Genomic DNA, 56,443 nt, shown 5'->3' with positions numbered 1-56,443 from the left:
TCGAAGCGATCGTGCTGGCCGTGGACGTGGACCGCGAACGCATCTCGCTGGGCATCAAGCAGCTCGACGGCGACCCATTCACCACCTTCGTGACGGTGAACGACAAGGGCCAGACGGTGACCGGCAAGGTCAAGACCGTGGACGCCCGTGGCGCTGAAATCGACCTCGGCGAAGACATCATCGGCTACCTGCGCGCTTCGGAAATCTCCCGCGACCGCGTGGAAGATGCCCGCAATGTGCTCAAGGAAGGCGACGAAGTCACGGCCGTGGTGGTGAACGTGGATCGCAAGACCCGCAACATCCAGCTGTCGATCAAGCAAAAGGACATGGCCGACGAGCAAGGCGCCATGGCCAACCTGAGCCAGCAATCGAGCCGCGAAAGCGCCGGCACGACCAGCCTGGGCGCCCTGCTGCGCGCCAAGCTGGACAACTCGGACAAGTAATCCGAGAGTCAGGCAACGACCGCTTCGGCGGTTGTGAATGGCGGGCGCCTCGTGCGCCCGCTTCTTTTTGTTCTGTTTCCCAGGTTGCAAAGACTAGGATTCCATGACCCGATCAGACCTCGTTGAAGAACTGGCAGCACGGTTCAGCCAGCTCACCCAGCGCGATGCCGAATACGCCGTCAAGACCATTCTGGACGCCGTGGGCGACGCATTGGTGCGCGACCACCGCATCGAGATCCGGGGTTTTGGCAGCTTTTCGGTCAACCGCCGCCCACCCCGCATGGGCCGCAATCCCCGCAGCGGCGAAGCCGTGGCGATCCCGGAAAAGCGCGTGCCCCACTTCAAGCCCGGCAAGGCCCTGCGCGAAGCCGTAGACCAGCGCACGGTCGAAATGGGCATCGTCGATGCACCGGCGCAAAAACATCAAAATTGATAGCTGCCTGCGCTTGGCTGTCAAGCGCCAGGAGCCCGTGGCACGGGTATCGGTGCAGATGGCAGACGCGCCACGGCGTGCCCGTAGAATGCCCCCACACCACCGGGGAGACGCATGAAATACCTCCTGTGGCTGCTCAAGGCAGCCATTTTTTTTACCCTGTTCGCTTTTGCGCTGAACAACCAGCAAGACGCCACCGTGCACTTCTTTTTCGGCACGCACTGGAGCGCCCCCCTGGTGCTCGTCGTGCTGACGGCCTTCGCGGCCGGGGTCGTCGTGGGCGTGCTGGGCATGGTGCCCCGCTGGTGGAAGCACCGCAGCGCCGCCCGGCGCGCACAGGCCGCGTTGCCGGCTGAAGCCCCGGCCCCCGCACCGGTCGCGGCCCCAGCCGTGCCGGACCTGCAACAACAACCGCCCTCCATCCATGGAATTTGATTTCAGCTGGCTGCTGCTGGGCCTGCCGCTGGCGTTCGTGCTGGGGTGGTTCGCCTCCCGCTTCGACCTGCGGCAACTGCGCGAGGAGAACCGCCGCGCGCCCAAGGCCTATTTCAAGGGCCTGAACTTCCTGCTCAACGAGCAGCAGGACCAGGCGATCGATGCCTTCATCGAGGCGGTGCAGAACGATCCGGACACGTCCGAATTGCATTTCGCGCTGGGCAACCTCTTTCGCCGCCGTGGCGAGTACAACCGCGCGGTCCGCGTGCACGAGCACTTGCTGTCGCGCGGCGACCTGAGCCGCACCGACCGCGACCGGGCACAGCATGCGCTGGCCCTGGACTTCCTCAAGGCCGGCCTGCTCGACCGCGCGGAGGATGCCCTGCGGCGGCTGGAGAACACGCCGTTCGAGAGCCAGTCGCGCCTGGCCCTGCTGGCCATCTACGAACGCTCGCGCGACTGGCCGCAGGCGGCGGCCATCGCCCGCAAGAGGCACGGATCGCACCAGGGCGACTTCAGCACGCGGCAGGCCCACTACCTGTGCGAGCAGGCCATCGCGCGGGCCGCGCAAGGCGACCAGGAAGCCGCGCAGGCGCAGTTCGAAGAGGCCGTGGCCGCCGCGCCCCACGCCCCCCGCCCGCGCATCGAACTGGCCCGCCTGCACCACCGCTGCGGCCGGCCGGAACAGGCGTTTTCCACGCTGCTGGAACTGTCGCGCGAATCGCCCGGCGCCCTGCCCCTGGCCGCCCCGTTGCTGGTCGAAGTGGGCGCAGCCACCCAGCGCGCCGAGGAAACCTACCAGTTGCTGCTGGGCCACTACGAGCGGGCGCCGTCGCTGGACATGCTGGAGGCCATCGTGTCGATGGACGCCGCCTCGGGCGACGCGTCCCGGCCCGGGCCGCAGTGGTACGTGCGCCATCTGGACAAGGAGCCCTCGCTGGTGGCGGCCGCGAAGTGGCTGGCGCAGGAAACACTGGAGCACGAGCAGTTCCATCCCCAGGTGCAAAAGGCGCTGGACCAAGCGACAAAGCCGCTCACCCGCTACCGCTGTGCGGCCTGCGGCTTCGAGGCGCGGCAGCATTTTTGGCAGTGCCCCGGCTGCCAGACCTGGGACAGCTACCCCGCCCGGCGGGTGGAAGAGCTATGAGGCTGCGGGGGATCAAGGCCCTGCTGATGGCCATGGCCGCAGCCGTTCACTGCGCTGCCGCCGTGACGGCGGTGGAGGTCAACACGGCGTCCGTCGCCGACCTCGACGGGGTCAAAGGCATCGGCCCGGCACTGTCGGCCAGGATTCTCCAGGCCCGGGAGAAAGGTCCGTTCCAGAACTGGCCAGACCTCGTCGGCCGCGTCCCGGGCCTGGGCAAGGCCTCCGCCGCGCGCCTGTCCAGCGAAGGCCTCACGGTGAACGGTGCCGCGTTCGGCGGCGCGCCGGCCGCAGCCGTCCCATCGCCGCCCATGGCGGGCGCGTCGCGTTAGACACCCAACGGATTGCGAGCCAGCAGCACGCCCAATCTCCGGGCTCTGCTAGGGTATTCATAGCATGTCCGAAAGGCATGCCCGTAGAATCGTCCGGGCATGCCCCTGATCCTCCTCGTCCTCCTCCCCTTCATCGGCAGCCTGCTGGCGGCGGTGCTGCCGTCGAACGCGCGCAACACCGAATCCACACTCGCCGGTGCGATCGCGCTGTTCTGCGCGGTGCAGGCCGCGCTGTACTTTCCGGAGATCGCCGCGGGCGGGGTGCTGCGCCAGGAAATCCCCTGGCTGCCCGCGCTGGGGCTGAACCTGGTGATCCGCATGGACGGATTCGCCTGGATGTTCTGCATGCTGATCCTGGGCATCGGCTCGCTGGTGGTGCTGTATGCGCGCTACTACATGTCGCCGGCCGATCCGGTGCCGCGCTTCTTCTCGTTCTTCCTGGCGTTCATGGGGGCGATGGCCGGTGTGGTGCTGTCGGGCAACATCATCCAGCTGGCCTTCTTCTGGGAACTCACCAGCCTGTTCTCCTTCCTGCTGATCGGCTACTGGTACCACCGCCAGGACGCGCGACGGGGCGCTCGCATGGCGCTCACGGTGACAGGCACGGGCGGGCTGTGCATGCTGGCCGGCATGCTGGTGATCGGGCACATCGTGGGCAGCTACGACCTCGACCATGTGCTGGCCGCCGGCGAGCAGATCCGCAACCACCCGTGGTACCTGACGGCCCTGGTGCTGGTGCTGCTGGGCGCGTTGACCAAGAGCGCGCAGTTCCCCTTCCACTTCTGGCTCCCCAACGCCATGGCCGCGCCGACACCCGTGTCGGCCTACCTGCACTCGGCCACGATGGTGAAGGCCGGCGTCTTCCTGCTGGCGCGCATGTGGCCCGTGATGGGCGGCACCGAGCCCTGGTTCTGGCTGGTGGGCGGCGCGGGCGTGTGCACGCTGCTGGTGGGCGGCTACGCGGCCATGTTCCAGAACGACCTCAAGGGGCTGCTGGCGTATTCCACGATCTCGCACCTGGGCCTGATCACGCTGCTGCTGGGGCTGAACAGCCCGCTGGCGGCGGTGGCGGCGGTGTTCCACATCATGAACCACGCCACCTTCAAGGCCTCGCTTTTCATGGCGGCGGGCATCGTGGACCATGAAAGCGGGACGCGCGACATCCGGCGCCTGTCCGGGCTGCGCACCATGATGCCGGTGACGGCCACCCTGGCGATGGTGGCCAGCGCCTCCATGGCGGGCGTGCCGCTGCTCAACGGCTTTCTGTCCAAGGAAATGTTCTTCGCCGAGACGGTGTTCCTGGACGCCTCACCGCTGGTGGCGACCGTGCTGCCCGTCGCCGCCACGCTGGCCGGCGTGTTCAGCGTGGCCTACTCCCTGCGCTTCATCGTGGATGTGTTCTGGGGGCCACGCGCGCAAGACCTGCCGCGCCAGCCGCACGAGCCCCCGCACTGGATGCGCGTGCCGGTGGAACTGCTGGTGCTGGCCTGCCTGGTGGTCGGCATCTTTCCCGCGTGGTCGGTGGGCCAGTACCTGGACGCGGCGGCGCGGCCAGTGGTCGGCGGCCCGTTGCCCGAGTTCAGCCTGGCCATCTGGCACGGCTTCAATACCCCCTTCGTGATGAGCCTGGTCGCCCTGGGCGGCGGCACCGCGCTGTACCTTCTGCTGCGCCGCCAGCGCGCCGCCGGCAAGGTGGATGCGCCCCCGCTCATCTACCGCGTGAGCGGGCGGCGCCTGTTCGAGATCGCCCTCACCTGGCTCACGCTGTGCGGGCACAACGGCCGGCGCCTGATGGCCACGCCGCGGCTGCAGTGGCAGATGCTGTGGCTGGTGCTGGCTGCCCTGGCCGCTGCCGCCCTGCCGCTGTGGACGCAGGGCCTGCAGCTCGGCGACCGCGGCACGCTGCCCCTGTCACCGGCCTTCGTCGTGCTATGGACGCTGGGCTCGATCTGCGCGGTGGCCGCGGCATGGCAGGCCAAGTACCACCGGCTGGCGGCACTGACGCTCATGGGCGGCGCGGGCATGTGCACCTGCATCACCTTTCTGTGGTTCTCGGCGCCCGACCTGGCACTCACGCAGATCGTGGTGGAGATCGTCACCACCGTACTCGTTCTGCTGGGCCTGCGCTGGCTACCGCGGCGCGACGAGCGGTTGCGCGGCGTGGACACAACCCACCCGGGCATCGTGCGGGCACGGCGGCTGCGCGACATGGCGGTGGCGCTGGCCGCCGGCGCCGGCATGGCCTGGCTGGCCTTCACCATGATGAGCCGGCCGTTCCCTGAAAGCACGTCCACCTTCTTCCTGGAGCGCGCGCAGACCGAGGGCGGCGGCACCAACGTGGTCAACGTGATGCTGGTGGACTTCCGCGGCTTCGACACCTTCGGCGAGATCGTGGTGCTGGGCATCGTCGCCCTGACGGTGTATGCGCTGCTGCGCCGCTTCCGCCCCGCGCGCGAGACCATGGACCTGCCCGAGCAGCAGCGCAACATGCCGGCCGATCTGCAGACCGACCTGCTCAATCCGCGCAATGCGACCGACACCGCCATCGGCTACCTGATGGTGCCCGCCGTGCTGGTGCGGCTGCTGCTGCCGTTCACGGCCCTGGTGTCGTTCTACATGTTCATGCGCGGCCACAACGAGCCTGGCGGCGGCTTCGTGGCCGGGCTGGTGCTGTCGGTGGGGCTGCTGCTGCAATACATCATCTCGGGCACGCACTGGGTCGAGGCGCATCTGCCGCTGTACCCGCGCCGCTGGATCGGCATGGGGTTGCTGTTCGCCCTGGGTACCGGGCTGGGTGCCATCGCGCTGGGCTATCCGTTCCTGACCAGCCACACCGCGCACCTGCACCTGCCGGTGATCGGCGAGATCCACATCGCCAGCGCGCTGTTCTTCGACATCGGCGTGTTCACCCTGGTCGTCGGCTCGACGCTGCTGATCCTCACCGCCATCGCCCACCAATCGGTGCGCGGCCACCGCTACCACGCGCGCCTGGCCGAGGAGCGCGAGGCCGAGCTGGCGGCCAGCCCCGACACCACCGCCCCCGAAGGAGGAGTCCGCTGATGGAAATCGTTCTCGCCATTGCCATCGGCGTGCTCACCGGCTCCGGCGTGTGGCTGCTGCTGCGCCCACGGACCTTCCAGGTCATCATGGGCCTGGCCCTGCTGTCGTATGCCGTCAACCTGTTCATCTTCAGCATGGGCCGCCTGGGCTTGGCCATCAACAAGGAACCCGTGCTGGTGGAAGGTGTTCCGAAGGACCTGCTGCACTATGCCGACCCCATGCCGCAGGCGCTGGTGCTGACCGCCATCGTGATCGGCTTCGCCATGACGGCGCTGTTCCTCGTGGTGCTGCTGGCATCGCGCGGCATGTCGGGCACCGACCATGTGGACGGCACGCGCTCGCACGACGTGCAGGAGATGCCGTGACCCCGGCCCTCGCGCACGCCCTTTCCGCATGGATGCCGCACCTGATGCTGGTGCCCATCGTGCTGCCGCTGCTCACCGCCGCGCTGATGCTGCTGCTGCGCGAAGAGCGCCAGCGGCTCAAGCTGGGCCTGAACATCGCATCCACGTTCCTCGGCCTGCTGGTGGCCACGGCGCTGCTGCTGTGGACGGCCCAGGCCACCGTGCCCACCACCATGGGCGTGTACCTGCCGGGCAACTGGCCCGCGCCGTTCGGCATCGTGCTGGCGCTGGACCGGCTCTCGGCCATGATGCTGGCGCTGACCAGTGCCGTCGCGCTGTGCTCCATCGTCTTCGCGGCCGCCCGCTGGCACCGCGCCGGGGTGCACTACCACCCGCTGTTCCAGTTCCAGCTGATGGGGCTGGCGGGCGCGTTCCTCACCGCCGACCTGTTCAATCTGTTCGTGTTCTTCGAGATCATGCTGGCCGCCTCCTACGGGCTGCTGCTGCACGGCTCGGGCCGCACGCGCGTGCAGGCCGGGCTGCACTACATCGCGATCAACCTGGCGGCGTCGTCGCTGTTTCTCATCGGCGTGTCGATGCTGTACGGCATCACCGGCACGCTGAACATGGCCGATCTGGCGCAGAGCATTCCCAAGGTGGCGGCGGCGGACCGGGGCCTGCTGCACGCGGCGGCGGCCATCCTGGCCACGGCCTTCCTCATCAAGGCCGCGATGTGGCCGCTCAACTTCTGGCTGGTGCCGGCCTACAGCGCCGCCACCGCGCCGGCCGGCGCGCTGTTCGCGCTGATGACCAAGGTGGGCGTGTACACCATCCTGCGGCTGTGGACGCTCATGTTCAGCAGCGAGGCCGGCGCCTCCGCGCTGTTCGGCAGCCTGTGGCTGATCGGCGGCGGCATGATCACCATGGCCTTCGGCGGCATCGGCATGCTGGGCTCGCAGCGGCTCACGCACCTGGCGGGCTATGCGGCCATTCTTTCGTCCGGCACGCTGCTGGCGGCGGCCGGTTTCGGGCAGAACGTGCTGACCGCCGGGCTGCTGTACTACCTGCCCAGCTCCACGCTGGCGATCAGCGCGATGTTCCTGCTGGGCGACCTGATCGACCGCTGGCGCAACGACGGCGCCACGCTCGCGCCGCACGAGCGGCACGATGACGCGCCTTTCCTCACGGCCGAGCTGGTGCCCGCCGCGGGCCTGAACCTCGACGAGGACGAGACCGTGCTGATCGGCCGGGTCATTCCCGCCGCCGCCGCCTTCCTGGGCCTGGCCTACCTGCTGTGCACGCTGGTGATCGCCGGGCTGCCGCCGCTGTCGGGCTTCGTGGGCAAGTTCGCCATGCTGACGGCGCTGCTGAACCCGCTGGGCCTGGGTTCGTCATCCGGCTACCAGCCCGGCACGCCGGGGTGGGTGCTGCTGGCGCTGATGATCGTCACCGGCCTCTTCGCGCTGATCGCCCTCACCCGCACCGGCATGCGCTATTTTTGGACCACGCACGACCGCCGCCCGCCCCAGCTGCGCGTACTGGAAGGCCTGCCGATCGCGCTGCTGCTGGCCGGGTGCATCGGCCTCACGCTGTACGCCGGCGCGGTGATGCGGTTCACGCAGGCCACCGCCAACGCGCTGCACACCCCGTCCAGCTACATCCGCGCGGTGATGTCGGCGCGGCCCGTGCCCGGGCCGGTCACGCCGGCGCAGCCGCCCGCGAAGGAGACGCCATGAAGCGCCTGTTCCCGGCCCCGCTGCTGTCCGTGGCGCTGTTCGTGATGTGGCTCATGCTCAACCGCTCGGTGAGCGCCGGGCAGCTCGTGCTGGCGGCGTGCGTGGCCATCGCCATCCCTGCGCTCACGCGTGGCCTGCGGCCCCTGCCGGTGCGCATCCGCCGGCCCGGCACCGTGCTGCGGCTGGTGGCGTCCGTCATCGCCGACAGCGTGGTGTCCAACCTGCGGCTGCTGCGCTTTCTGGCAACGCCATCGGGCCACCGGCCGCACCCGCCGGGCTTCGTGCAGATTCCACTGGAGATGCGCGACCCGAACGCCCTGGCGGTGCTGGCGATGATCGTGTGCATCACCCCCGGCACGTCGTGGGCCGAACTGTCGCTGGACCGTTCGGTGCTGATGCTGCACGTGCTGGAACTGGACGACAAGCAGGCCACCATCGATCACGTCAAAACGCGCTACGAGCGCCCCCTGATGGAGATTTTCGAATCATGACCAACGGTTCCATCCTGTCCATCGCGCTGCCGGTCGCCGTCTTCCTGCTGGTGCTGGCGATGTCCTGCGCCCTGGTGCGCATGCTCAAGGGCCCGTCGGCGCAGGACCGGGTGCTGGCCCTGGACTGCATGTACCTGAACGGCATGCTGTGCATGCTGGTGCTGGGCATCTACTACGGCAGCACGAACTACTTCGAGGCGGCGATGCTGATCGCGCTGCTGGGCTTTGCCAGCTCCACGGCGATGGCCAAGTTCCTGCTGCGCGGCGAGGTGATCGAATGACCGCCACCACCCTGCCCCTGTGGGCCGAGATCGCCATCGCGGCCCTGGTGCTGGCCGGGTGCGGCATCGCCCTGCTGGGGTCGCTCGGGCTGCTGCGCCTGCCGACCTACTTCGAGCGGGTGCACGCGCCGTCCGTGATCGCCACGCTCGGGTGCTGGTGCATCGTGCTGGCCACGCTGCTGTACTTTTCGGTCCAGGGCGCCGGGCTGGCGCTGCACCCGCTGCTCATCGGCCTGTTCGTGGCGGTCACCGTGCCGGTGACCAACATCTTCCTGATGCGCGCTGCCCTGTTCCGCGCGCGCCGGGCCGGCCAGAACGTGCCGCCCAGCCTGAGCCGCCTGCACGAGAGCACCGACCGCGACTCCTGAGGCGATCGTCGGCGCATCTTCTCGGCGTGTTTCTCGGCGCCTTCTTCGATGTGCTTGCTACCAAATTTGTAGCAATATGCCCTAGAAGAATATGCCGCCACGGCCTGTTTGACCACATGCCGAACGGTCCGTACCGGACGAGCGGCATCGGTGGCTGGACACAGCCGAACGCTACTAATTCAATAGCATGATGCCCTAGTGGAATATGCGCTGGCGGCCTTTTCCGCTTAAATCAAGAACCCGCCCCGCCGAAGCCGCCGCCCCCCGGCGTGTGCACCTCGAACACATCGCCCGGCTCCATCTGCGCCTGGCCGATGTGCTCCAGCACCTCCACCCGGCCGTCCGCACGCACCACCCGGTTGATGCCCGGCTGCCCCGGCTGGCCGCCCGCCATGCCGAACGCGCCGTGGCGGCGCCCGTTCGACAGGATGCCGGCCGTCATGGGTTCGAGAAACCGCACCCGGCGCACGCCGCCGTTGCCGCCCTTCCACCGCCCTGCTCCACCCGAATCGGTGCGGATGGCATAGCTCTCCAGCCGCACCGGAAAGCGGAACTCCAGGATCTCCGGATCGGTCAGGCGCGAGTTGGTCATGTGCGTCTGCACCACGTTCGTGCCGTCGAAACCGTCCACGCAGTCCCCGTCGTCGCCGAACACCCCACCGGCGCCGCTGCCGCCCGAGATGGTCTCGTAGTACTGGTGGCGGTCGTTGCCGAAGGTGAAATTGTTCATCGTGCACTGGCTGCCCGCCGACACGCCCAACGCGCCCAGCAGCGCATTGGTGATGCAGGTGGAGGTTTCCACGTTGCCCGCCACCACGGACGCCGGCGGCAGGGGGTTGAGCATGGAGCCGGGCGGGATGATGACCTGCAGCGGCTTGAGGCAGCCGGCGTTCAGCGGAATGTCGTCGTCCACCAGCGAGCGGAACACGTACAGCACCGCGGCCATACACACCGCGGTGGGCGCGTTGAAGTTGTTCGCCTGCTGCGCCGAGGTGCCGGTGAAGTCGATCACCGCGCTGCGGGCGGCGGCGTCCACGCGCACGGCGACCTGGATCTGCGCGCCGTTGTCCAGCGGCAGCGTGAAGACGCCGTCCTGGAGCCGGGCGGCCAGGCGGGTGATGGCCCGGCGCACCGACTCCTCGGCGTTGTCCTGCACATGGCCCATGTAGGCCTGCACCACGGGCAGGCCGAACTGCTGCACCATCCGCCGCAGCTCCTGCACGCCCTTTTCGTTGGCGGCGATCTGCGCCTTCAGGTCGGCCAGGTTCTGCTGCGGGTTGCGGCTGGGGTATTCGCCGCTTTGCAGCAGGGCCACTATTTCGGCCTCGCGCAGCACGCCGCGCTCCACCAGCTTGACGTTGTCGATCTGCACACCCTCTTCCTCGATGCGCGTGGAAAACGGCGGCATCGAGCCGGGGGTGGTGCCGCCCACGTCGGCATGGTGGCCGCGGCTGCCGACGTAGAACGTGGGTTCGGCCTCTTCGGCCAGGTACACGGGCGTGATGACGGTGATGTCCGGCAGGTGGGTGCCGCCGTGGTACGGGTCGTTCAGCACGTACACGTCGCCCGGCTGCATGCGGCCGGCATTGCGGTGGATGACCGCCTTGATGCTCTCGCCCATCGAGCCCAGGTGCACCGGCATGTGCGGCGCGTTGGCGATCAGGTGGCCCTGGGCGTCGAACAGCGCGCAGCTGAAGTCGAGGCGCTCCTTGATGTTCACCGAGTACGCGGTGTTCTGCAGCTGCAGCCCCATCTGTTCGGCGATGTTCATGAAGAGGTTGTTGAACACCTCCAGCAGCACCGGGTCCACCGTGGTGCCCAGCGCATGCCGTACGCTGCGCGCGGTGGTGCGGTCGATCACCAGGTGGTCGAGGGCCGTCAGCGCGGCCTGCCAGCCCGGCTCCACCACGGTGGTGGCGTTCTTCTCGGCAATGATGGCCGGGCCGGCGATCACGTCGCCGGGGCGCAGGTCCTCGCGCACCACCAGGGCCGCGTCCTGCCACGCGGGCACGCCGTCCACGCCCACGGTGTACATGCGCACGGTGCCACGGCGCGGCGCCTCGCGCGGCGGTTGCAGGGCCTGCATCGGCTCGACCGGCGCGTCGCCGGCCACCACCGCCTCGACCGAGACCGCCTCCACGATCAACGCCCGGCCCCGCATGAGAAAGGCGAAGCGCTGGCGGTACGCCGCCTCGAACCCCGCCGTGATGGCCGGCACCTCCGGCACCTCGCCGACGGGCACGACCAGCGCCGCGTCCGAGCCCTCGTACCGCACATGCACCCGGCGGCGCACCGACACCGGCGCACCGCCTTGCTGCTGCTGTGCCATCTCGGCCTCGGCCGCCTGGGCCAGCGCATCCAGCGTGTGGGCGATGCCGCCCAGGGCCTCGGACGACAGGCGCGCCTCCACCGCCTGCTCGCGGATCAGGTTCTGGTCGGCCAGGCCCATGCCGTAGGCCGACAGCACGCCGGCCAGCGGGTGCACGAACACGCGCTGCATGCCCAGCGCATCGGCCACCAGGCAGGCATGCTGCCCGCCCGCGCCGCCGAAGCACTGCAGGGTGTAGCGCGTGACGTCGTAGCCCCGTGCGACCGAGATCTTCTTGATGGCATTGGCCATCTGCTGCACCGCGATCTGGATGAAGCCGTGCGCCACGTCGTGCGCGGCGCGGCCGGCCTGCGCCGCGAGGTCGTCGAAGCGGGCCTGCACCACGGCCGCATCGAGCGGCTCGTCGCCGCCATGGCCGAACACGTGCGGAAAGTGCGCGGGCTGGATCTTGCCGACCATCACGTTGGCATCGGTCACGGCCAGCGGCCCGCCCCGGCGGTAGCTGGCCGGCCCCGGGTTGGCGCCCGCGCTCTGCGGGCCCACGCGAAAGCGCGCACCGTCGTATTCCAGCAGCGAGCCGCCGCCGGCGGCCACGGTGTGGATGCTCATCATCGGCGCGCGCATGCGTACGCCCGCCACCTGGGTTTCGAACTCGCGCTCGAACTCGCCCGCGTAGTGGCTCACGTCGGTGGAGGTGCCGCCCATGTCGAAGCCGATCACGCGCACCGAATCGCCTGGGCCAGCGGCCCCGCCGGCACCGCGCGCCTGGCCCGCGAAGGCCAGCTCCGCCGTGCGCGCCATCCCCACGATCCCGCCGGCCGGGCCGGAGAGGATCGCGTCCTTGCCCTGGAAACGGTGCGCATCGGTGAGCCCGCCCGACGACTGCATGAAGTACAGCGGCACGCCCGGCATCTCGGCCGCCACCTGCTCCACATAGCGGCGCAGGATGGGCGACAGGTAGGCATCCACCACGGTGGTGTCGCCCCGGCTCACGAACTTCATCAGCGGGCTGGTGCCGTGCGAGGTGCTCACCTGCGTGAAGCCCGCCTCGTGTGCGAGCCGCGCCGCCGCCTGCTCGTGCGCGGTGTAGCGGTAGCCATGCATGAACACGATGGCCACGCTGCGCAGGCCCGCGTCGTGGGCGGCCCACAGGCGCTCGCGCAGGTGGGCCTCGTCCAGCGCCTGCTCGACCTCGCCATGGGCGCCCACGCGCTCCTGCGCCTCGATCACGCGGCTGTACAGCAGCTCGGGCAGCACGATGCGGCGGTCGAACAGGCGGGGGCGGTTCTGGTAGGCGATGCGCAGCGCATCGCGAAAGCCCCGCGTGGTCACCAGCAGCGTGGGCTCGCCCTTGCGCTCCAGCAGCGCGTTGGTGGCCACGGTGGTGCCCATCTTCACGCACTCCACCTGCGTGGGCGACACGGGCGCGCCGGGCGCCAGGCCCAGCAGGTGGCGGATGCCGGCCACCGCGGCATCGCGATAGTGCCCGGGGTTTTCGGACAGCAGCTTGTGCGTGACCAGGGTGCCGTCGGGCCGGCGGCCCACCACGTCGGTGAAGGTGCCGCCACGGTCCACCCAGAACTGCCACAGTTGTGTTGCCATGTCGATGTTTTCCTCAGCCTGTTACGAATGAAATGTTTGGACAACATTGACGCAGGCATCACCTGCGAGCCAGGAGAAGATCCACGATTTGCCGACCTTTTTCGATGATATCTTCGGCCCGCGGCACGACGCTGCGGCGGCCCGATCGCATCCCAGGGGGCGCGATTTTTCGATTCCCCTCTTCTCAACGAACCGGCCCATTCCTCCGAGTGCGGCAGCCACCGATCACCTTCATCCACCAGACATGCCAGAACAAATCGACTATGCATTCCTGAGCGCCCTGGAGGGCGGCTCGCTGACCACCGGCTACGTGCCGGCGGCCAACGTGAGCAAGAGCGGCGTGACCATCGCAACCGGGTTCGACCTGGGCCAACGCTCCGAGAGCGATCTGAAGAACCTGGGCCTGGCCAGCGGCCTGGTCACCAAGCTCAAACCCTACCTCGGCACCAAGGGCACCGACGCCAAGACGCTGATCGAAAAGACGCCGCTGACGATTACCGCCGCCGAGGCCGAATCCATCGACAAGGCCACCAAGGCCAGCCACATCGCCAGCGTGAAGCTGAAGTACGACTCGGCCACGGCCGCCAAGAAGAACTTCATCGACCTGCCCGCGGAAGCGCAGACCGTCATCGCGTCGGTGTCCTTCCAGTACGGCGTCAACCTGGATGCCGCCACGCCGAAATTCTGGAAGGCCGTCACCGAACAGGACTGGACCGAAGCGGTCAAGCTGCTCAAGAACTTCGGGGACGTGTACCCCACCCGCCGCGGCAAGGAAGCCGCCCTGCTGGAGAAAGTCAAATGAAACGATGGATCGCCCTGGCCAGCGCCGCGATGGTTTCCGCTGCCCTGCATGCCGCCAATGCCACGCCTGCCGCCGACCACGCGGTCGGCGTGGTGCACGTCACCAACCCGGAACTGCTTTCGGCACTGCAGAACCTCAAGGCCTCGCTCACGGCAGAGCGCACGCCGCTCGTGTTCGACAACGGCGCTTCGGCCAAGAACTGCCTCGAATATTCGGACCTGCTGTCGAAGAGCCAGCCGGTCGAGTCGACCCGCAACTTCGAGATCCGCAGCGAATACCGGCTGTGCGACAGCATCCGCGTGATCACAGGCAAGCCCTTCGTCGCGCAGAAGGCCGCCGCCTCCGGCAAGCAGGCCAAAACCCTGTACGAAAAACTGGACCTGCGGTCGTTCCCCTCGTCGCTGCGCAATCGCGCCGATGGCAAGAAGCACACGCTCCAGACGCTGCTGCCCGGCACGCCCCAGTCCGAAGGCAGCGCCGTCCAGGTGGAAACCCCGGAGCAGTTCTTCCGCCTGGAGGTCGTGGGCACCATCGACCACGGCAGGGGCCACCCGCCCGAATGGATCGTCTGGGTGACGGACGAGCTCAAGAACGGCACCTACCGCGGGTACAGCAACATCGTCGTGCATCCGCCCCGTGCGGCGTCCGGCCTGTACACCGCGGCGGCTTCGCCCCGATGACAATGGGCGGTCCTTTCCTTTAGCCCCGTCACCGGGGCGCCACAGGTACCGAATCGCATGGCCTCTTTCGTCCCCCACCGTCCCTTGCTGGAACAGACCTTTCCCCGCACCCTGTCCGCCTGGGTGGAACGTTTGGGCCAACCCGTGTTTCGCGGCGCCCGCATCGAAGGCTGGCTGTTCGAGGGCGTGGCCGCACGGCGCGCGGCCGAGCAACGCCTTACGGCGGTGGGCGTGGTGGCGCGGTTTCGCAGTGCCTACAAGCCCCTGGTGCACTACTTTTTGGAAGAGGTCGATACCGCCCAGCTGGCCGCCGCCACGGTGCGCTACCCGGTGCCGGCCACCGGCTCGCCTGGGCGTTTTCTGCTGGAGGCGTATCCGCTGGCCGACCTGCTGGCCGGGTGCGACCTGCGGTTCGAACCCGGGGGCGACGACCTGCACTACGGCGTGGCGCTGCGCTTTCGCGATGGCCGCGAAACGGTCGATCGGGTCTTCGCACCCAACCGGGTGCACGAAGACCCCACCAGCCCGGACCCGCTGCTGTCGCCCACGGGCTGGCTGCGCGTGGACGCGTCCGGTGCGCCGGACAGCAACCAGGATGCGGCCGAATCCACCGATTTCGAAGACCTCTTCGCGCACGCCATGCGCACGCTGCGGGAGCACGCCTGGCCCGCGCAGGAGCCCTATTTCGAACGGCTGGACATCCGCGTCGACCTGCCGGGCTTCGAGCAGCCGCTGTCCACGCCGCACGAATGCATGAGCCTGCACGAGGCCCTGCACGAAGACCTGTATTTTTCGCTGCTCGAGTTCTTTCAGCAGCACTCCAGCCGCCCGGCGGGCGACCGCCGGCTGCAGCCCGGGCAGATCGTGCCCGACATCCGCCAACACGACGGCCCGCCACGCCTGCGCATCGCGCTGCGCGCCTTCGAAGTGGCCGCACAGGACGCGGGCGCCTGGGCGGACACCACGGCCGGACAGGCCCTGGACGACATGGGCCAGGCTCCGCCGCCCGAGCGCATCGCACAAGCGATGGCGCGGCTGGGCGGCCAGCGCTTTTCCGCGCGCAGCCGCCAGGGGCGCGAGGTACTGGGCCTGTACCGCACCGGCACCGACGCCCCGGTCCTGCTGAGCGGCGGCCAGCACGCCAACGAGACCTCCGGCGTCGTGGGGGCCCTGCGCGCGGCCGAGGCGCTGCATGCGCGGCCCGGCGCGCACTTCGCCCTCATCGCGCTGGAGAACCCCGACGGCTATGCGCTGCACCGCGAACTGGGCGCACACCACGCCCACCACATGCAGCATGCCGCGCGCTACAGCGCGCTGGGCGACGACATCGAGTACCGCGAGACGGCGCCGCTGTACGAGCGCGAAGCCCGCGAACAGGCCCTGGCCCTTTCCGGCGCGCAATTGCACATCAACCTGCACGGCTACCCCGCGCACGAGTGGACCCGGCCGCTGTCCGGCTATGTGCCGCGCGGATTCGGCCTGTGGACGGTGCCCAAGGGGTTCTTTCTGATCCTGCGCCATCACCCGGGCTGGCAGGCCGAAGGCCGTGCGCTGCTGGAGCGGGTGGCCGCGGCGCTGCAGCGCGTCCCCGGCCTGCCCGAGTACAACGCCCGCCAGATGGCGCTGTACGAACACCACGCGGGCGCATTGCCGTTCGAGGTGATCCATGGCACGGCCTGCACGCAGTCCGAGAACCCGCGCGGTGCGCCCGTCACGCTCATCACCGAGTTCCCCGACGAGACGGTGTCGGGCGATGCCTTTCGCTTCGCGCACGGCGTGCAAAAGGCCGCCGTGCTGGCCGCGGTGGACGCATGGCAGGCCATTCTTTCCGCACGCGGCTGACCCGCAGGATGGCCGGGCAAGCCCGCACGCTCGGCCCTCACGAAGCGGCTCCCGGCCCACGCGATGAACCGCCACCATTGCGGCCGATGCGCAAGGAAAAGAGCAGATCGTAGAGAACGGGAATCAGCCCCAGCGTCACCAGCGTGCCCAGCGCCAGGCCGCCGATCATGGTGATGGCCATGCCCGTCCACAAAGGGCCGGCGAACAGCATCAGCGGAACCAGCCCGACGATGCAGGTGAGCTTGGTCATCACGATCGGCCGCAGCCGCTTGATGGCCGCGGCCACCACCGCTTCGCGGCGCTCCAGGCCCTCGCGCAGCTCTTCCTCGATGCGTTCGAGCAGCAGCACTGCGTTGTTGACGATGATGCCCGCCAGCGCCAGCAGCCCGAACGTCGCCATGAAGCCGAAGGGATACCCCGTGACGAGCAGCGCCAGCGCTGCGCCGATCAACACGAACGGCACGCTCGCCATCACGATGAATAGCTTGCGAAACGAGTTGAACTGCCAGACGAACAACAGCAGGATGGCGCCCAGCGCGTGGGGAAAATACTGCAGCAAGGCGCCGTTGGCTTCCCGCGAGTCCTTGATCTCGCCCCCCAGTTCGATGCGGTAGCCGGGCGGCAACCGCATCGCCGCCACGGGGCCAGCAAGGCGGCTGACGATCTCGGTGGCGGTCAGGCCGAGGTTCTGGCCGGTCACGGTGATGGCACGGCTCAGGTTGCGGCGCACGATGGCGGACGGCTCGGTGCCGCTCACGACGGTGGCCACCGAAGCCAGCGGCACGGGCGATCCGCCGCCCTGCGCAGACACCAGGGTGTCGCCCGGATCGCCGTTCCCGGCCCGCTCGCCCGCATCGCCGCGCAGCACAATCGGCACGTTGACGCCATCGTCGCGGATCACCGACACGTCCGTGCCGCTGTACCGCATCTGCAGCGCCTGGGCGATGCCCTCGCTGGTCACGCCGGCGCGGCGCGCCTTCAGTGGGTCGACGCGCACCTGGTAGCGGGGAATCCGCGCATTCCAGTCGTCGTAGACATCTTCGGTACCGGGCAAAGCGCGCAGGGCCTGGGCGATCGCCTCGGCGGCTCCCCGCAGCACGGTCTCGTCCGGCCCGATCACGCGGTAGATCGCCACGCCCGCCTCGGTCGATCCCATCGAAAAGCGCTTGGGTTCGGCACGTGCTTCGGGATGCTGCGCGCGGACATGGGCGCGGGTGCGGGCGATGACCGCGTCGATGTCGGTGCCCGCCCGAACGCTGACCGTGAAGTAGGCCATGCCCGCCGCAGGCAGCGGCGGCGCCAGGCCCAGCACGATGCGGGGCCCGCCATCAGCGACGTAGCCGATGCTGTCCACCACTTCCGGGTTCGCCGTCTTGTCGGCGAACCACTGGCTGATCGCCTGCACGGTCCGCAGCGTCTGGCGGGAATCGCTGCCGGGCTGCAGGTTGACCGGCATCTGGAACTGCAGGCGGTCCGATTTCGGCAGGAAGTCGTACGGAATGCTGGCGAGGACTGCGATGGCGCCGGCCAGCAGCGCCAGCATCGCCCCGACGAACCAGGGCTTGTGCGCGAGCAGGCTTTCGATGGCCCGGCGATAGCCCCGGTAGAACGCGGAATCGTAGGCTGCGCCCCCCGATGCGTCGGCCGCATGCGCCCGCGCGAAATACAGGCACAGCAAGGGGGTGACGGTGAGGCTGAGCAGCCACGAGCCCAGCAGCGTCGTCGCCAGCACGATCGCGAGCGACCGCAGGTATTCGTTGGTGCTGGTCTGGCCCAAAAAGAACGGCGAGAACGCCAGCACGATCACCAGCGACGACGTGAGCAGCGGCAGTGCCAGCGTGCGGCCGGCGGCGATGCAGGCAGTCCGGCGGTCCTCGCCGATGCCGAGCCGGCGCTCGATGTCCTCCGCGATGACGATGCCGTTGTCCACCAGCAGGCCGAGCGCGAGGATGATCGCGGCGATCAAGACCGTCTGCAGTTCCACGCCGAGCGCGCGCATCGCCACCAGCGCGCCGAGAATGGTCAGCGGCACGATGGCGCCCACGATCAGGCCGGTGCGCCAGCCCAGGAACAGCATGACGACCGCCATGACGATGGCCACCGTCTCGCCCATGACGTGGTGCATCTTGTCCATTTCACGCTCGACCACGTCGGCCTGGAAGGTCACGATGTGCTGCTCGAAGCCCGCAGGCAGCAAGGTGGCGGTCTCGTCGAGCTTCTGGCGCAGCGCCTTCCCGAACGCGGCAATGTTCCTGCCGGGGGCCATCGACACCGCCACCACCACCGCGGGTTGCCCCTGGTAGATGGCGGCGCTCTCTGGTGGATCGGCAGGCATGACCTGCACCTGGGCCAGTTGGGACAGCGGCACCTCCCGAGGGCCGCTGCCGGCCGGGACCGACACCAGGAACCGGCGCAGGTCATCGAGAGTGCGCAATTCGCCGGAGACGGCCACCGTCATCGCCAGACCGGAGACTGCGATCTGACCACCGGGCGCCACGATGTTCTGAGCGCGCAGCTGCGCGATCACCGCGGCCGGCGTCAGGCCCGCCTGGAGAAGGCGGCCCCGGTCGAAATCGACATACACGCGCTCTTCCTGCAAGCCGTGCAGTGTCACCCGCTCGACCCCTGGCAAGGCATAGAGCTGCTCGCGCATGCGCCGCAGCGGGCCGCGCATCTCGCCCATGCTGAAGCCCGGGGCCACGATGGCGATCGAGGCGACCGAGACGCGGTCGAAGTCGTCGTCTACGAAGGGGCCCAGCGCGCCTGTCGGCAAGGCGGTGCCGGCTTCGAGACCCTTGGCACGCACCCGTTGCCACAGGGCACCGAGGTCCTTGACATCGTCGTAGGCCGTCAACTGGATGATCGCGCTGCCCGGGCGCACCGTCGTGACGATCTTCTTGATGCCGGCAATCTCGCGCAGGCGCTCCTCGGTCGGACGGGCCAGCAGGTTCTCGACCTGCTCGCTGGGCATGCCAGGGAAAGCCACGGAGACAAGGGCATCGCGCACCGTGACCGATGGCTCTTCTTGCGAGGGAAAATCCAAGAAAGCGACGATGCCAGCGACCAGAATGAACAGCGCGGCGAACAGCGTCAGGCGGCTGGAGGAAAGGGCTGCACGGGTGAGGTTCATTGCGGCACACCGGCACCCAGGCGGGTTTCAGGACGAAACAGAGCGACCGCCTGTCCATTGACCAGGAAGGCGGCGCCCGTGCTGACGATGCGCTCGCCCGGGGCCAGCCCCCGAAGCACAGGAAAGCGGGTGCCCTCCAAAGGGCCCAGCACCACTTCGCGGCGCTGCACATGCCCCGTCAGCGCGTCGTGGACGAAGACAGCGGCCTTGTCCTTTTCTGCGGCGGGAACCACCGCGGTCAATGGAATGGTCAGACCGGCCGGCGCGGAGGGCAGCGCCAGCATCAGGCTTTCACCGCTGCGCGGGAGCCGCTCCTGTTCGGGCAGGTCGAAAATCGCCTGCACGGTGGCGCCGCCTTCGACCTGGGCCGACACGCTGCGAAGCCGCAGTGCGAACGGCCGGTCGCCCTCCCCGCTGCGGTAGGCCGTCGCCGAGGCACCCGGGGCCAGGCCCGCACCCACATCGGCCGGCAGCATGGTCAGCACCTGCGCACGGCCCTCGCCATCGAGCTGCAGGACGGCCTGACCCGGCGCGGCATCCGACTGCGGTTGCAGCAAACGCGCGACCACGGTGCCCGCGAACGGCGCGCGGATGTCCGCCTGCCGCAAGGCGCGCCGGGCCAGGGCGCGGTCGGATTCCGCCGCGCGCACCTTGGACTGGGCGGCCTCGAACGCGGTCCGGCTGGTGATCAATGCCGCGGCGGAAAGGGCCCCATCCTCGAACAGGGCCTGCTGCTGGCGCAGCTGGCTTTTGCGCTCGTCCAGATCCGCCACGGCGGCCTGGACGCTGGCGTCGGCCTGCTCCCACTTCAGCCGCGACGGCTGCGGATCGAGGCGGGCCAGGAGCTGGTCCTTGCGCACGCGATCGCCGACGTCCACGCGGACCTCGGCAATGCGGCCGCCGCCCTCGAATCCCAGTTGGGCGCGCTGCTCCTGGCGGACCACCGCGGTGAACCGGGTTTCGACCGATGCGGCCGCCCCCACGGTTTCCAGTTTGACGGCCCGGGGGACCGTGTCGGCAGGGGCGGCCTGCCCGTCGCAGCCAGTCAGCAGCAGCATGGAAGCCCATCCGCAAAGGAGGAGAAAAAGACAAGGAACGGATTTCACGGCAGTGGCCTCCCTATTCATCGATGCGTCAGTAGGTGTAGGTCACTGCGGCACCGCCGGTGACGGAGGTGCGGCGCACGACCAGCGGGCTGTGCTCCGCGTTGTCGACATACCGCAAGGCGGACACCTGCAGGGAAGTGGTCCAGTGCGGGGCCAGGGCGTGGCTCCAGCTCGCGCCGATGGCATATCCGTACACACCGGAGCCGGCGTTGAATGCGGCGAAGCGCGTACGCGAAGCCTGCTGCGGCGTGACGCCGAAATAGGCCTGGTTGTATCGCCGGTCGCCCGCATGGACGTCGGCACTGAGCGAGACGGTATCGGCCGAGGTTTTCAGCAGGTTGTACTCGGCCCCCAGTCGGTACCGGTTGCGGCGCGCACCGCTTTCCAGGGCGAATTCCACTTCGGCGCTGACAGAGAAATCGGGAGTGAACTGCTGCATGAGCAAGGTGCGGGTGGTGACCGAGTCTGGCACGTCTCCCAGGCCCGCCAGCTTTCTGGAGCCAGGGCGCAAGGGACTGTTGCGCTGCACGCGGCCGAAGTCGTAGAACACCGATTGCGATGCATAGAAACCGCTCTCGGACTGCCATTGCAGGCCGATGCCGCGGCTGGTGTCGGCAAAGAAGATGCCTCGCTAAACAGACAGCACCGGAAGAATCTCCACGCGGTGGTCGTCGGACCCCGGATAGCGGGGGGTCACCCTCGCCGCGGCGCCGATGCTGAAATCGGTCGTGTCCCCGAGCAGGCGGGAGCCCCAGCCCGCGAGCGTTTGGGCATGCCCGGCGTGGGGCATCGCCACGAAAACGGACGCCAGCAGGCAGGGAGCGAGGCGGAGAGCGGTTGGTTTCATGATGGGTTCGCGAGGTGTGGTCGAGTCAAAGGGAAGACGGAAGCTGAACGCCGTAGAACGCGCTGAAGAGCGCGATCCGGTTCAGCACGAGGTCGCGGGCAATGCCCAGGTGGTCGAGTTCGGACTGGCTTGCCCGCACCCGTTCGGACAGCAAGGTGCTGCGGTTTTGCAGGCCCTGGGCGGTGCGGGCCGCCAAGCGCTGAATCCTCGCGCGCTCGCGCATGGCGTTGTCCCGCGCATGCGTTTCCGAAGCGGCCAGCGTGGCCTGCCTGCCCAGGGCATCGGCGACTTCGCGGAAAGCGGACTGGACCGCCTTTTCGTATTCGGCGATGCCGGCCTGTTGGCGCACTTCGGCCAGTTGCAGGCCCGCGATGTTGCGGCCGTGGTCGAAGATCGGCAACACCAGTTGCGGCGTGAAGGTCCACAAGCGGCTGCCGGAATTGAAAAGACCGCTCAGGCTGTCACTGGCCACGCCCACCGACGTGCTGAGGCGAATGGACGGAAAAAACGCCGCACGCGCCGCGCCGATGTCCGCATTGCCTGCGCGCAATTCGGCCTCGGCCTGCTGGATGTCGGGCCGCTGCAGCAGCACCTGGGAGTCCAGGTTGCGCAGCGCCGCCACCGGGGCGCCCCGAGGGAGCAGGCCATCGATGTCGCCCTCGGCACGGCCGGTGCTGTAGCCGATGAGCAGTTGCAGGGCCCGCAGGGCCGCCGCGTCGTCGTCGGCGGCCTGCAGCGCACGCACGTGGATTCGGTCAGCCTGCGTGCGCTGGGCATCGAGTTCGTCCGCCGAGATCGTGCCGACCTCGTGCTGGCGTCGGGCGATGGACAGGAGCGCGGCGCTGTCGCTGTCGATGGCGGCCATTTGCTCCGTTGCCTGGGCCGCCGCCAGCTTCCGGCTGTAGGCCCGCAGCACCTCGGCGATCAAGGCGCCCCGCGCCGCCTGCTGCCCGTGCGCCGATGCCAGGTACCGTTGCCGGGCGGCTTCGGACAGCGCCTTCATCTTGCCGAAAAAATCGATCTCGAAATCGGAAATTCCCACACTGGCATAGGCCTGATCCTGTCCGTACCGGGCCTGCAGCGCATCGCTGCCGAACCGTTGCCGGTCGCGCTGCACCTGGAGTCCGACCTGCGGCAGGCGCGCCGAGTCTTCGATCCCATACTGCGCGCGGGCCTGCTCGACCTTCAGCGCAGCCAGGCGGAAATCCGCGTTGTGGGCCAGCGCGCGGGCCACCATCGGCGCGAGGTCCCGCGCAGGCGAGAACGATTGAAGAAACCGGCGCTCGTCTTGCGAGAGTTCGGCGGTCGCCGCTTCGGAAGCCATGCCGCGCCCGGCCGGGTCCGCGATGAAGGTCGCCGGAACCCAGGGAACGGGGCGCTCGAAAGGCGGGGTCAACGAGCACCCGCCGACCAGCAAGGCCAAGGCGGCGCATGCCAGCGAGAGGCCGCTGCGGACGGGATGTGCGGGCAATGAAATCATGTCGATGGGTGGGTGGCAACTCGGCGGGCAGTGTCCCCAGGCGGGATCAAGATTGCTTTCGGGAATCTTCAAGATTTCATCAAGACGCGCGCAAAAAAATGGCCGCTCGCATTCGACCGCGCGGCGGGCGGCTGGCAGTACGATTCGCACGGCAAAGCCGGGCACCGGTGCCCGGCGCGTTTTGCCAAGTGCTTCGAAGGCGCACGAAACCCATGAATCAAAAACGAGTGTTGGTGGTTGAGGACGATCCCGACAGCGCCAGCGTGCTGGAGGCCTACTTGAAACGGGAGGGGTTCCTGGTGGCCGTGGCGAACGACGGCGAGCAGGCCGTCACCTGGCATGCCCAGTGGAAACCGGACCTGGTCCTGCTGGATGTGATGCTTCCCAAGCTGGGCGGCACCGAAGTGCTCTCCGCCATCCGGCGTGCGGGCGATACGCCCGTCATCATGGTGAGCGCCATCGGCGACGAGCCGGAAAAGCTGGGGGCGCTGCGCTACGGCGCGGACGATTACGTCGTCAAGCCCTACAGCCCGAAGGAAGTGGTGGCACGCGTGTATGCGGTGATGCGCCGCACCGGTGCGGCCCGCTCGCCCGAGGGCGCACTCAAACATGGCCGCCTCACGGTGGACACCAGTGCCTTCGTGGCGGCCGTGAGCGACGCCGATGGCCAGCCCGTCGCGCTCGACCTGACACCCACCGAATTCAACCTGCTGGCGTCGTTGCTGCGCACGCCGTTCAAGGCCTTCACCCGCAGCGAGTTGCTGGAAGCGTGCCTGCCCGAGAGCGATGCGCTGGAGCGCGTGGTCGATGCGCACATCCACAACCTGCGCCGCAAGCTGGAGCAGCGCGGCATCAGCGGGGTGCTGGTCACGGTGCGAGCCGTGGGCTACCGCTTCCAATGAAAGGCCTGTTTGCCCCACGCCCCCGGCACACCCCGCTTTGGCGGTGGGTGGGTTTTCGCATGAGTGCGTTGGCCGTGGTGACCGTCATCGCGATCGCGATCGCGCTCGCGATGTGGTTTCGATTCGCGATCTCGGACGCGGTGGCGCTCGGCCAGCTGCCGCCCGAAGCCCGTCAGGAAATGCTGCAGCTGCGTGCCGACCCACACCGCAATGCCTCGCGGCTGTGGCAGCTGTTTGCGCAGTACTACGACGTCGTCGATTTCCTGCCAGGCATCGCCAACCGGGACTGGTGGCTGCTTGCGGCGATGGTGATCGGTGCCATCCCGTTGATCGTCCTGTGCGGCCTCTACGCTTCGCGCCCGCTGTCGCGGCAGTTCACCATGGTCGCTCACGCGGCACGCCGCGTGAGCGAGGGCGACTTCTCCGCCCGGGCGACGGTGGTGACCGACGCTCCGCAGGAACTCATCGGGCTGGCGGTGGATTTCAACGACATGACGGCCCGGCTGCAGCGCTACGAACGCGAGGTGAGCGAATCGAGTGCCATGGTCGCGCACGAATTGCGCACGCCGCTGAACGCCGCCATGGGCCGGCTCCAGGGCATGCTGGACCAGGTGTTCCCCTGCGACGAGTCGCAGTTGCTGATGGTGCATCGCCAGCTGGAGCAGCTCAACCGGCTGGTGGGCGATCTGCACCTGCTCTCCCTGGCCCGCGCAGGCCAGTTGTCGCTGGAGCATGAAGACTTCCTGCTCGAGGACCTGATCCAGGAGCGGCTGGCCTGGGCCTCGCAGCGGCTGAACGCCGCGGGACTCGCACCGCAGGTGTCCATCCCCCGAGGCACCCGGCTGACCGGGGACCGCGACCGGATCGGCCAGGTGCTGCTCATCCTGGTCGACAACGCTATTCGATACGCCGCGTCCGGCCAACAGCTGTCCATTGACGTGCAGGCATCGAACGGCGATATCCACCTGTCGGTCTGCGACCGGGGGCCGGGCGTGGAGGCCGAATCCCTGGCCCGGATGACCGAGCGCTTCTGGCGGGCCGAGCACTCGCGCGACCGCCATCTGGGCGGCAGCGGGCTGGGTCTGTCGATTGCCTGCGCCATCTGCGAGGCCCATGGCGGCTCCCTGGAAATGGTCGGCCGCAGCGGGGGCGGATTGTGTGCCCGGGTCCGGCTCCCGCATCCGCCGCAGCGCGCGTCGTAGGTCCGTCGTTCATGCCGAGGGGGCGGCGCCACCGCGGCGCAGCCACCTGCACCGCCGTGCCCTTGCCGCCCTTTGGTGACCTTCGCCGGTCCGATGCCCGGCCCCTTCCTCCCTGCCTTGGTGCGTGCCGGACGCACCACCGCGCGGCCACTGCAGCCCCCTGCTTGCGAACCGCCCCGTTTTCCCAGGAGCCCGCCCTTGGCATGCTCCGTGCATAGCTGGCCAGGTGATTGCGATGGCTCGAGGGCGGGGCTCCAGCCAGCCGGTCGTTCAGGTAAACACCTGAGGGTGGGATCGCAAACACGCGGTTACATTGAATGCGGTCTTTCGTTTCCCTGTCTCACTACCACTGTGGAGTTCATCGATGAAGCGTAGCGCTCTCCCTCTGTCCGCATGGGCCCTCGCCGGCGCCCTGGGTTGCGGACTGTGTGCCCCCACCGCGTTCGCGCAGACCAAATGGGACCTGGCCGCGGCCTATCCCGCCACCAACTTCCACACCGAGAACCTGGCGGAGTTCGCCAAGGACGTGGACGTCGCCACGGGCGGCAAGCTCAAGATCACGGTGCATGCCAACGCATCGCTGTTCAAGGCCAACGAGATCAAGCGCGCCGTGCAGGGCGGGCAGGCGCCGGCCGGCGAGATCCTGCTGCCCAACTTCGAGAACGAGAACCCCATCTTCGGCGTGGACGGCATTCCGTTCCTGGCCACCTCGTACGCCGATTCCAAGCGGCTGTATGAAGCGCAAAAGCCCGTGCTCGAAAAGCTGCTCAATGCGCAGGGCCTGCGGCTGCTGTACACCGTGGCCTGGCCTCCGCAGGGCATCTACTCCAAGCGGGAAATCACCTCGGTGGCCAATCTGCGGGGCATCAAATGGCGCGCCTACAGCCCCGCCACGGCCAAGATCGCCGAACTGATCGGTGCGCAGCCCGTCACCATCCAGGCGGCCGAGCTGTCGCAGGCCACGGCCACCGGCGCGGTCGAATCGATGATGACGTCCGGCTCCACCGGCTACGACAGCAAGCTCTACGAGAGCATCAAGTACTTCTACGACACCCAGGCATGGCTGCCCAAGAACGCGGTCATCGTGAGCAAGAAGGCCTTCGACGCGCTCGACAAGCCCACGCAGTACGAGCTGCTCAAGAGCGCCGCCGCGGCCGAGGCCCGCGGCTGGAAGGTCAGCGCGGAGAAGAACGAGTGGTACAAGAAGGCCCTGACCGACAAGGGCATGAAGATCCTTCCGCCCCCGCCGAAGCTGGTGGCCGACCTGCGCCAGGTCGGCGACATCATGCTGGCCGACTGGCTCAAGAAGGCCGGTCCCGATGGCGAGGCCATCATCGCCGCCTACCGCAAGCCGGCCCCCGTGGCAGCCAAGTGATGCGCCGCTTCCTGGACCGCCTGTACCTGGGCGCGGGCGCCCTGGGCGCCACCTTCGTGGCCCTGATCTGCGTGCTGATGATCGCCCAGAGCGTGCTGCGCGAGGTCGGGGTGCGCACCGGGGCGCTCAACGACGTGGTGGCGTGGTTCTGCGCCGCCGCGGCGTTCTTCGCCATGGCGCATGCCTTCAAGCACGGCGACTTCGTGCGGGTCACGCTGCTGCTGGAAAAGCTCTCGCCGCCCCGGCGCCGGCAGTTCGAGATCGTCTCGCTGGCCATCGGCTCGGTGGCAGTGGCTTACCTGGCCTGGTCGGCGTGCCTCTTCACCTACGAAAGCTGGGAGTTCAACGACGTTGCCCAGGGGCTGCTGCCCCTGCCGATGTGGATTCCCCAGATGAGCTTCGCGCTGGGCTCGGTGCTGCTGTTCGTCGCGGTGGTCGATGAATTCATCATCGTGCTGCGCGGCGGCGTGCCCACCTTCGTGCGCGAAGTCGAGGACCGGCACGCGCGCGGCGATTTCTCTTCCGACATCTGACCCTCCACCCGACCTGAACCCTCGCTGCGGCCCGGCCGGGCCCGAAAGAAGAATCCCATGGACATTCTGATGGTGGGCGGCGTCCTGCTGCTGCTGATGATCGTGCTGCTCTCGGGCGGCGTCTGGATCGCGATGACGCTGGCGATCTGCGGCTGGGTCGGACAGGCGTTCTTCACGAACACGCAGCCGGGCAAGAATTTGTTCTCGGCCTTCTGGGAAAGCAATGCCAGTTGGGAGCTGGCGGCGCTGCCGCTGTTCATCTGGATGGGCGAGATCCTGTTTCGCACCAAGCTGAGCGAAGAGATGTTCGAGGGCCTGCGCCCCTGGCTCAACCGGGTGCCGGGCCGGCTGATGCACACCACCATCCTGGGGTGCGGCATCTTCGGATCGGTGTCGGGCTCGTCCGCCGCCACCTGCGCCACCATCAGCAAGGTGGCCCTGCCCGAGTTGCTCAAGCGCGGCTACGACGAGCGCCTGGCACTGGGCTCGCTCGCCACGGCGGGCACGCTGGGCATTCTCATTCCCCCCTCGATCACCATGGTGGTGTATGCGGTGGCGGCCGACGCCTCCATCATCCGCATTTTCCTTGCCGGCTTCCTGCCGGGCCTGCTACTGATGCTGCTGTTTTCGGGCTACATCGGCTGGTGGAGCCTGCGCAACCCCGACAAGGTGCCGCCGGCCGATGCACCGACGACCTTCCGCCAGAAGATCCGGCAGTCCGGCAACCTGATTCCGGTGGCGGTCCTGATCGTCTTCATCGTGTGGGTGCTGGTGGCCGGCTACGCCACCGCCACCGAGTGCGCCGCCTACGGCGTGGCCGGCTCGCTTGGGCTGGCGCTGTGGAGCCGCTCGCTCACGTGGAAGAACTTCACCGAAGGGCTGATGAGCACCACGCGCACCAGCTGCATGATCATGTTCATCCTGGCCGGCGCAGCCTTCCTGACCAAGACCATGGCCTTCACCGGCATTCCGCGCGAGCTGGCCGAATGGGTCAATGCGATGAACCTCTCGCCCTTCGCGCTGATCGGCGTGCTGACGATCGTCTACCTCGTGCTGGGCACAGCGCTGGACGGCATCAGCATGATCGTGCTCACCAGCGCGGTGGTGCTGCCCATGATCCAGAAGGCCGGCTTCGACCTGATCTGGTTCGGCATCTTCATCGTGCTGCTGGTGGAGATCGCCGAGGTCACGCCGCCCGTGGGTTTCAACCTCTTCGTGCTGCAGAACATGACCGGCAAGGACAGCAACACGATCGCGCGCGCGGCCATTCCGTTCTTCCTGTGCCTGGTGGTGTGCATCGCGATCATCACCGTGTTCCCGCAGATCGTCACCGTGCTGCCGGACCTGGTGATGGGCAAGGACGGCGGCTAGGCGTTGGCCCGCTGGGTCCGCTGGCCGCCGCCACTCCACGGATGACAGCGCCTCGGCGGCGAGGCCCCGGGTTTTTGCGATACTTTGGGGCATGCTGCTTCACGTCGCCGTCATCTGCCTGGCCGCCTGCCTGGGCGCCCTGCTGCGCTGGGGCTTCGCCCTGTGGCTCAACCCTGGCGGCCTGCTGCCCTGGGGCACGCTGGCGGTGAACCTCATCGGCGGCTACCTGATCGGCATCGCCATCGCCGTGTTCACCCAGCGGCCGGACATCGACCCGGCCTGGCGGCTGCTCATCATCACCGGCTTTCTCGGTACCCTGACCACCTTCTCTAGCTTCTCTGCCGAAGTCGTCACCATGCTGATGCAGCAGCGCTACGGCATCGCGCTGGCCACGCTGCTTTTGCACGTGGGCGGCTCCTTCACCCTCACCTGGGCCGGCATGCGCACGGCCCTGTGGTGGGCGGCCCGCTGACCGACGGCCCGGTAACGGGCCCTTCTTTTTTGCCCCCACAATCTCACCCCATGGATTCCAATACCGAACTCAACGACAGCCGCCTGGCCAATGCCTGGGCCGAATTGAACAACCATGCCGTGAACGGCAACCCGCTGCACGCCGATGCCTACCGGCTGGCGTTTGCGGACCCCGAATTCCTGCTGCGGCGCGAAACGCGCGGCATCCGCTTCCAGCTCGAAATGCTCAAGCCCGATCTGGGCCAGACCGCACAGGGCATCGAGAACACCGTGGTGGTGTACGGCAGCGCGCGCTTCATCGCCCCCGACGAAGCCGAGCAGCAATTGGCCGATGCCGAGGCCAGCGGCGACGACAGCCGCATCGCACGCGCCAGGCTCGCCGTGCGCAACGCCCGCTACTACGACCTGGCGCGCCAGTTCGCGCGCGTGGTGGCTGAGCACAGCGAACAGCAGCAGCCGGCGGACCGCATCTACGTGTGCACCGGCGGCGGGCCGGGCATCATGGAGGCCGCCAATCGCGGCGCGCACGACGTCGGCGCGCTCAACGTGGGCCTGAACATCGCCCTGCCCCACGAGCAAAGCGGCAACCGCTTCATCTCGCCCTCGCTGAGCTACAAGTTCCACTACTTCGCGCTGCGCAAGATGCACTTCATGATGCGCGCCAAGGCCCTGGTGGCATTCCCCGGCGGCTTCGGCACGCTGGACGAATTGTTCGAGGTACTCACCCTCGTGCAGACCGGCAAGGCCAAGCCGGTGCCCATCGTGCTGTTCGGCACCGACTTCTGGAAAAAGGTCGTCAACTTCGACGCTCTGGTGGAACAAGGGACCATCTCCGCTGCCGACCTGAAGCTGTTCCATTACACGGACGATCCGCAGGAAGCCTGGAACATCGTCAAGGCGTTCTACAAGCTTTGATGGCAGTTCAGGCCCGACGCAACCTCGCTGTCGAATGCACGGACGGGTCCTGCGTCAGGCCAAAACCGGCCGCCACTGGGCTTGCAGTTCCTGAGCGATCTTGTCCATCGCGGCACGTTGCCGGGCTGGCTCGAAATTACAAAAGGCCTGATCGAAGATGCGCCCATGCCGCGCTTGGGCCGCCTCAGCCTGCTGTCTGAGGGAGGCTGCCTGCGATGGAGTGATATCTGCAAAATGTCTCAGTGGCAGAAAATGACCCGGAACGACCAATCGTTCTTTTTCCTCGGGCATGCGGTCGGTGTACAGAAGCGCTGCGCCAATGAAACACTCCGCCAACGCTTGCTTGGCAGGTTGCTGATCGAACCGCATGATGCTGATCCAGGCCATCGGTGTCGTTTCTTTGGGAAAGATATCCACGAGGGCGTCAACGACCTTGGCCATGGCACGAGGCTCGCCTTGGAAATAGGCGCGCTGTAGCGTTTTTTTACCGACAGCGCGTTCCAGTTCAGCCGCTGCCGCCACTCCGGTTTTTCCGTTGGACAGCGGCTGATCGGCGACCGTCATCGTGTTGGGATGATCTGGAAACTGATCGGCGAAATACTCTGTCAACGCCTCGTCAATGGAATTCTGATGAGGGCTACCCGCCAGCCCCTTCACGAAATTCGGATGGCTGAAGCAATGCAGGAATTCATGGCGGGCCGTGTGGATGCCGACATCGCGTGCCAGTCCTTCCCTGACCGACAAACTCGTTGGCTCAGACTTGTGGCGTCTGACCAGGCCACGATAGCCATTCGGCAAATTCGAAGTCACCTGGGGTTCGACCGCATGGCACGCACTATCAGCCGGGATGAAGGCCGCGTGCCGGTCCATGACCTCAGCTTTCGCTTGATGTAATGTCGGCATGTCGACCAATGGGCCGGGGCCTGACGGCTTGGGTTGCGCAGTGCCGGCTTGCTTGAAAACCCCGTATCCGGCAGCCACTGCGGCCACCCCCACATAAGTTTTCCACGAGAGATGCAGCGCTCCGCCTGCCACCTCAGCGGCTCTCCCAAGCAAGGAAGACGCAGGGGTTGCGCGGTCTGGCGCCTGCGAAGCGCCGGAAGGAAGACGTCCGCGGGGAGCAGATGTTGACTGGCCAGCGCGGCTGGAAGCATTGCGACTTGGCAGATCCTTGAGTTGCCCATCACGCGAGAGAGACGCGGAACTGCTCTCTTTTTTAGATGAACTGGCTTTCTCGTCAGAGCTGCGGCTTGAAGACGGTATATCGGCGTTGCGAGACTTGACTTGAACCATGGTTTCCTCGGGGTATTGCGTTGAGAAACTATGGCAAAAGCACTCCAACCCACCCGGTGGGTTAACGAAGATTGTCAGCGTCCGGCGAATCACTGCGCGATGGACGCGCACCGTTCAACCTCTTGCAATCAGTGATGCGCCGAAACGGAATCCCCCATCCGCCACGCTATACGCCCCCCCAGGCCCACCACCGCACCCACGACCCAGAAAAGCCCCGCCACGCCGATCAGCGCCCCTGCTGATCCGAACAGCACCGGCATCAGCACGCTCGAACCATTGATGGCCATCAGCCGCAGGCCGAGCGCCTCGCCGTGGCGATGCGATGGCGTGATCTGGTGCAGCATGCTCATGATCATCGGCTGCACCGATCCCAGCGCGAAACCCATCAGCACCGAACACAGGCCCAGTGCCCACGGGTTGGGCAGCAAGGGGTACACCGCGAACAGCACCGCTGTGGTGACCATCGCCCAGGTGACCACGACCGCCTCGCGCAGATGCGCGGCCACCAGGGGCATGAGCACGCGGATCACAGCCGCCGCAATGGCGAACGCACCCAGGATGGTGCCGATCACCGACGCCGACAGGCCCCGCTCGTGGCCCAGCAGCGGCACCACGAAGGTGTGCACGTCCCAGCACGACGACAGCAGCCAGTTCACGATGAGCAGGCGGCGAAAGCCGGGCTCGGCCAGCAGGTCCCAGGCCCGGGGGCGCACGCCGCCGGCCGCCGCGATCACGGGCGGCAGTTCCACGGTGGCCCTCACCCAGAACCAGGTGGCGATGGGCAGCACGGCCATCAGCGCGAAGGCGGCGCGGTAGCCCTCGGTGCTGCCGGCCGTGGGACCGGCATGGTCGATGAGCATCCCGGCGCAGAACGGCCCGACGAAGTTGGACACGGCCGGGCCGATGGCCAGCCAGCTGAACACTTGGCGCAGCTGCGTGGAGTCGTGCGCCGCGCGCCCCACATGGCGCTGCAGGGCAATGGTGGCGGCACCCGTGGCGCCGCCCGTCATGAGCGCGGCCAGGCACAGCATGGGAAACACCGGCCACACCAGCGCCCCGGCCGCCCCGACCACCGCCACGACCACGGCATAGCCGACCGGGCGCTTGAGGCCGTGGCGGTCGGCATAGCGTCCCGCTGGCAGCGCCAGGAACACCTGCGTGAGCGCGAACAGAGCGAGCAGGATGCCGACCGCCGCCGCGCTGTAGCCCTCGCGCAGGGCCAGCAGCGGCGCGGCCAGCCGCATGCCGGCCATGCAGGTGTGGATGCAGATCTGTCCGGCGATCAGGCGGGCCAGTGCGGTGTTCATGTCAAACGGCCTCGTCTTCGGTGGTGGGCGGCAGGCCGCCATCCGTGGCACCCGCCCCCGCCAGGGGCACCGCCGCCCCCGGGGCCGGCAGGGCCTGCACCTCGCGCAGCTGGCGCTGGATGGCGCGCGTGCGCACGCCCACCTCGTCGAACCGCCGGGCCGCCGCGTCGATGGATTTGCGCGTGGCCTCAACCACGTCGCCGAACTTGGAGAACTCCGTCTTCACCGCGCCGAGCAGGCCCCACACCTCGGAGGAGCGCTTTTCGATCGCCAGCGTCTTGAAGCCCATCTGCAGGCTGCTGAGCATGGCCGCCAGATTGGCGGGCCCGGTGATCATCACGCGGCAGTCGTTCTGCAGCGCCTCCACCAGCCCGGGCCGGCGGATCACCTCGGCGAACAGGCCCTCGGTGGGCAGGTACATCACGGCGAAGTCGGTGGTGTGCGGCGGCGACACGTACTTGGCGAAGATCTTGCGCGCCTCGGCCTTGATGGAAGTCTCGAAGGCGTTGCCCGCGGACAGCACCGCCGCCTTGTCGGCCAGGTCCTGCGCGTCCAGCAGGCGCTGGTACTGCTCCACCGGGTACTTGGAGTCGATGGGCAGCCACACGGGCTGCTCGTCGCCCCGGCCCGGCAGCCGGATGGCGAACTCCACGAGGTCGTCGCTGCCAGGCACGACCTTCACGTTGCGCGCGAACTGGTCCACGGTGAGCACGTTCTCGATGATGGCGCCCAGCTGCATCTCGCCCCAGGTGCCGCGCGTCTTCACGTTGGTCATCACGCGCTTGAGGTCGCCCACGCTGCCGGCCAGCGTCTGCATCTCTCCCAGGCCCTTGTGCACCTGCTCCAGCCGGTCGCTCACCAGCTTGAAGGATTCGCCCAGGCGCTGCTCCAGCGTGGCGTGCAGCTTCTCGTCCACGGTGCGGCGCATCTCCTCCAGCTTGGCGGCGTTGTCGGCCTGGATGGCGGACAGGCGCTCGTTGAGCACGCCGCGCAGGGCCTCGCCGGTCTGCGTGAGTTCGGCGCGGAAAGCGCCCAGCGCCTGCACCAGTTCCTGACGCGCCGCGACGGCATCGGTCTGGCCCAGCGCCAGGCGCTGCTCCAGCTTGCCTTCGAAGGCGGTGAAGGCCGCGAGCAGCTCCGCCCGGCCGCTGCGCGACTCGTGCACCGCCTGGGCCAGCCGCTCGTCCACAGCCTGGCGCACGCTCTCCAGCGTGCCCTGCATGGTCTGCGTGAAGCCGCGCAGTTGCTGGGCCATGCCCTCCAGCGCGCCATCGTTCTTGGCCACCGCGAGCTGCGTGGCCTGGGCCGTGGCCTCCAGGCGCTGCAGGCGCATCAGCCACTCGGGGGGCAGTTCGGCGCGCGGGCTGCGCAGCAGCAGCAGCACCCCCAGCATCAGGACGACCAGCACCAGCAAACCCAGGACAGCGAACATTTCCAAAACCCGACACTCCTTTTGCTATTTATTTGATAGCTACACCGGCATGAAAAACGCCGGCATGCGGCCAATTCGGCTCGAAACCGCGGCACGGCCGCGCCGTGGCGGCCTCCGTCACACCGGCCGTTCGCCCGGCGTGTTGACGGGCGTCAGCGCGCCCCGGCCATCGAAGAACGCGATCAGGTTGTCCGCCGCCAGGTTGGCCATGGCCAGCCGCGTGGGCACGGTGGCGCTGGCGATGTGCGGGGTCAGCACCACGTTGGGCACGGTGAGCAGGTCCGGGTGCACCTGCGGCTCGCCCTTGAACACGTCCAGCCCGGCCGCTGCGATGCGCTTGTCGCGCAGCGCCGCCGCCAGCGCCGCGTCGTCCACGATGCCGCCGCGCGCGATGTTGACCAGGGTGGCGGTCGGCTTCATCTGCGCCAGCTCGGCGGCGCCGATGGCGTGGTGCGACTCGGCCGTGTAGGGCAGCACCAGCACGAGGTGGTCGGCCGTGCGCAGCAGCTCTTCCTTGGAGACGTAGCGCGCGCCGCATTCGCCCTCCAGTGCGGGCGAGAGGCGGGAGCGGTTGTGGTAGATCACCTGCATGCCGAAGCCGTGCGCGCCGCGCCGGGCGATGCCCTGGCCGATGCGGCCCATGCCCAGGATGCCGAGCGTGCTGCCGTGCACGTCGGAGCCGGCGAACATGTCGTAGCTCCATTTCGTCCACTGGCCGGCCCGCAGATAGTGCTCGCTCTCGGCCATGCGGCGCGCGGTGGCCATGAGCAGCGCGAAGCCGAAGTCCGCCGTGGTCTCGGTCAGCACGTCGGGCGTGTTGGTGCCCTGCACGCCCGCCGCGGTGAGCGCGTTCACGTCGAAGTTGTTGTAGCCCACCGCCATGTTGGCCACGATGCGCAGCCGCGGGCAGCGCGCCAGCAGCTCGGCGTCGATGCGCTGGCTGCCGGTGGTCAGGGCGCCGTCCTTGTCCTGCAGGCGCTCGGCCAGTTCGGCCGGCGACCAGACCGCATCGGCGGGATTGGCCTCGACCTCGAAATGCTGCGAGAGCCGCTCGACCACCTCGGGAAAGATGGCGCGGGCGACCAGGATGCGGGGCTTGGACATGGATCAGGACCTTTCAGCGAAACCAGAGGAATGTCATGGCGACGAGCAGCGGCAGCAGGATGCCGCACGACCAGAGCATGTAGCCGAAGAAGCTGGGCATCTTCACGCCGCGCTCTTCGGCAATGGCCTTGACCATGAGATTGGGCGCATTGCCGATGTAGGTGCCCGCGCCCATGAACACGGCGCCGGCCGAGATCGCGGCCAGCGTCGGGGCGAGCGTGGTCATGAGCACGGCCGGGTCGCCGCCGGCGGTGTTGAAGAACACGAGGTAGGTCGGCGCGTTGTCCAGGAACGCGCTCAGCAGGCCGGTGGCCCAGAAGTACATGGCCGGATCGGGGGTGCCGTCGGGCCGGGTCACCGCCCCCACGATGGCGCCGAACGGTCCCTGCGTGCCCGCCTTGAGCATCGCGATGACCGGGATGATGGTGAGAAAGATGCCCGCGAACAGCTTGGCCACTTCCTGCATGGGGCCCCAGCCGAACTGGTTGTCCGCGTGCACCTGGCGCGGCGTGAGCCACAGCGAGGCGCCCACCACCGCGAGCAGCCCCACGTCGCGCACCAGCCCGGGCAGGCCCACGGGCGTGCCGGCGATGCTCCACACCACCGGCGACTTCCAGAACCCGCTGAGCAGCACCAGGGCGATCACCGCGCCCAGCAGCCAGAAATTGACCTGGCCGTCGAAGCCGATCGACCGCGTGTCGGGCGTGGGGTCCGGCCGTGCCGCCTCGCCCGGCCGGCCATGGAACCAGCGGTCGATCGCGTAGAAGATCGCCAGCAGCGAACCCACCAGGAACAGCGTCTCCTGGTGGATGTGCCCGACCGTCCAGAAGAAATCCACGCCCTTCAAAAAGCCCAGGAACAGCGGCGGGTCCCCCAGCGGCGTGAGCGAGCCCCCGGCGTTGGAGACGATGAAGATGAAGAACACGACGATGTGCGCCACGTGCTTGCGGTGGTCGTTGGCACGCACCAGCGGCCGGATCAGCAGCATCGATGCGCCCGTCGTCCCCATGAAGCTCGCCAGCACCGCGCCGATGGCCAGGATGGCCGTGTTCAGCCCGGGGCCGCCATGCAGGTTGCCGCGGATGTGAATGCCCCCCGCCACGGTGAACAGCGCCGCCAGCAGGATGACGAACGGCAGGTATTCGGCCAGCAACGCGTGCACCAGGTTCACGCCCGCCGCACCGGCCCCGAAGACCGCCGCGAACGGCAGCAGGAACGCCAGCGCCCACGCGGCGGCGATCTTGCCGAAGTGGTGGTGCCAGAACACGGGCGCGAACAGCGGCACCAGCGCAATCGACAGCAACAGCCCGGCGAAGGGCACGCCCCACAGCACCGACAGCGCGCTCCCGTCGATCTCGGCGGCCCGCGCCAGGCCCGGCAGCAAGCCCGTGGCGATCAGCAACAAGCCACGCAGGCCGCGGGACATCGGTAAAGACAGGGGCATGGCGTCGGAGGCCTCCAGGGTGGGGACAGTGTGGTGGTTTGCCATCGAAGCGCGCGCCGGCCGGCCGGTGCTTTGCATGCGGGTCGATGCGTTCACTGCGGCGCCGGGATCTCGAACACCTGGCGCAGGTAGGCCAGGTACTTCTCGTCGTCGCACATGCCTTTGCCCGGGGTGTCGGACAGCTTGGCCACGGGCTGGCCGTTGCAGCGCGTCATCTTGATCACGACCTGCAGCGGCTCGCAGCCCAGGTCGTTGGTGAGGTTGGTGCCGATCCCGAAGGCCAGCTGGCAGCGCCCGCGGAACTGCTGGTACAGCTCGATGGTGCGCGGCACGGTGAGGGCGTCACTGAAGATCAGCGTCTTGGTCAGCGGATCGACCCGGTTGCGGCGGTAGTGGTCGAGCAGGCGCTCGCCCCAGGCGAACGGGTCGCCGCTGTCGTGGCGCGCGCCGTCGAAGAGCTTGCAGAAATACAGATCGAAGTCGCGCAGGAAGGCGCTCATGCCGTACACGTCCGACAGCGCGATGCCCAGGTCGCCGCGGTACTCCTTGGCCCACATCTCGAAGCCGAAGATCTGGCTGTCGCGCAGGCGCGGGCCCAGCGCCTGGCAGGCCTGCAGGTACTCGTGCGCCATGGTGCCCAGGGGCGTCACGCCGAGCTTCATGGCATAGAGCACGTTGCTCGTGCCGGCGAACTGACCCGGCCCCGAAGGCGCGCCCGTCGTGCGGCGCTCCCCCGTGCCCAGGCGCGCGCACAGCACGCGCAGCACCTCTTCGTGCCAGGCGCGGCTGAAGCGGCGGCGCGTGCCGTAGTCGGCGATCTTGAGGTCGCCCAGGCCATCGGCCTGCAGCAGGGCGATCTTGGCGTCGAGCCGGCGGCGGCCTTCGGGAAAGTCGGGCACCTTCTGCGTGTTGCGGAAGTACACCTCGTTCACGATGGCCAGCACCGGCACCTCGAACAGGATGGTGTGCAGCCACGGCCCGGTGATGGTGATGTCGATCTCGCCCGAGGGCAGCGGGCTCACGGTGATGTACTTTTCGTTGAGCCGGAAGAGCCCGAGAAAGTCCACGAAGTCGCTCTTGATGAAGCGCATGGACCGCAGGTAGGCCAGCTCGGCATCCTGGAAATGCAGGCTGCACAGCGAGCGGATCTCCTCGCGGATCTCGTTGACGAAAGGCACCAGTTGCACGCCGGGGTTGCGGCAGCGAAAGCGGTACTCCACCTGCGCGCCGGGAAACTGGTGCAGCACCACCTGCATCATGGTGAACTTGTAGAGATCGGTGTCGAGCAGGCTGGTGATGATCATGGGTGGAAGCGGCCGCGGCGGGCCGGCTGGGCATCTGCAGTGAACGGCAGCGGCGCACCGTCGCATGGCATTGTGTCATCAAGGGCGCCCCATTGCCGGGCACCGCACTGGTCCGGATCTTGCACCGCACCGCTGCCGCCGCCCTGCACGCATCCCGCAGCGCACGCGCTCGTGTCCACCCGCTTCGCCGCCGATCGCATCTCGCACATGTCGCACGGCGGAATGGGGCCGGTGCGAACGGGCCCGCGCAGCGCTTATGCTCGATGCGCCGCAGAGACGACGGCACTTCCTTCCTCAAGAACAAAGGTATTTTTCCAATGCGCCATTCCCGCCCGCCCATCACACCCTCCACCACGCGCCCTGTCTGGCGCTACACCGCCACGCTGACGGCCGCCCTGCTGGTCCTTGCCGGCTGCGGCGGTGGCGGGGGTGGCAGTGGCAGCGCTTCGGCCCCTGGACAGGACTCGGCCTGCGCGGTCGTCAGCGATGGCGGCTCGGTCACGGTCGGCTCCGGCCTGCCCGGCGATCCCGCAGCTCCGGAGCCCGCCTCCGGCTACAAGGTCGGCAAGACCGCGGTCTATGCCAAGCAGTACATGGTGAGCACGGCCAATCCGCTGGCCTCGCGCGCGGGCTGCGAAGTGCTGCGCCAGGGCGGCTCCGCGGTCGATGCGGCCGTGGCGGTGCAGATGGTGCTGGGCCTGGTCGAGCCGCAATCGTCGGGCCTCGGCGGCGGCGCGTTCATGCTGCACTACGATGCGGCGCAGAAGAAAGTGCAGGCCTATGACGGCCGTGAAACGGCCCCCGCAGCCGCGACGGAAAACTACCTGCGCTGGGTGAGCGACAGCGACCGCACCCTGCCCCAGCCCGGCGGCGCGCGCGCCAGCGGCCGCTCGATCGGCACGCCCGGCGCCGTGCGCATGCTGGAGATGGCCTACCAGGACCACGGCAAGCTCAAGTGGAGCGAGCTGTTCCAGCCCGCGGTCAAGCTGGCCTCGGACGGCTTTCAGATCAGCGGCCGCATGGCCAGCGCCATCGCCGGCGCCACCACCGGCCTCTCGCGCGATCCCGAGGCCGTCGCCTACTTCTTCAATGCCGACGGCACGCCCAAGGGCCTGGGCACGCTGATCAAGAACCCCGCCTATGCCACCACGCTGAACACCATCGCCAGCGGCGGCGCCGATGCGTTCTACACCGGCCCTGTGGCGCAAGGCATCGTGAACAAGATCAAGGTCACCAGCGGCGGCACGCCCACCGTGGCGATCACCCCCGGCCTGACCGAGATGAGCGACCTGGCCAACTACCGCGCCAAGCGCCGCGACCCGGTCTGCACGACCTACCGCGACTACTGGGTGTGCGGCATGTCGCCACCGTCCTCCGGCGGCATCGCCGTGGCGTCGGCGCTCGGCATCCTGGAGAACTTCAACCTCGCGAACTACAAACCCACGGCCATCGACATCGAAGGCGGCAAGCCTTCGGTGATGGGCGTGCACCTGGTGAGCGAGGCGGAACGCCTGGCCTATGCCGACCGCGACAAGTACATCGCAGACACCGACTTCGTGTCGCTGCCCGGCGGCTCGCCCGCGGCCATGCTGGACAAGACCTACCTGCGCAACCGCGCGGGCCTGATCAGCATGACCAAGAGCATGGGCACGGCCGTGGCCGGCGACCTGAGCAACAAGCCCGCCGGCGTGAGCCTGATCGACGAGAAGGGAACGACGCACTTCACCATCGTGGACAAGCAGGGCAATGCCGTGGTGATGACCACGACGGTGGAAGCCGGCATGGGTTCGTTCCACATGACGCAGGGCTTCTTGCTGAACAACCAGCTGACCGACTTCTCGGCCACGCCGACCGACAGCACCGGTGCCGTGGTGGCGAACCGCGTCGAAGCCGGCAAGCGTCCCCGCAGCTCGATGGCACCCACGCTGGTGTTCAAGAAGACCGCGGACGGCCGCATGGGCGACTTCCTGATGGGCACGGGCTCGCCCGGTGGCGGCACCATCATCCAGTACGTGGTGAAGACGGTCGTCGGCGCGCTCGACTGGGGCCTCGATGCACAACAGGCCACCTCGCTGGTGGACTTCGGCGCGAGCAACAGCCCCACGACCTCGCTGGGCGGCGAACACCCGGCCATCGACAGCAGCAACGGCGGCAACAACGACCCGCTGATCACGGGCCTGCGGGCACTGGGCCACACGGTGTCCACCTCGGCGCAGTCGAGCGGCACGAGCACCATCATCCGCGTGCAGCGCAACGGCGAGAGCGTGCTGCAGGGCGGCGCCGATCCCCGCCGCGAAGGCGTGGTGCTGGGCGATACCTACAAGCCCTGACCGTGCATTGACGCGCCAGGCGGCCCGGCCGAAGGGCTGCCGCCTGCTGCGCCCCCTCCAAAAAGCACCGGCCGCGCGAGCGTTCCGGTGCTTTTTTCATGGAAGGGGCCGGGTCAGGTGCCGACCGCGATGCGCAGGGGTGCGAGGGCGTCCAGCAGCGCCTGCGGCAAGGCGCGGGGCCGGCGGTCCTCGCGGCCGACGTACACGTGCACGAAGTGCCCGCCCGCCGCCGACTCGGGCGCGCCCTCGGCGAACAGCCCGACTTCGTAGCGCACGCTGGAGCGGCCCACGTGCGCCACGCGGATGCCCGCCTCCACCGTCTGGGGAAAAGCGAGCGGCGCGAAATAATGGCACTGGGTTTCGACCACCAGGCCGATCGTCTCGCCCGCATGGATATCCAGGGCGCCGCGCTCAATCAGATAGGCATTCACCGCGGTATCGAACCAGCTGTAATACACGACATTATTGACATGGCCGTACGCGTCGTTATCCGCCCATCGGGTGGTAATCGTGCGGAACACGGAATATGCGGAGCGCGGCTCCGGCAGGCGGCGGGGCGGCGTGGAAACGGTGGGGGCATTCATGGCGGCAAATTCTGCCAGTGGAGGCGCCCCCTTTGATGTGCCTCAGGCGACGGGCATTTTTGGTTATGCACTCTAATCATGTTGCAACGCAGCAAAATCGCTTGATTCTTGAACTCAACCGCCTAGAATCCGTCCCATGCTGCACTGCAACATGACTTCCAGGTCACGACAGCGCAGATGTCTCAACCATCCGTCCCTTGAGGACTCATCAATAGGAGATACACCATGTCGCTGACCCCGGAACAACTCATTGCATCCCACAAGGCCCACCTCGAAACCCTGTTCGGTCTGACCAACAAGGCATTCGAAGGCGTGGAAAAGCTGGTGGAACTGAACGTCACCGCTTCCCGCGCTGCCCTGGCTGAAGTCGCCACGCACACGCAAGCCGTGCTGAGCGCCAAGGATGCGCAAGAGCTGCTGTCCCTGCAAGCCAGCCTGTTCCAGCCCCTGGCAGAAAAGACCGCTGCCTACAACCGCCACCTGTATGACATCGCCTCGAGCACCAGCGCCGAATTCGGCCGCACGTTCGAAGCCCAGGCGTCCGAAGTGCAGCGCAACTTCAGCAATCTGGTGGACAGCGCCGCCAAGAATGCACCCGCCGGTTCCGAAACCAGCGTGGCCGTGTTCAAGAGCGCCGTCTCTGCCGCCAACAACGCCTTCGAATCCGTTCAAAAGGCCGTGAAGCAAGCCAGCGATGTCGCTGAAGCCAACTTCAACGCCGTGGCCAACACCGCTGCCAACGCCGCCGCCAAGTCGGCAGCCGCCGTGCAGCAGCGCAAGCGCTAAAACCCGTTGTCTCCTTGGATCTCTCGAAACCGGGTTTCAGGGATCCAATTCAAGCCCGGTCTTGCGACCGGGCTTTTTTTATGGGCGCACGGCGCGTGGAGTGGCATCGGGCCGGGCGGGATCGCCGCGAGAAGACCTCTGGTGCAGCAGGTCTTGTTTAAGAATCATTCTCGTTCGGCCTATCATCGCCCGGTTTCCAACCTTCAGAGAAGAGACCCTCTCCATGCAGAAGTCCATGAAAGCCGTTTTGGCGGCCTGCCTTTTGGCCGCCGCTGGCGCCGCCTCCGCCCAGGACCAGGTCGTCAACCTGTACTCCGCCCGCCACTACGCCACCGATGAAGCGCTGTACACCGGCTTCACCAAGGCCACCGGCATCAAGGTGAACCGCGTGGATGCCGACGACGCCGGCATCATGGCCCGACTGAAGGCCGAGGGCACTGCCTCTCCTGCCGACGTGATCCTGCTGGTGGACGCCGCCCGCCTGTACCGCGGCGAGGTCGACGGCCTGTTCCTGCCCATCCGCTCCAAGGTGCTGGAAGACACCATCCCTTCCAACCTGCGCGCCAAGCCCGCGGCCGACGGAGGCATCGCCTGGTTCGGCCTGTCCACCCGCGCCCGCGTGATCGTCTACAACAAGGACAAGGTCAGCAAGGAAGACGTGGACACCTATGAAGAGCTGGGCGACCCGAAGAACAAGGGCAAGATCTGCATTCGCTCGGGTTCGCACCCCTACAACCTGAGCCTGTTCGGCGCCGTGACCGAGCACATGGGCGAGCAGAAGGCCGAGGCCTGGCTCAAGGGCGTGGCCGGCAACCTGGCGCGTCCTCCGAAGGGCGGCGACACCGACCAGATCAAGGCCGTGGCGTCGGGCGAGTGCGACATCGCCGTGACCAACAGCTACTACCTCGCCCGCATCATGCGTTCGGAAAAGCCCGAGGACAAAGCCATCGCCAGCAAGGTGTCGGTGGTGTTCCCCAACCAGCAGTCGTGGGGCACGCACATGAACATCGCCGGTGGCGCCGTGGCACGCGACACCAAGAACCAGGCCAACGCGGTCAAGTTCCTGGAATACCTGGCCAGCCCCGAAGCGCAAAACTACTTCGCCAACGGCAACAACGAATGGCCCGCCGCCAAGGGCGTGGACCCGGGCAATCCGGCCCTGAAAGCCATGACGGACGGCAAGCCCTTCAAGAGCGAGACCATTCCGATCAGCGCGGTGGGCGAGCACATGACCAAAGTGCAGCAGATGCTGGACCGCGTGAACTTCCAGTAAGCCACGCCCCCTCCTTTCCTTGCAAAAAAGCCCGGCATGCCGGGCTTTTTCACGCCCGCGGCTTCGGCCATAATTGACGTTTACGTTAACGTCATATCAAGGAGACATCCCCCATGGAAATCCAAGGCAAGGTATTCATCGTCACCGGCGGCGCGTCGGGGTTGGGCGAAGGCACGGCACGCCGGCTGGCCGCGCAGGGCGGCAAGATCGTCATCGCCGACCTGCAGGCGGACCGGGGCGAAGCGGTCGCTCGCGACATCGGCGGCGCCTTCGTGAAGTGCGACGTGAGCCAGGAAGCCGATGGACAGGCCGTGGTGGCGAAGGCCGTCTCCCTGGGCAAGCTGATGGGCCTGGTCAACTGCGCGGGCATCGCCCCGGCCGAGAAGACCGTGGGCAAGAACGGCGCACACGCCCTGCCCCTGTTCGCCAAGGCGGTCACCGTGAACCTGATCGGCAGCTTCAACATGATCCGCCTGGCCGCCGAAGCCATGGCCAGGAACGAGCCCGAATCCACCGGCGAGCGCGGCGTGATGATTTCCACCGCCAGCGTGGCGGCCTACGACGGGCAGATCGGCCAGGCGGCCTATGCCGCATCGAAGGGCGGCATCGTGGGCATGACGCTGCCGATCGCGCGCGACCTGGCGCGCAACGGCATCCGCAACATGACCATCGCCCCCGGCATCTTCGGCACGCCCATGCTGTTCGGCATGCCGCAGGAAGTGCAGGACGCGCTGGCCGCGGGAGTGCCCTTCCCGAGCCGCCTGGGCACGCCCGAAGACTATGCGCGCCTGGTGCAGCACATCTTCGAGAACGACATGCTCAACGGCGAGGTGATCCGCCTGGACGGTGCGATCCGCCTGGCGCCACGCTGAGCGCGATTGCTATTTAATTGATAGCATAATGCCCTAGTGGAATATGCGCTGGCGGCCTTTTTCATCCAAAGCGCCTCTGCCGCCAGCGCCGCCCTCGCCTGCCGTTCCACCCGTGCCGGCAGGCCCGCGGCGGCTCATCCCCGCAGCTGGTCGCGCAGCCGCTGGCCGATGTCCGGCCGGGCCAGGAACGGATCGGGCGGGTTCTCCATCCGCACGATGTTCTCCATGCGGCTTTGCACGTTGCCCAGCGCCTGCGGGTGGCTGAAGATGTAGAACTGCCCGGCACCCACCGCGTCGAACACCCGCTGGGCCACCTCGGCCGCCGTCACCTTGCCGCTGCTGACGGCCTTGTCGGTCATGGCCTGGCCGATCAGCTGGCTCCTGGTGGGCTGCGCCGCGGTCGCCACGTCCGGGCGGTTGCGTTCGCTGCGAGTGATGCCCGTGGGCACGAAGTAAGGGCACAGCACGCTGGCACCGATCTGGTCGGTGACGAGGGCCAGGTCCTGGTACAGCGTTTCGGACAGGCTCACCACCGCGTGCTTGCTCACGTTGTAGATGCCCATGTTGGGCGCGTTGAGCAGGCCGGCCATGCTGGCCGTGTTGACGATGTGGCCGCGCCACTGCGGGTCCTGCGCCGCGGCGGCCAGCATCATGGGCGTGAACAGGCGCACGCCGTGCACCACGCCCATCAGGTTCACGCCCATCACCCAGTCCCAGTCCTGCACGCTGCTTTCCCAGATCAGCCCGCCCGCGCCCACGCCCGCGTTGTTGAACACGAGGTGCGGCGCGCCGAAGCGCTGCTGCACGTCGGCGGCCAGCTGCGCCATCTGCCCGGCGTCGGCCACGTCCACGCGCCGGGCCAGCACGGCGGCGCCCGCGGCCTGCAGCTCGGCCGCGGCGGCATCGAGCGCGTCCTGCTGCACGTCCACCAGCACGAGGTTCATGCCCCGCTGTGCGCCGATGCGCGCGCATTCGAGGCCGAAGCCCGATCCCGCGCCGGTCAGTACCGCCGTCTTGCCCTGGAACGATTCGATCATGCCGATGTCTCCGTTTTCTTGAGTACGTAGCCGATGCGTGGGAAATGCACGTGCAGCGCCCCCGCCCGCGCGTCGGTGCGGGCCAGCGTGTAGCGCGTGCGCGTGGCCGCCACGAGCGTGCCCTCGGTCGGCTCGGTGCCGAAGGTCTCGGCGGCGATGGTGACGGCGCTGCCCAGGGCAATGCCGTGCTCGTCCTGGAACGGCTCGGCCGGCAGCGGCAGGGGTTCGGCCGCCGCGGCCACGGCGATCGCGTCCTGCGCGTTGAATTTTTCCATGCGCCCGTGGCCCAGGGCGGCGATGCGGTCCATCCACTCGGTGACCGCCGGCGTGGCGGCGAAGATCTCGGCCATCACCGGCACGCAGGTGCGCGTGAACCACAGCGGGTGGTAGGCGGCGAAGTCGGCCACGCACGGCTCGGCGCCGAACAGGAACTCGTGCTCCTCGGCCATGTGCGCGATGCGGCGCAGGTACGAGCGATAGGCCGCCGTGGCATCGTGCGGGCGCAGGCGGTTCATGCCGGCGCTCATGGCCTTGCGATCCTCGCCGAAGGCCTGGGCGGCCGCGGGCGGCAGGTTGGCGAACAGCACGGCCGCGCCGCGCGGCTGCAGGTTGTAGGCCATGGCGGCCCAGAACAGCGTGGTGTCGGCCCACTGCGCGAACACGCGCGAGACGCCCTTGAGGTGCGGCGGGTACAGCACCGGCTCGGGCTGGGCGTGCTCCAGCACGTCGCAGATCAGCGCGGTGTCGCAGTAGATGTCGGCCCCCACCTGCAGGAAGGGCGTGCGGCGGTAGCCGCCCGTGAGCGCCAGCACGTCGGGCTTGGGCGCGACGCTGGGCACGATGACCGACTTCCAGGCCAGTTGCTTGAAGCCCAGCACCGCGCGGATCTTTTCGGAGAACGGCGACGAGGGGTAGTGGTGAAGGATCAGCGCGGACATGAACGATCTCCTGGCCAGTGGTGGCTGCTGCGTGCGTGCGGGCTCCGGGCCGTCAGGCCGGGCTCCACAGCATTTCGATGTGGGGGATGTTGTCTTCGAGGTACTCCGCCGAGACGGCCACGAAGCCCATCTCGCCGTAGAAGCGCTGCAGATGCGCCTGCGCGCTGATGCGCACCGCGCGGTCCGGCCAGGTGGCCTGCGCGCGCGCCAGGCCCTCGCGCACCAGGGCCCAGCCCATGCCGGTGCCTCGCGCCTCGGGCGCGACCACCACGCGGCCGATGGAGGGCTCCACGTAGTTCACGCCCGGATCGGTCAGCCGCAGGTAGGCCTGCAGGTCGCCCGCGCCGCCGCGGCCCAGCAGGTGCCAGGCGGTCTTGTCGGCTTCGTCGGGGTCTTGGTAGGGGCCCTGCTCCAGGATGAACACGCGGCAGCGCAGCGCCAGCGCATCGTGCAGCGCGTGCACGCCCATGTCGTCGAAGCGGGCCCAGGTCCAGTGCAGCGCCATCGTCAGACGAGCTTGACGAGCTGCTTGCCGAAGTTCTTGCCCTTGAGCAGGCCCAGGAAGGCCTCGGGCGCCGCGGCCAGGCCCTCGGCGATGGTCTCGCGCGGGCGCAGTTTGCCGGAGCCGACCAGCGTGCCCAGTTCCTTGAGCGCCTCGGGCCAGATTTCCATGTGCTCGCTCACGATGAAGCCTTCGATCTTCATGCGGTTCACCAGGATCAGCGCGGGGTTCTGCAGCGGCAGCGGCTGGCCGTCGTAGCCGGCAATCATGCCGCACACGGCCACGCGGGCGAAGGCGTTGGCGCGCAGCAGCACGGCGTCGAGGATGTAGCCGCCCACGTTCTCGAAGTGGCCGTCGATGCCATTCGGGCAGGCTTCTTTCAGGGCCTTGGACATGGCCTTGAGGTCGCCGTGCTCGCGGTGGTCGATGCAGGCGTCGAAGCCCAGTTCCTCGGTCGCGTACTTGCACTTTTCGGGGCCGCCGGCAATGCCGACCACGCGGCAGCCGCGGGCCTTGGCCAGCGCGGCGAAGGCACTGCCCACCGCGCCGGTGGCCGCGCTCACCACCACCGTTTCACCGGCCTTGGGCGCGATGATCTTCACCAGGCCGTACCAGGCGGTCACGCCCGGCATGCCCACGGCACCCAGGTAGTGCGACAGCGGCACGTGGGTGGTATCGACCTTGCGCAGCATGCCGGGGGCGTTGCCGTCGACCACGCTGTACTGCTGCCAGCCGCCCATGCCGACGACCTTGTCGCCCACGGCGAACTTCGGGTGGCGGCTTTCCGCCACCTCGCCCACCGTGCCGCCGATCATCACCTCGCCCAGCGGCTGGCTGGCCGCGTAGCTCTTGCTGTCGTTCATGCGGCCGCGCATGTACGGGTCCAGGCTGAGGTAGTGGTGGCGCACCAGCACCTCGCCGTCCTTCAGGGCCGGCGTGTCGGTGGTCACCCGCTTGAAGTTGCTGGTGGCGGCTTCGCCCTGGGGGCGGTTGTCGAGCAGGATCTGTTCGTTGCTGGGCATGTTGGACTCCTTAGGTTGACTATTTTTTTGATAGCAGCATGCCGGCGTTTTCATTGCGCTGGCAGGCGATAGGGCTCCGAACCCTGGCGGGTTGGCGGCGGGTGGGTCAATCGGTGGGCAGTGCGCCCTCCGTCGCGCCCGCGCCGTCGGGCGCACCGGGCTGGGCTGGCTTGCGCCGCACGTACTTGAAGGTGCCGGTGGCATGGCAGCACACGCGGCCTTCCGCATCGGTGACCGTGCCTTCGGTGAAGGCCATGGACACGGTGCGGTGGATGAGCCGCCCCCGCGCCACCAGCGGGCCGCGCGCGGGCTGCATGAAGCTGGTCTTCATCTCGATGGTGACGACCCCGAAGTCGGGCGTGTCGCTGCGCGCCGCCGTGGCCATGGCCACGTCCAGCAGCGTCATGGAGGCGCCGCCGTGCGTGACGTCGAACGAGTTCATGTGCTCCGGCCGCGCTTCGTAGTGCAGCTCGGACGCGCCACCCTTCATGTGGTGCAGCGTGAAGCCCAGCTCATCGACAAAAGGAATTTCGACACCAAAACTCAGCACAGGGCACTCCAGGAATCAATGGAAAGACGAAAAGCATAGCCACGAAAACACACCGCCCGCCTCACCAGCGCCGCCGGAGAGGTGGCGGAGGTTTCGCCGCCGGGCCGCCCCAAGGCGAAACGCGCCCCCCTGGGGGGCAGGAAGCGACACGCAGTGCGCGACCGTGGGGGCCACATTTCGCCGCCGGGCCGCCCCAAGGCGAAACGCGGCCCCCTTTGGGGGGCAGGAAGCGACACGCAGTGCGCGACCGTGGGGGCCACATTCAGCCGCCCGTGACGATGCTTACGCCGCCGTCCACGGCCAGCCACTGGCCGGTGATGTGCTTGCCGGCATCGCTGGCGTACAGCACGCACAGGCCCTTCAGGTCTTCGTCGTCGCCCAGCCGTCCGAGCGGCGCATGGTTGGCGAGCTTTTCCTCGCCCATGGCCTTCAGGGTGCCCACCGTCATCCGGCTCGGGAAGAAGCCTGGGCAGATGGCGTTCACGCGAAGGTTGTACTTGCCCCACTCGGCGGCCAGCGCACGGGTGAAGTTGATCACGGCGCCCTTGGAGGTGTTGTAAGCGATGGTGTTCATGCCGCTGGGGTTGCCGCCCAGGCCGGCGATGGAGGCCACGTTGATGATGCTGCCGCTGCGCCGCCCGATCATGCTGCGCTTGGCGATCTGCTGGCTCAGGATGAAGTAGCCGCGCACGTTCAGATTCATCACCTTGTCCCAGGCCTCCACCGGGTGGTCCTCGGCCGGGGCGCCCCAGGCGGCACCGGCGTTGTTGACGAGGATGTCCACATCGCCCACGCGCTGCAGCGTCTCGTCGGCCAGGCGGCGGATGTCGGTCTCCTGCGCGCAGTCGGCGGCGATCCAGCGCGTGTCGATGCCGGCCTGCTGCAAGGTGGCCGTGGCCTCCTCCAGATCGGAAGCCTTGCGCGAGCTGAGCACGATGCGCGCGCCGGCCTCGCCCAGCGCCTGCGCCAGCTGCAGCCCCAGCCCGCGCGAGCCGCCGGTGACCAGCGCGGTCTTGCCGGAGAGGTCGAACAGTTGTTGGATGGTGCGGGTCATGTCGGGGTCTCCTCGTTGGTGGTGATGGGGGGCCGGCGCGGCCTGCCTGAACGTTGCCCGATCCGCGCGGCGCCGGTGCATTGTGCTGCGGACCGGCGCCCGGCGGTGTCCCGGGAGCGATGGCCGGGCGCGGTCAGAACGCGTCTTCCGGCAGGCTGGCGCAAGTGTCGTCGCGCGTGCGCACCACGTTCAGCCAGGCGCCGATCTTGGGCAGCTCGTAATGAAAGAAGTAGCGCGCCGCGCCCAGGCGGCCCACGCTCGCGGGCGCGGCCTGCGCGGCATCGGCGCGCAGCGTGGCCAGGGCCACGTCCAGCCACACCCAGGCCAGCACCGTGTGGCCGAAGGCCTGCATGTAGGGCACGGCGTTGGCGAGCGCCTCGGTGGGCTCTCCCGTCGCCCAGGCGGCCTTGGTGGCCGCGCCCACCTGCTGCAGCGCCTGGGCCAGCGCGTTGGCGTGCGCCGCCAGCGCGGGCTGCTGGATGGCCTGCTCCACGGTGGCGTTGATGCGCGCGGCCAGCAGCTGCAGGCCCCGGCCGTTTTCCATCAGCACCTTGCGGCCCAGCAGGTCCAGCGCCTGGATGCCGTGCGTGCCCTCGTGGATCATGTTCAGGCGGTTGTCACGCCAGTACTGCTCCACGGGAAAGTCGCGCGTGTAGCCGTAGCCGCCGTGGATCTGGATGGCGAGCGAATTGGCCTCCAGGCACCACTCGCTGGGCCAGCTCTTGGCAATCGGCGTCAGCACCTCCAGCAGCAGCCGCGCCTCGTCGGCGTCGGGCGAGGTGCCGGTGTGCTGTTCGTCCACCAGGCGCGCGCAGTACAGGTTGAGCGCCAGCGCGCCCTCGCCGTAGCTCTTTTGCGCCATCAGCATGCGCTTGATGTCGGCATGCTCGATCAGGCGCACCTGGGGGGCGCTCGCGTCCTTGCCGGCCTTGCCGGCCTTGCCCAGCAGACGGCCCTGCGGCCGGTTCTTCGCATAGTCCAGGCTGGCGTGGTAGCCGGCCAGGCCCAGCATGGTCGCGGCCATGCCGATGGCGATGCGCGCCTCGTTCATCATGTGGAACATGCACTTCAGGCCCTCGCCCGGCTGCCCCACCAGGTAGCCGATGGCGCCCGCGCGCCCCTCGACCGGGTAGCGCCCCTCGCCGAAGTTGAGCAGCGTGTTCGTCGTGCCGCGCCAGCCCAGCTTGTGGTTGAGCCCCGCCAGCGCCACGTCGTTGCGCACGCCCGTGAGCTGGCCCTGCGCATCGACGAGCCGCTTGGGCACGATGAACAGCGAGATGCCCCGCGTGCCCGGCACCAGCTTGCCGTCCGGCCCGGGGATCTTGGCCAGCACCAGGTGCACGATGTTCTCGGTCAGCTCGTGGTCGCCGGAGGAGATCCACATCTTGTTGCCGGTGAGGCGGTAGCGCGGGCCCAGCGCGTCCTGCTGCCAGGCATCGCCGCCGCCATCGCCATCCGGCACGGCGCGCGTGGCCACGTCCGAGAGGGACGAGCCCGCCTGCGGCTCCGACAGGCACATGGTGCCGGCCCAGCGGCCGTTGAATTCGTTGTGCGCGAACACCTGCTGCTGCGCCGACGTGCCGTGCGCCATCAGCAGGTTGGCGTTGCCCGAGGTGAGCAGGTTGGATCCGATGCTGACCGACGCCGCGGCGAAGAAGCTGTTGGCCGCCGCCTCCACCGTGTAAGGCAGCTGCATGCCGCCCAGCTCGTAATCCTGCGCGGCGCCCAGCAGGCCCGACTCGGCATAGGCGCGGCGCGCCTCGTGCGTGGCCTGCGGCAGGATCACCTTCTCGCCGTCGAAGCGCGGCTCCTCGGTGTCCACCAGGCGGTTGAACGGGGCGTACTTTTCGCGGGCGATGCGCTCGCAGGTGTCCAGCACCGCATCGAAGGTTTCGCGCGAATGGTCGGCAAAGCGCTCGCGCGCCTGCAGCGCGGGAGCGTCCAGCCAGTCGTAGAGCAAGAAATCAACCGTGGTGCGCAGGCTCATGATGGGACATCGAATAAGGCTTCACCGCAATGAATGCGGCGGCATTCCGCTACAAAAACAATAGCAAAAATCACCACCGGCGTTCAGCTGGGCGAAGCCGTTGGCGAAGGCGCGGCATGCGGCGGCAGGGCCACGATGGTGCCCTGGGCGATGGCGCAGAGCTTTTCCACCCCGCCCTGCACCGCGAACACGTCGCAGCGGCAGACCGCCTGTGACGCCCCCGCATGCACGGCCTGGGCGCGCGCCACCAGGCGCTCGCCCACGGCGGGCCGCACGTAGTTGATCTTGAACTCCGAGGTGACCACCGGCACCCGCAGCGCCGAGCCGCCCGCGTAGGTGAGCGCGTTGTCGGCCAGGTAGCTCACCGCCCCGCCGTGCACGAAGCCGTGCTGCTGGCGGATCTGCTCGGTGACGGGCAGGTGCAGTTCGCACCCGCCCGGGGCGAACGCGTGCAGTTCGGCGCCCAGCAGCACGCTGAAGGGCTGCGCCGCCAGCACCTCGCGGCCCATGGCCAGGAAGGCCTCGGGCGGCACGGTGACGGGTGGCGCGGCCATGGGCGTGCCCCGTGCGGTTACAGCACTTCGAAGATGCCGGCCGCACCCATGCCGCCGCCGATGCACATGGTCACTGCCACGCGCTTGGCGCCGCGGCGCTTGCCTTCGATGAGCGCATGGCCCGTGAGGCGCTGGCCGCTCACGCCGTAGGGGTGGCCCAGGGCGATGGCGCCGCCGTTCACGTTCAGGCGGTCGGCGGGAATGCCCAGCTTGTCGCGGCAGTACAGCACCTGCACGGCGAAGGCCTCGTTCAGCTCCCACAGGTCGATGTCGTTCACCGTGAGGCCCAGCTTCTTGAGCACCTTGGGCACGGCGAACACGGGGCCGATGCCCATCTCGTCGGGCTCGCAGCCCGCCACCGCGAAGCCCAGGAAGCGGCCCAGGGGCTTCAGGCCCTTGCGGCTGGCGTAGTCCTCGCTCACCAGCACGCAGGCGCCGGCACCGTCGGAGAACTGGCTGGCGTTGCCGGCCGAGATCACGCCGCCGGGCATGGCCGGGCGGATGCCGCTGATGCCTTCCTTGGTGGTGCCTTCGCGCGTGCCCTCGTCCCTGGAGACCGTCACCTGCTGGGTGATGAGGCCGCGCACCTTGTCGGCCACGCCGGCCGTCACGGTGATGGGGGCGATCTCGTCGTCGAACTTGCCAGCCGCCTGCGCGGCGCAGGCCCGCTGCTGGCTGGCGGCGCCGTACTCGTCCATGGCGTCTCGGCCGATGCCGTAGCGCTTGGCGACCTGCTCGGCGGTCTCCAGCATGCTCCAGTAGATCTCGGGCTTGGCCTTGGCCAGCGCCAGGTCGCGCAGCATGTGCAGGTTCATCTCCTGCTGCACGCAGGAGATGCTCTCCACGCCGCCGGCCACGTACACGTCGGCCTCGCCGGCGATGATGCGCTGCGCGGCCAGGGCGATGGTCTGCAGGCCCGACGAGCAAAAGCGGTTCACCGTCACGCCCGACACGCTGACCGGCAGGCCGGCGCGCAGCGCGATCTGGCGCGCGATGTTGGCGCCCGTGGCGCCCTCGGGGTTGGCGCAACCCATGATGACGTCTTCCACTTCCGCGCCGTCGATGCCGGCGCGCGCGATGGCGTGCTGCACGGCATGGCCGCCCAGCGTGGCGCCGTGGGTCATGTTGAACGAGCCCTTCCAGCTCTTGGCGAGCGGCGTGCGGGCGGTGGAAACGATCACTGCGGAGGTCATGTGCAATTCCTTGGGATTCGGGGGGACACGTGCGGTGCGGTCGGTCGGGTCAGGAGAAGGCCTTGCCTTCCGCGGCGAGCCGGGCCAGCAGCGGCGCGGGCTCCCAGAACTTCGCGTCGTCCAGCGGGTTCTGCGCGAAGCGCTTCATGGCCTGCACCACGTTGAACAGGCCCACCTCGTTGGCGTAGTGCATGGGGCCGCCGCGGTGGATCGGAAAGCCGTAGCCGGTGAGGTACACCATGTCGATGTCGCCCGACTTGCCGGCGATGCCGTCCTCCAGGATGTGCGCGCCTTCGTTCACCAGCGAGAACACCAGGCGCTGCACGATCTCTTCGTCCGAGATCTTGCGCGGCGTGATGCCCAGGGCCTTGCGGTGCTCTTCGATCATGCGGTTGACCACCTCGCTCGGGATCGCATCGCGCTTGCCGGTCTGGTAGTCGTACCAGCCCGCGCCGGTCTTCTGGCCGTAGCGGCCCATCTCGCACAGCAGGTCGGCCGTCTTGCTGTACTTCATGTCCGGCTTTTCCTGGTAGCGGCGCTTGCGGATCGCCCAGCCGATGTCGTTGCCGGCCAGGTCGCCCATGCGGAACGGGCCCATGGCGAAGCCGAACTTCTCCACCGCCTTGTCCACCTGCTGCGGCGTGGCGCCCTCCTCGATCAAAAAGCCCGCCTGGCGGCTGTACTGCTCGATCATGCGGTTGCCGATGAAGCCGTCGCACACGCCCGAGACCACGGCGGTCTTCTTGATCTTCTTGGCCAGGGCCATCACCGTGGCCAGCACGTCCTTGGCCGTGGCCTGGCCGCGCACCACTTCCAGCAGCTTCATCACGTTGGCAGGGCTGAAGAAGTGCATGCCCACCACGTCCTGCGGGCGCTTCGTGAAGCCGGCGATCTTGTCCACATCCAGCGTGGAGGTGTTGGACGCCAGGATCGCGCCGGGCTTGGCCACGGCATCGAGCTGCTTGAACACGGCCTCCTTCACGCCCAGTTCTTCGAACACGGCTTCAATGATGAGGTCGGCGTCCTTGAGGTCGGCGTAGTCCAGCGTGGTGGCGAGCAGGCCCATGCGCTGCTGGTACTTGTCTTCCTTGAGCTTGCCCTTCTTGACCTGCGACTCGTAGTTCTTCTTGATCGTGGCGATGCCGCGGTCCAGCGCCTCCTGCTTGGTCTCCAGAATCGTCACGGGAATGCCCGCGTTCAGGAAGTTCATGGCGATGCCGCCGCCCATGGTGCCCGCGCCGATCACGCCGACCTTCTGGATGTCGCGCTTCGGGGTGCTGGAGGGCACGTCGGCGATCTTGCTTGCGGCACGCTCGGCCATGAACAGGTGGCGCAGCGCGCGGGACTCGGGCGTCCACATCAGGTTGATGAACAGCTCGCGCTCGTAGGCGATGCCATCGGCGAACTTGCGCTTGGTGGCGGCCTCGACGGCGTCCACGCACTTGGCGGGCGCCGGGAAGTTCTTGGCCATGCCCTTGACCATGTTGCGCGCGAACTGGAAGTACGCATCGCCCTCGGGGTGCTTGCACGGCAGGTTGCGCACCAGCGGCAGGGGGCGCACGTCGGCAACGCTTTTGGCGAAGGCCAGGGCCTCGGCGGCCAGCGCTTCGGGCGAGGCCACCAGCTTGTCGAACAGCTTCTGGCCGGGGATGGAGCCGATCAGTTCGCTCTTGACCGTCTCGCCGCTCACGATCATGTTGAGCGCCGCCTCCACGCCCAGCACGCGCGGCAGGCGCTGCGTGCCGCCGGCGCCGGGCAGCAGGCCCAGCTTGACCTCGGGCAGCGCCACGCTGCAGCCCGGCGCGGCGATGCGGTAGTGGCAGCCCAGCGCCAGCTCCAGCCCACCGCCCATGCACACCGAATGGATGGCCGCCACCACGGGCTTGGCCGAGTTCTCCACCGCCAGGATCACCGATTGCAGGTTGGGCTCCTGCAGCGCCTTGTCGGTGCCGAACTCCTTGATGTCGGCCCCGCCGGAGAAGGCCCCACCGGCGCCCGTGATGACGATGGCGCGGACGGCCGCGTCGGCGTTGGCACGCGCCAGCCCGTCGGCCACTCCCTGGCGGGTGGCATGGCCCAGGCCATTGACGGGGGGGTTGTCGAGCGTGATCACGGCCACATCGCCGTGGACTTGGTACTCAGCGGTCATTGCTTGTCCCTTGGTTTGATCTAGAAAACTAGAAAAGAACGATCGTGCTTTTGATTCTAGAGAGTCCGGGCGCGGATGCCAGCCAATGTTGTCCCGGCTGGGACAGAAAACGCGGCGGCACCACAGCTTCACCAGCAGACACGGCGGTCAAGGCTCCCTGTCGTTCGAGCTTGCGCCACTGGAACAGCAGCCCCGCCGACACGCCTTCCTGCCGAGCCACCAGCGACACGCTCATGCCTAGTTCGTAGGTGCGGCGCACCAGTGCCGACTTCTCTGCGAGGGACCAGCGCCTGCGGCGCTGGTCTTTAACGACTACCTCTACTGACTCCGTATGCCTAGTCATATGCACAGTCCTTTTCCTATCTCCAAAGATAAGCGACAGGACGGGGCCGGGGAATCAGGGAGCTATCTCACGGCACCGCTTGGATCCATGAGATTCTTTCGGAATGGGAAACAGCTTTTCGCAGCATCGCTCCTCAATTTCTGTACCGGGCCCATGCTTGCGGCCTTCTAACTAACAAATATTCTCCATGCTTAGCAGTTCCATTAAATCGTCCAGTAGTAACTCCACGCGTTCCCAGACGCTTGAGGAGACGCAACGCCATACAAAACAAGCCGCCGGTTCGTCGGGACCATCAGCAAAACTGGCTCATCCCGAACTCCAAGGAATGCCAGCAGCCAAGCGCACGGCACCAATGCCGATGCAAGCGCGAGCCGAGAGCCCGTTAGCCCAGAAAACACGGCTCACCCAGACTTTCGACGCACAGCGCCATGGCATCGCCGAACAAGCAGGTCCGTCCAATGACCCTCACCGGGTTGCACTCGATAAACTGCAGGCGCGCGGCTTCATGCCGGCTGTTGGAGGGATAGAAATTCCGCTCACGCCCCACTCTCTCCCGGGCGGAGGCAAGCGGGTCCGAACAACTGGCGCTTCTTCATCGAACAATGTCAATGTCGTCCCTAGTCGCGAGGTCGCCCAGCAGCTTCGACAGTCCATAGAAGACACGCAGCTATTGATTCAAACTGTGACCGAAGATCTTGCACAAGCCGTAGAAGACGGCAATCCGGATCAAATAGAAATCAACCGGGAACTACTCACCAATGCACGTTTTGACCTACAAAATTACACCCAACAATATAGGGCGCTTGGAGAAGAAAGCCGTCGAGGAAACCGTTGAATTCCAATAGACACATTGTCAGTGCATGGCCTTTCACTGTTGGTAAGCACAAGTACGCCCCCGTCGATTGTTGATGGCCCGCGAGCATTTGAGGGAGGCATCGCCGGCTCATCTGCAGGGTAACGGCGAGCATCGCATCTTGACTGTGAGTCGCAGTGTGGTCCGGCGGCAAACCTCCACAAACAGCCGCGGAAACGCCTCCGCGTCGCTGAAAACTTTGAAAGTCACTGCGTAAATGACCACGGATTCGTGCTGCGATGGCAAAGCCCCGGAAACGGCCCGGCCGTCGATCTGCGGCGTTGCAAGGCTGCTATACCTCTAGCCACTCCTTGCGCACCGCCGTGTTTTCGCGCAGGCCTTCGGGCGTGCCGTCGAACACGATGCTGCCGTGGCCCATGGCCAGGGCCCGGTCGGAGATGCGCATGGCGATGGTGAGCTTCTGCTCGATGAGCAGCACCGACTCGCCGCTCGCGCGGATGGTGGATTTGCCTGCGCCGTTGGGGCCAATGATGGCCACGCGCTCGCCTGCCTTCACGGCCAAGTTGGCGCCGCAGATGATTTCGGTCTTACCGAAGCGCTTGCGCGGATCGCGCAACTCCAGCGTCGGAATTCCTTCTGCGACCGCCATCATGCGCTCCTCCCTTTACCGGCCACGCCCAGTTGCATGACGCGCTCGATCGCTTCCTGCGTAGCGCTCCACCGCTTCGCGAAGTTCCGTCGGCAGACCTCGAAGAGCCCGATTTCCACGGCGAACACGAGGCCTGTGGCGATCCAGGTCGAGGTGCTGCGCGCATCGAGCACGGCGCCGAGAGAGTTCATCTCCGGCCCGAGCGCCGCATTGAGTTGCAGGTGGTAGGTCATCTCGGTAATGGCGGCAGCACCACGCCCGCGCTGGC

At 67.8% G+C, this 56,443-nt stretch carries 51 protein-coding genes and 3 pseudogenes (2 of these 54 only partly in view); 27 read left to right on the top strand and 27 right to left on the bottom strand.

The window, feature by feature from the left end; genetic code table 11:
- From rpsA to mnhG, 11 genes are all read left to right on the top strand, one after another.
- Positions 1–443, top strand: partial view of a 30S ribosomal protein S1 gene (gene rpsA / locus M5C96_RS10065; RefSeq protein ID WP_092739611.1) — the end only. The gene continues 1,243 nt to the left of window position 1, outside the view; 443 of the gene's 1,686 nt are visible here — the last part of the coding sequence; its start codon lies beyond the left edge, outside the window; it ends in the stop codon at positions 441–443.
- Between the two features lie 103 nt (positions 444–546).
- Positions 547–876 (top strand): integration host factor subunit beta, encoded by a 330-nt coding sequence (locus tag M5C96_RS10060; RefSeq protein WP_272568884.1) that lies wholly within the window; start codon positions 547–549, stop codon positions 874–876.
- A 114-nt stretch (positions 877–990) separates the two neighbouring features.
- The gene (locus M5C96_RS10055) at positions 991–1,311 is read left to right on the top strand and encodes a LapA family protein (RefSeq protein ID WP_272568882.1); all 321 of its coding nucleotides are present in this window, start codon (positions 991–993) and stop codon (positions 1,309–1,311) included.
- Positions 1,301–2,458, top strand: coding sequence for a lipopolysaccharide assembly protein LapB (lapB, locus tag M5C96_RS10050; protein WP_272568880.1), 1,158 nt, complete (start codon positions 1,301–1,303; stop codon positions 2,456–2,458). The genes M5C96_RS10055 and lapB overlap by 11 nt, the downstream gene beginning before the upstream one ends.
- 26 nt (positions 2,459–2,484) lie before the next feature.
- Entirely contained in the window at positions 2,485–2,787 is a 303-nt protein-coding gene (locus tag M5C96_RS10045) for a ComEA family DNA-binding protein (protein ID WP_272568878.1), read from the top strand.
- Between the two features lie 99 nt (positions 2,788–2,886).
- Positions 2,887–5,847 (top strand): monovalent cation/H+ antiporter subunit A, encoded by a 2,961-nt coding sequence (locus M5C96_RS10040; RefSeq protein ID WP_272568876.1) that lies wholly within the window; start codon positions 2,887–2,889, stop codon positions 5,845–5,847.
- Positions 5,847–6,212 (top strand): Na+/H+ antiporter subunit C, encoded by a 366-nt coding sequence (locus M5C96_RS10035; protein WP_272568874.1) that lies wholly within the window; start codon positions 5,847–5,849, stop codon positions 6,210–6,212. The genes M5C96_RS10040 and M5C96_RS10035 overlap by 1 nt, the downstream gene beginning before the upstream one ends.
- Positions 6,213–6,244: 32 nt before the next feature.
- Positions 6,245–7,927 carry a monovalent cation/H+ antiporter subunit D gene (locus M5C96_RS10030; RefSeq protein WP_272569676.1) on the top strand — a complete coding sequence of 561 codons (1,683 nt, stop codon included), beginning with the start codon at positions 6,245–6,247 and terminating at the stop codon, positions 7,925–7,927.
- Entirely contained in the window at positions 7,924–8,418 is a 495-nt protein-coding gene (locus M5C96_RS10025; protein WP_272568872.1) for a Na+/H+ antiporter subunit E, read from the top strand. The genes M5C96_RS10030 and M5C96_RS10025 overlap by 4 nt, the downstream gene beginning before the upstream one ends.
- Positions 8,415–8,699, top strand: a complete 285-nt coding sequence (locus M5C96_RS10020) for a K+/H+ antiporter subunit F (protein WP_272568870.1) — start codon at positions 8,415–8,417, stop codon at positions 8,697–8,699. Before M5C96_RS10025 ends, M5C96_RS10020 begins: the two co-directional genes overlap by 4 nt.
- Positions 8,696–9,067, top strand: a complete 372-nt coding sequence (mnhG, locus tag M5C96_RS10015) for a monovalent cation/H(+) antiporter subunit G (protein WP_272568869.1) — start codon at positions 8,696–8,698, stop codon at positions 9,065–9,067. Before M5C96_RS10020 ends, mnhG begins: the two co-directional genes overlap by 4 nt.
- 232 nt (positions 9,068–9,299) lie before the next feature.
- Here the strand turns inward: mnhG and M5C96_RS10010 are convergent, their stop codons facing one another.
- Positions 9,300–12,998 carry a hydantoinase B/oxoprolinase family protein gene (locus tag M5C96_RS10010; protein ID WP_272568867.1) on the bottom strand — a complete coding sequence of 1,233 codons (3,699 nt, stop codon included), beginning with the start codon at positions 12,996–12,998 and terminating at the stop codon, positions 9,300–9,302.
- A 244-nt stretch (positions 12,999–13,242) separates the two neighbouring features.
- Between M5C96_RS10010 and M5C96_RS10005 the strand changes: the two genes are divergently transcribed.
- From M5C96_RS10005 to M5C96_RS09995, 3 genes are read left to right on the top strand one after another with little or no spacing between them, the layout of a single operon-like run.
- Positions 13,243–13,800: a pesticin C-terminus-like muramidase gene (locus M5C96_RS10005; protein ID WP_272568865.1), complete on the top strand. Its 558-nt coding sequence runs from the start codon at positions 13,243–13,245 to the stop codon at positions 13,798–13,800.
- The gene (locus tag M5C96_RS10000; RefSeq protein WP_272568863.1) at positions 13,797–14,480 is read left to right on the top strand and encodes a hypothetical protein; all 684 of its coding nucleotides are present in this window, start codon (positions 13,797–13,799) and stop codon (positions 14,478–14,480) included. Before M5C96_RS10005 ends, M5C96_RS10000 begins: the two co-directional genes overlap by 4 nt.
- A gap of 57 nt (positions 14,481–14,537) precedes the next feature.
- Positions 14,538–16,322: a peptidase M14 gene (locus tag M5C96_RS09995; RefSeq protein ID WP_272568861.1), complete on the top strand. Its 1,785-nt coding sequence runs from the start codon at positions 14,538–14,540 to the stop codon at positions 16,320–16,322.
- A gap of 37 nt (positions 16,323–16,359) precedes the next feature.
- Here the strand turns inward: M5C96_RS09995 and M5C96_RS09990 are convergent, their stop codons facing one another.
- The 5 genes from M5C96_RS09990 to M5C96_RS09970 form a co-directional block, all read right to left on the bottom strand.
- The gene (locus M5C96_RS09990; protein ID WP_272568860.1) at positions 16,360–19,452 is read right to left on the bottom strand and encodes an efflux RND transporter permease subunit; all 3,093 of its coding nucleotides are present in this window, start codon (positions 19,450–19,452) and stop codon (positions 16,360–16,362) included.
- Positions 19,449–20,510 (bottom strand): efflux RND transporter periplasmic adaptor subunit, encoded by a 1,062-nt coding sequence (locus M5C96_RS09985; protein WP_272568858.1) that lies wholly within the window; start codon positions 20,508–20,510, stop codon positions 19,449–19,451. The genes M5C96_RS09990 and M5C96_RS09985 overlap by 4 nt, the downstream gene beginning before the upstream one ends.
- Positions 20,511–20,586: 76 nt before the next feature.
- Positions 20,587–21,150: a MipA/OmpV family protein gene (locus M5C96_RS09980; RefSeq protein WP_336297901.1), complete on the bottom strand. Its 564-nt coding sequence runs from the start codon at positions 21,148–21,150 to the stop codon at positions 20,587–20,589.
- Positions 21,151–21,189: 39 nt separating this feature from the next.
- A complete protein-coding gene (locus tag M5C96_RS09975) occupies positions 21,190–21,405 on the bottom strand; it encodes a hypothetical protein (RefSeq protein WP_272568854.1) in 216 nt (71 codons plus the stop codon).
- A gap of 25 nt (positions 21,406–21,430) precedes the next feature.
- Positions 21,431–22,885 (bottom strand): efflux transporter outer membrane subunit, encoded by a 1,455-nt coding sequence (locus tag M5C96_RS09970; protein ID WP_272568853.1) that lies wholly within the window; start codon positions 22,883–22,885, stop codon positions 21,431–21,433.
- A 212-nt stretch (positions 22,886–23,097) separates the two neighbouring features.
- On the opposite strand from M5C96_RS09970, the gene M5C96_RS09965 reads away from it, so the two are divergent.
- The 7 genes from M5C96_RS09965 (at position 23,098) to M5C96_RS09935 (ending at position 29,654) form a co-directional block, all read left to right on the top strand.
- Complete coding sequence (locus tag M5C96_RS09965; protein ID WP_272568852.1) at positions 23,098–23,787, top strand: response regulator; 690 nt, start codon at positions 23,098–23,100, stop codon at positions 23,785–23,787.
- A 59-nt stretch (positions 23,788–23,846) separates the two neighbouring features.
- Entirely contained in the window at positions 23,847–24,989 is a 1,143-nt protein-coding gene (locus M5C96_RS09960) for a sensor histidine kinase (protein WP_272568851.1), read from the top strand.
- 364 nt (positions 24,990–25,353) lie between these two features.
- Positions 25,354–26,364: a TRAP transporter substrate-binding protein gene (locus M5C96_RS09955; protein ID WP_272568850.1), complete on the top strand. Its 1,011-nt coding sequence runs from the start codon at positions 25,354–25,356 to the stop codon at positions 26,362–26,364.
- A complete protein-coding gene (locus M5C96_RS09950; RefSeq protein ID WP_272568849.1) occupies positions 26,364–26,897 on the top strand; it encodes a TRAP transporter small permease in 534 nt (177 codons plus the stop codon). Before M5C96_RS09955 ends, M5C96_RS09950 begins: the two co-directional genes overlap by 1 nt.
- A gap of 57 nt (positions 26,898–26,954) precedes the next feature.
- On the top strand, positions 26,955–28,268 hold the full coding sequence (locus tag M5C96_RS09945) for a TRAP transporter large permease (protein WP_272568847.1): 1,314 nt from the start codon (positions 26,955–26,957) through the stop codon (positions 28,266–28,268).
- 91 nt (positions 28,269–28,359) lie between these two features.
- Entirely contained in the window at positions 28,360–28,740 is a 381-nt protein-coding gene (gene crcB / locus M5C96_RS09940) for a fluoride efflux transporter CrcB (RefSeq protein ID WP_272568846.1), read from the top strand.
- A gap of 50 nt (positions 28,741–28,790) precedes the next feature.
- A complete protein-coding gene (locus M5C96_RS09935) occupies positions 28,791–29,654 on the top strand; it encodes a TIGR00730 family Rossman fold protein (RefSeq protein ID WP_272568845.1) in 864 nt (287 codons plus the stop codon).
- 54 nt (positions 29,655–29,708) lie between these two features.
- On the opposite strand, the gene M5C96_RS09930 is transcribed toward M5C96_RS09935, so the two are convergent.
- The 6 genes from M5C96_RS09930 to pncB all read right to left on the bottom strand — a co-directional run bounded on the left by M5C96_RS09930 (position 29,709) and on the right by pncB (position 37,538).
- A complete protein-coding gene (locus tag M5C96_RS09930; protein ID WP_272568844.1) occupies positions 29,709–30,947 on the bottom strand; it encodes a hypothetical protein in 1,239 nt (412 codons plus the stop codon).
- Positions 30,948–31,075: 128 nt separating this feature from the next.
- The gene (locus M5C96_RS09925; RefSeq protein ID WP_272568843.1) at positions 31,076–32,254 is read right to left on the bottom strand and encodes an MFS transporter; all 1,179 of its coding nucleotides are present in this window, start codon (positions 32,252–32,254) and stop codon (positions 31,076–31,078) included.
- A gap of 1 nt (position 32,255) precedes the next feature.
- Positions 32,256–33,686, bottom strand: coding sequence for a DNA recombination protein RmuC (gene rmuC / locus M5C96_RS09920; RefSeq protein ID WP_272569675.1), 1,431 nt, complete (start codon positions 33,684–33,686; stop codon positions 32,256–32,258).
- Between the two features lie 117 nt (positions 33,687–33,803).
- Complete coding sequence (locus M5C96_RS09915) at positions 33,804–34,790, bottom strand: 2-hydroxyacid dehydrogenase (RefSeq protein WP_272568842.1); 987 nt, start codon at positions 34,788–34,790, stop codon at positions 33,804–33,806.
- A gap of 13 nt (positions 34,791–34,803) precedes the next feature.
- Positions 34,804–36,216, bottom strand: coding sequence for a sodium:proton antiporter (locus tag M5C96_RS09910; RefSeq protein WP_272569674.1), 1,413 nt, complete (start codon positions 36,214–36,216; stop codon positions 34,804–34,806).
- Positions 36,217–36,326: 110 nt separating this feature from the next.
- On the bottom strand, positions 36,327–37,538 hold the full coding sequence (pncB, locus tag M5C96_RS09905; RefSeq protein ID WP_272568841.1) for a nicotinate phosphoribosyltransferase: 1,212 nt from the start codon (positions 37,536–37,538) through the stop codon (positions 36,327–36,329).
- Between the two features lie 317 nt (positions 37,539–37,855).
- Here pncB and ggt point away from each other — a divergent pair, with 317 nt between their 5' ends.
- On the top strand, positions 37,856–39,868 hold the full coding sequence (gene ggt, locus M5C96_RS09900; RefSeq protein WP_272568839.1) for a gamma-glutamyltransferase: 2,013 nt from the start codon (positions 37,856–37,858) through the stop codon (positions 39,866–39,868).
- Between the two features lie 113 nt (positions 39,869–39,981).
- Here the strand turns inward: ggt and M5C96_RS09895 are convergent, their stop codons facing one another.
- Entirely contained in the window at positions 39,982–40,452 is a 471-nt protein-coding gene (locus tag M5C96_RS09895) for an acyl-CoA thioesterase (protein ID WP_272568838.1), read from the bottom strand.
- Between the two features lie 225 nt (positions 40,453–40,677).
- Between M5C96_RS09895 and M5C96_RS09890 the strand changes: the two genes are divergently transcribed.
- The 3 genes from M5C96_RS09890 (at position 40,678) to M5C96_RS09880 (ending at position 43,383) form a co-directional block, all read left to right on the top strand.
- Entirely contained in the window at positions 40,678–41,238 is a 561-nt protein-coding gene (locus M5C96_RS09890; protein WP_272568836.1) for a phasin family protein, read from the top strand.
- Positions 41,239–41,461: 223 nt separating this feature from the next.
- Entirely contained in the window at positions 41,462–42,511 is a 1,050-nt protein-coding gene (locus M5C96_RS09885) for an extracellular solute-binding protein (RefSeq protein ID WP_272568835.1), read from the top strand.
- 113 nt (positions 42,512–42,624) lie between these two features.
- The gene (locus M5C96_RS09880) at positions 42,625–43,383 is read left to right on the top strand and encodes a 3-hydroxyacyl-CoA dehydrogenase (protein ID WP_272568834.1); all 759 of its coding nucleotides are present in this window, start codon (positions 42,625–42,627) and stop codon (positions 43,381–43,383) included.
- Between the two features lie 134 nt (positions 43,384–43,517).
- Here M5C96_RS09880 and M5C96_RS09875 read toward each other — a convergent pair whose 3' ends face one another.
- The 11 genes and pseudogenes from M5C96_RS09875 to M5C96_RS09825 form a co-directional block, all read right to left on the bottom strand.
- The gene (locus tag M5C96_RS09875) at positions 43,518–44,420 is read right to left on the bottom strand and encodes an SDR family oxidoreductase (RefSeq protein WP_272568833.1); all 903 of its coding nucleotides are present in this window, start codon (positions 44,418–44,420) and stop codon (positions 43,518–43,520) included.
- Positions 44,417–45,358, bottom strand: coding sequence for a glutathione S-transferase family protein (locus M5C96_RS09870; protein WP_272568832.1), 942 nt, complete (start codon positions 45,356–45,358; stop codon positions 44,417–44,419). The genes M5C96_RS09875 and M5C96_RS09870 overlap by 4 nt, the downstream gene beginning before the upstream one ends.
- Before the next feature lie 52 nt (positions 45,359–45,410).
- Positions 45,411–45,863 (bottom strand): GNAT family N-acetyltransferase, encoded by a 453-nt coding sequence (locus tag M5C96_RS09865; RefSeq protein ID WP_272568830.1) that lies wholly within the window; start codon positions 45,861–45,863, stop codon positions 45,411–45,413.
- Positions 45,864–45,865: 2 nt separating this feature from the next.
- Entirely contained in the window at positions 45,866–46,882 is a 1,017-nt protein-coding gene (locus tag M5C96_RS09860; RefSeq protein ID WP_272568828.1) for an NADP-dependent oxidoreductase, read from the bottom strand.
- 106 nt (positions 46,883–46,988) lie between these two features.
- Positions 46,989–47,432 (bottom strand): PaaI family thioesterase, encoded by a 444-nt coding sequence (locus M5C96_RS09855; RefSeq protein ID WP_272568826.1) that lies wholly within the window; start codon positions 47,430–47,432, stop codon positions 46,989–46,991.
- Positions 47,433–47,694: 262 nt separating this feature from the next.
- Positions 47,695–48,486 (bottom strand): SDR family oxidoreductase, encoded by a 792-nt coding sequence (locus tag M5C96_RS09850; RefSeq protein WP_272568825.1) that lies wholly within the window; start codon positions 48,484–48,486, stop codon positions 47,695–47,697.
- Positions 48,487–48,619: 133 nt separating this feature from the next.
- On the bottom strand, positions 48,620–50,473 hold the full coding sequence (locus M5C96_RS09845) for an acyl-CoA dehydrogenase (protein ID WP_272568823.1): 1,854 nt from the start codon (positions 50,471–50,473) through the stop codon (positions 48,620–48,622).
- 83 nt (positions 50,474–50,556) lie between these two features.
- Positions 50,557–51,027 (bottom strand): PaaI family thioesterase, encoded by a 471-nt coding sequence (locus tag M5C96_RS09840; RefSeq protein ID WP_272568822.1) that lies wholly within the window; start codon positions 51,025–51,027, stop codon positions 50,557–50,559.
- Positions 51,028–51,044: 17 nt separating this feature from the next.
- Entirely contained in the window at positions 51,045–52,220 is a 1,176-nt protein-coding gene (locus M5C96_RS09835; protein WP_272568821.1) for an acetyl-CoA C-acyltransferase, read from the bottom strand.
- 49 nt (positions 52,221–52,269) lie between these two features.
- Positions 52,270–54,369 (bottom strand): 3-hydroxyacyl-CoA dehydrogenase NAD-binding domain-containing protein, encoded by a 2,100-nt coding sequence (locus M5C96_RS09830; protein WP_272568820.1) that lies wholly within the window; start codon positions 54,367–54,369, stop codon positions 52,270–52,272.
- A 115-nt stretch (positions 54,370–54,484) separates the two neighbouring features.
- Positions 54,485–54,712 (bottom strand): annotated as a pseudogene (locus M5C96_RS09825) (transposase); the annotation flags it as partial.
- A 187-nt stretch (positions 54,713–54,899) separates the two neighbouring features.
- Between M5C96_RS09825 and M5C96_RS09820 the strand changes: the two are divergent.
- The gene (locus tag M5C96_RS09820; RefSeq protein WP_272568817.1) at positions 54,900–55,547 is read left to right on the top strand and encodes a hypothetical protein; all 648 of its coding nucleotides are present in this window, start codon (positions 54,900–54,902) and stop codon (positions 55,545–55,547) included.
- A 310-nt stretch (positions 55,548–55,857) separates the two neighbouring features.
- Here the strand turns inward: M5C96_RS09820 and M5C96_RS09815 are convergent.
- From M5C96_RS09815 to M5C96_RS09805, 3 genes and pseudogenes are all read right to left on the bottom strand, one after another.
- Positions 55,858–56,028 (bottom strand): annotated as a pseudogene (locus tag M5C96_RS09815) (ABC transporter ATP-binding protein); the annotation flags it as partial.
- Positions 56,023–56,175 (bottom strand): annotated as a pseudogene (locus M5C96_RS09810) (ATP-binding cassette domain-containing protein); the annotation flags it as partial. The pseudogenes M5C96_RS09815 and M5C96_RS09810, both read right to left, overlap by 6 nt.
- Positions 56,175–56,408, bottom strand: coding sequence for a hypothetical protein (locus M5C96_RS09805; RefSeq protein ID WP_272547967.1), 234 nt, complete (start codon positions 56,406–56,408; stop codon positions 56,175–56,177). The pseudogene M5C96_RS09810 and the gene M5C96_RS09805, both read right to left, overlap by 1 nt.
- Between M5C96_RS09805 and M5C96_RS09800 the strand changes: the two genes are divergently transcribed.
- Positions 56,397–56,443, top strand: the 5' end (the start) of a protein-coding gene (locus M5C96_RS09800; RefSeq protein ID WP_336297891.1) for an NrtA/SsuA/CpmA family ABC transporter substrate-binding protein. The gene runs 679 nt beyond the window's last position; the window shows 47 of its 726 coding nt (coding positions 1–47); the start codon lies at positions 56,397–56,399; the stop codon falls past the right edge of the window. The two genes, M5C96_RS09805 and M5C96_RS09800, sit on opposite strands and share 12 nt — an antisense overlap.

The sequence above is a fragment of the Acidovorax sp. GBBC 1281 genome (assembly GCF_028473645.1).
Lineage (GTDB): Bacteria > Pseudomonadota > Gammaproteobacteria > Burkholderiales > Burkholderiaceae_C > Paracidovorax.
The sequence above is the reverse complement of the archived record's forward strand: the minus strand, read 5'-3'. Positions and strand labels throughout refer to the sequence as shown.

Bases quoted from the DNA above. Each gene is read 5' to 3' on its own strand.
- M5C96_RS10060 (WP_272568884.1), top strand. From the start codon at position 547: ATGACCCGATCAGACCTCGTTGAAGAACTGGCAGCACGGTTCAGCCAG.
- M5C96_RS10055 (WP_272568882.1), top strand. From the start codon at position 991: ATGAAATACCTCCTGTGGCTGCTCAAGGCAGCCATTTTTTTTACCCTG.
- lapB (WP_272568880.1), top strand. From the start codon at position 1,301: ATGGAATTTGATTTCAGCTGGCTGCTGCTGGGCCTGCCGCTGGCGTTC.
- M5C96_RS10045 (WP_272568878.1), top strand. From the start codon at position 2,485: ATGGCCATGGCCGCAGCCGTTCACTGCGCTGCCGCCGTGACGGCGGTG.
- M5C96_RS10040 (WP_272568876.1), top strand. From the start codon at position 2,887: ATGCCCCTGATCCTCCTCGTCCTCCTCCCCTTCATCGGCAGCCTGCTG.
- M5C96_RS10035 (WP_272568874.1), top strand. From the start codon at position 5,847: ATGGAAATCGTTCTCGCCATTGCCATCGGCGTGCTCACCGGCTCCGGC.
- M5C96_RS10030 (WP_272569676.1), top strand. From the start codon at position 6,245: ATGCCGCACCTGATGCTGGTGCCCATCGTGCTGCCGCTGCTCACCGCC.
- M5C96_RS10025 (WP_272568872.1), top strand. From the start codon at position 7,924: ATGAAGCGCCTGTTCCCGGCCCCGCTGCTGTCCGTGGCGCTGTTCGTG.
- M5C96_RS10020 (WP_272568870.1), top strand. From the start codon at position 8,415: ATGACCAACGGTTCCATCCTGTCCATCGCGCTGCCGGTCGCCGTCTTC.
- mnhG (WP_272568869.1), top strand. From the start codon at position 8,696: ATGACCGCCACCACCCTGCCCCTGTGGGCCGAGATCGCCATCGCGGCC.
- M5C96_RS10010 (WP_272568867.1), bottom strand. From the start codon at position 12,998: ATGGCAACACAACTGTGGCAGTTCTGGGTGGACCGTGGCGGCACCTTC.
- M5C96_RS10005 (WP_272568865.1), top strand. From the start codon at position 13,243: ATGCCAGAACAAATCGACTATGCATTCCTGAGCGCCCTGGAGGGCGGC.
- M5C96_RS10000 (WP_272568863.1), top strand. From the start codon at position 13,797: ATGAAACGATGGATCGCCCTGGCCAGCGCCGCGATGGTTTCCGCTGCC.
- M5C96_RS09995 (WP_272568861.1), top strand. From the start codon at position 14,538: ATGGCCTCTTTCGTCCCCCACCGTCCCTTGCTGGAACAGACCTTTCCC.
- M5C96_RS09990 (WP_272568860.1), bottom strand. From the start codon at position 19,452: ATGAACCTCACCCGTGCAGCCCTTTCCTCCAGCCGCCTGACGCTGTTC.
- M5C96_RS09985 (WP_272568858.1), bottom strand. From the start codon at position 20,510: ATGCTGCTGCTGACTGGCTGCGACGGGCAGGCCGCCCCTGCCGACACG.
- M5C96_RS09975 (WP_272568854.1), bottom strand. From the start codon at position 21,405: ATGAAACCAACCGCTCTCCGCCTCGCTCCCTGCCTGCTGGCGTCCGTT.
- M5C96_RS09970 (WP_272568853.1), bottom strand. From the start codon at position 22,885: ATGATTTCATTGCCCGCACATCCCGTCCGCAGCGGCCTCTCGCTGGCA.
- M5C96_RS09965 (WP_272568852.1), top strand. From the start codon at position 23,098: ATGAATCAAAAACGAGTGTTGGTGGTTGAGGACGATCCCGACAGCGCC.
- M5C96_RS09960 (WP_272568851.1), top strand. From the start codon at position 23,847: ATGAGTGCGTTGGCCGTGGTGACCGTCATCGCGATCGCGATCGCGCTC.
- M5C96_RS09955 (WP_272568850.1), top strand. From the start codon at position 25,354: ATGAAGCGTAGCGCTCTCCCTCTGTCCGCATGGGCCCTCGCCGGCGCC.
- M5C96_RS09950 (WP_272568849.1), top strand. From the start codon at position 26,364: ATGCGCCGCTTCCTGGACCGCCTGTACCTGGGCGCGGGCGCCCTGGGC.
- M5C96_RS09945 (WP_272568847.1), top strand. From the start codon at position 26,955: ATGGACATTCTGATGGTGGGCGGCGTCCTGCTGCTGCTGATGATCGTG.
- crcB (WP_272568846.1), top strand. From the start codon at position 28,360: ATGCTGCTTCACGTCGCCGTCATCTGCCTGGCCGCCTGCCTGGGCGCC.
- M5C96_RS09935 (WP_272568845.1), top strand. From the start codon at position 28,791: ATGGATTCCAATACCGAACTCAACGACAGCCGCCTGGCCAATGCCTGG.
- M5C96_RS09930 (WP_272568844.1), bottom strand. From the start codon at position 30,947: ATGGTTCAAGTCAAGTCTCGCAACGCCGATATACCGTCTTCAAGCCGC.
- M5C96_RS09925 (WP_272568843.1), bottom strand. From the start codon at position 32,254: ATGAACACCGCACTGGCCCGCCTGATCGCCGGACAGATCTGCATCCAC.
- rmuC (WP_272569675.1), bottom strand. From the start codon at position 33,686: ATGTTCGCTGTCCTGGGTTTGCTGGTGCTGGTCGTCCTGATGCTGGGG.
- M5C96_RS09915 (WP_272568842.1), bottom strand. From the start codon at position 34,790: ATGTCCAAGCCCCGCATCCTGGTCGCCCGCGCCATCTTTCCCGAGGTG.
- M5C96_RS09910 (WP_272569674.1), bottom strand. From the start codon at position 36,216: ATGTCCCGCGGCCTGCGTGGCTTGTTGCTGATCGCCACGGGCTTGCTG.
- pncB (WP_272568841.1), bottom strand. From the start codon at position 37,538: ATGATCATCACCAGCCTGCTCGACACCGATCTCTACAAGTTCACCATG.
- ggt (WP_272568839.1), top strand. From the start codon at position 37,856: ATGCGCCATTCCCGCCCGCCCATCACACCCTCCACCACGCGCCCTGTC.
- M5C96_RS09895 (WP_272568838.1), bottom strand. From the start codon at position 40,452: ATGAATGCCCCCACCGTTTCCACGCCGCCCCGCCGCCTGCCGGAGCCG.
- M5C96_RS09890 (WP_272568836.1), top strand. From the start codon at position 40,678: ATGTCGCTGACCCCGGAACAACTCATTGCATCCCACAAGGCCCACCTC.
- M5C96_RS09885 (WP_272568835.1), top strand. From the start codon at position 41,462: ATGCAGAAGTCCATGAAAGCCGTTTTGGCGGCCTGCCTTTTGGCCGCC.
- M5C96_RS09880 (WP_272568834.1), top strand. From the start codon at position 42,625: ATGGAAATCCAAGGCAAGGTATTCATCGTCACCGGCGGCGCGTCGGGG.
- M5C96_RS09875 (WP_272568833.1), bottom strand. From the start codon at position 44,420: ATGATCGAATCGTTCCAGGGCAAGACGGCGGTACTGACCGGCGCGGGA.
- M5C96_RS09870 (WP_272568832.1), bottom strand. From the start codon at position 45,358: ATGTCCGCGCTGATCCTTCACCACTACCCCTCGTCGCCGTTCTCCGAA.
- M5C96_RS09865 (WP_272568830.1), bottom strand. From the start codon at position 45,863: ATGGCGCTGCACTGGACCTGGGCCCGCTTCGACGACATGGGCGTGCAC.
- M5C96_RS09860 (WP_272568828.1), bottom strand. From the start codon at position 46,882: ATGCCCAGCAACGAACAGATCCTGCTCGACAACCGCCCCCAGGGCGAA.
- M5C96_RS09850 (WP_272568825.1), bottom strand. From the start codon at position 48,486: ATGACCCGCACCATCCAACAACTGTTCGACCTCTCCGGCAAGACCGCG.
- M5C96_RS09845 (WP_272568823.1), bottom strand. From the start codon at position 50,473: ATGAGCCTGCGCACCACGGTTGATTTCTTGCTCTACGACTGGCTGGAC.
- M5C96_RS09840 (WP_272568822.1), bottom strand. From the start codon at position 51,027: ATGGCCGCGCCACCCGTCACCGTGCCGCCCGAGGCCTTCCTGGCCATG.
- M5C96_RS09835 (WP_272568821.1), bottom strand. From the start codon at position 52,220: ATGACCTCCGCAGTGATCGTTTCCACCGCCCGCACGCCGCTCGCCAAG.
- M5C96_RS09830 (WP_272568820.1), bottom strand. From the start codon at position 54,369: ATGACCGCTGAGTACCAAGTCCACGGCGATGTGGCCGTGATCACGCTC.
- M5C96_RS09820 (WP_272568817.1), top strand. From the start codon at position 54,900: ATGCTTAGCAGTTCCATTAAATCGTCCAGTAGTAACTCCACGCGTTCC.
- M5C96_RS09805 (WP_272547967.1), bottom strand. From the start codon at position 56,408: ATGACCTACCACCTGCAACTCAATGCGGCGCTCGGGCCGGAGATGAAC.